Origin of the sequence: Streptomyces sp. 6N223 (genome assembly GCF_052246635.1) — a bacterium.
In the GTDB taxonomy this organism is placed as follows: domain Bacteria; phylum Actinomycetota; class Actinomycetes; order Streptomycetales; family Streptomycetaceae; genus Streptomyces.
The window spans coordinates 1-56,095 of the sequence record NZ_JBQQCA010000016.1 but is presented as its reverse complement, the minus strand read 5'-3'; the positions used below and the strand labels follow the sequence as shown (position 1 = coordinate 56,095).

53 protein-coding genes, 3 tRNA genes and 2 pseudogenes (1 of these 58 cut by a window edge) are annotated in these 56,095 nt (G+C 73.3%); 9 read left to right on the top strand and 49 right to left on the bottom strand.

The annotated features are described in order from the left end of the window. The 4 genes from ftsY to ACTWQH_RS12870 form a co-directional block, all read right to left on the bottom strand. A protein-coding gene (gene ftsY / locus ACTWQH_RS12885) for a signal recognition particle-docking protein FtsY (RefSeq protein WP_443286604.1) crosses the window boundary here: on the bottom strand, positions 1-569 show its 5' end (the start). The gene continues 646 nt to the left of window position 1, outside the view; only the first 569 of its 1,215 coding nucleotides appear in the window; its start codon is at positions 567-569; its stop codon lies off the left edge, out of view. 109 nt (positions 570-678) lie between these two features. Then, positions 679-4,251: a chromosome segregation protein SMC gene (gene smc / locus ACTWQH_RS12880; protein ID WP_443286603.1), complete on the bottom strand. Its 3,573-nt coding sequence runs from the start codon at positions 4,249-4,251 to the stop codon at positions 679-681. Positions 4,252-4,491: 240 nt separating this feature from the next. Next, the gene (locus ACTWQH_RS12875) at positions 4,492-4,698 is read right to left on the bottom strand and encodes a hypothetical protein (protein ID WP_443286602.1); all 207 of its coding nucleotides are present in this window, start codon (positions 4,696-4,698) and stop codon (positions 4,492-4,494) included. Between the two features lie 335 nt (positions 4,699-5,033). Next, positions 5,034-5,363, bottom strand: a complete 330-nt coding sequence (locus ACTWQH_RS12870) for an acylphosphatase (protein WP_443286601.1) — start codon at positions 5,361-5,363, stop codon at positions 5,034-5,036. Positions 5,364-5,659: 296 nt separating this feature from the next. Between ACTWQH_RS12870 and ACTWQH_RS12865 the strand changes: the two genes are divergently transcribed. Beyond that, positions 5,660-6,445: a CAP domain-containing protein gene (locus ACTWQH_RS12865; protein WP_443286600.1), complete on the top strand. Its 786-nt coding sequence runs from the start codon at positions 5,660-5,662 to the stop codon at positions 6,443-6,445. A 33-nt stretch (positions 6,446-6,478) separates the two neighbouring features. Here the strand turns inward: ACTWQH_RS12865 and mutM are convergent, their stop codons facing one another. The 10 genes from mutM to ACTWQH_RS12815 all read right to left on the bottom strand — a co-directional run bounded on the left by mutM (position 6,479) and on the right by ACTWQH_RS12815 (position 16,299). Beyond that, positions 6,479-7,372 carry a bifunctional DNA-formamidopyrimidine glycosylase/DNA-(apurinic or apyrimidinic site) lyase gene (gene mutM / locus ACTWQH_RS12860; RefSeq protein ID WP_443286599.1) on the bottom strand — a complete coding sequence of 298 codons (894 nt, stop codon included), beginning with the start codon at positions 7,370-7,372 and terminating at the stop codon, positions 6,479-6,481. Further along, on the bottom strand, positions 7,365-8,138 hold the full coding sequence (rnc, locus tag ACTWQH_RS12855) for a ribonuclease III (RefSeq protein ID WP_443286598.1): 774 nt from the start codon (positions 8,136-8,138) through the stop codon (positions 7,365-7,367). Before rnc ends, mutM begins: the two co-directional genes overlap by 8 nt. Positions 8,139-8,157: 19 nt before the next feature. After that, complete coding sequence (rpmF, locus tag ACTWQH_RS12850) at positions 8,158-8,331, bottom strand: 50S ribosomal protein L32 (RefSeq protein ID WP_443286597.1); 174 nt, start codon at positions 8,329-8,331, stop codon at positions 8,158-8,160. 2 nt (positions 8,332-8,333) lie between these two features. Next, positions 8,334-8,960, bottom strand: a complete 627-nt coding sequence (locus ACTWQH_RS12845) for a YceD family protein (protein WP_443286596.1) — start codon at positions 8,958-8,960, stop codon at positions 8,334-8,336. A gap of 225 nt (positions 8,961-9,185) precedes the next feature. Continuing rightward, positions 9,186-10,232 (bottom strand): cell division initiation protein, encoded by a 1,047-nt coding sequence (locus ACTWQH_RS12840; protein ID WP_443286660.1) that lies wholly within the window; start codon positions 10,230-10,232, stop codon positions 9,186-9,188. 75 nt (positions 10,233-10,307) lie between these two features. Further along, positions 10,308-10,811, bottom strand: coding sequence for a pantetheine-phosphate adenylyltransferase (gene coaD, locus ACTWQH_RS12835; protein ID WP_443286595.1), 504 nt, complete (start codon positions 10,809-10,811; stop codon positions 10,308-10,310). An 86-nt stretch (positions 10,812-10,897) separates the two neighbouring features. Then, complete coding sequence (gene rsmD / locus ACTWQH_RS12830; protein WP_443286594.1) at positions 10,898-11,461, bottom strand: 16S rRNA (guanine(966)-N(2))-methyltransferase RsmD; 564 nt, start codon at positions 11,459-11,461, stop codon at positions 10,898-10,900. 157 nt (positions 11,462-11,618) lie between these two features. Then, positions 11,619-12,113 (bottom strand): DUF6227 family protein, encoded by a 495-nt coding sequence (locus ACTWQH_RS12825; RefSeq protein WP_443286593.1) that lies wholly within the window; start codon positions 12,111-12,113, stop codon positions 11,619-11,621. Positions 12,114-12,298: 185 nt separating this feature from the next. Continuing rightward, positions 12,299-14,512, bottom strand: coding sequence for an ATP-dependent DNA helicase RecG (gene recG, locus ACTWQH_RS12820; protein WP_443286659.1), 2,214 nt, complete (start codon positions 14,510-14,512; stop codon positions 12,299-12,301). 140 nt (positions 14,513-14,652) lie between these two features. After that, positions 14,653-16,299: a DAK2 domain-containing protein gene (locus ACTWQH_RS12815; RefSeq protein ID WP_443286592.1), complete on the bottom strand. Its 1,647-nt coding sequence runs from the start codon at positions 16,297-16,299 to the stop codon at positions 14,653-14,655. 125 nt (positions 16,300-16,424) lie between these two features. Between ACTWQH_RS12815 and rpmB the strand changes: the two genes are divergently transcribed. Continuing rightward, positions 16,425-16,610, top strand: a complete 186-nt coding sequence (gene rpmB / locus ACTWQH_RS12810) for a 50S ribosomal protein L28 (RefSeq protein ID WP_443221600.1) — start codon at positions 16,425-16,427, stop codon at positions 16,608-16,610. Positions 16,611-16,673: 63 nt separating this feature from the next. Here the strand turns inward: rpmB and thiD are convergent, their stop codons facing one another. Together thiD and ACTWQH_RS12800 are read right to left on the bottom strand one after the other, a co-directional pair. After that, positions 16,674-17,501 (bottom strand): bifunctional hydroxymethylpyrimidine kinase/phosphomethylpyrimidine kinase, encoded by an 828-nt coding sequence (gene thiD, locus ACTWQH_RS12805; RefSeq protein ID WP_443286591.1) that lies wholly within the window; start codon positions 17,499-17,501, stop codon positions 16,674-16,676. Between the two features lie 114 nt (positions 17,502-17,615). Beyond that, a complete protein-coding gene (locus ACTWQH_RS12800; protein ID WP_443286590.1) occupies positions 17,616-18,629 on the bottom strand; it encodes a thiamine-phosphate kinase in 1,014 nt (337 codons plus the stop codon). Between the two features lie 135 nt (positions 18,630-18,764). On the opposite strand from ACTWQH_RS12800, the gene ACTWQH_RS12795 reads away from it, so the two are divergent. Further along, a complete protein-coding gene (locus ACTWQH_RS12795) occupies positions 18,765-18,998 on the top strand; it encodes an Lrp/AsnC family transcriptional regulator (protein ID WP_443286589.1) in 234 nt (77 codons plus the stop codon). A 19-nt stretch (positions 18,999-19,017) separates the two neighbouring features. After that, positions 19,018-19,533 (top strand): DUF3515 domain-containing protein, encoded by a 516-nt coding sequence (locus ACTWQH_RS12790; RefSeq protein ID WP_443286588.1) that lies wholly within the window; start codon positions 19,018-19,020, stop codon positions 19,531-19,533. 31 nt (positions 19,534-19,564) lie between these two features. Here ACTWQH_RS12790 and ACTWQH_RS12785 read toward each other — a convergent pair whose 3' ends face one another. The 3 genes from ACTWQH_RS12785 to ACTWQH_RS12775 all read right to left on the bottom strand — a co-directional run bounded on the left by ACTWQH_RS12785 (position 19,565) and on the right by ACTWQH_RS12775 (position 22,729). Next, positions 19,565-20,719, bottom strand: coding sequence for a D-alanine--D-alanine ligase family protein (locus ACTWQH_RS12785; protein WP_443286587.1), 1,155 nt, complete (start codon positions 20,717-20,719; stop codon positions 19,565-19,567). Between the two features lie 217 nt (positions 20,720-20,936). Next, positions 20,937-21,947: an NAD(P)H-dependent glycerol-3-phosphate dehydrogenase gene (locus tag ACTWQH_RS12780; protein WP_443286586.1), complete on the bottom strand. Its 1,011-nt coding sequence runs from the start codon at positions 21,945-21,947 to the stop codon at positions 20,937-20,939. Beyond that, a complete protein-coding gene (locus tag ACTWQH_RS12775) occupies positions 21,944-22,729 on the bottom strand; it encodes a lysophospholipid acyltransferase family protein (protein ID WP_443286585.1) in 786 nt (261 codons plus the stop codon). The genes ACTWQH_RS12780 and ACTWQH_RS12775 overlap by 4 nt, the downstream gene beginning before the upstream one ends. Positions 22,730-22,902: 173 nt before the next feature. On the opposite strand from ACTWQH_RS12775, the gene cofC reads away from it, so the two are divergent. After that, positions 22,903-23,571, top strand: a complete 669-nt coding sequence (gene cofC, locus ACTWQH_RS12770) for a 2-phospho-L-lactate guanylyltransferase (protein WP_443286584.1) — start codon at positions 22,903-22,905, stop codon at positions 23,569-23,571. Here the strand turns inward: cofC and ACTWQH_RS12765 are convergent. From ACTWQH_RS12765 to leuC, 5 genes are all read right to left on the bottom strand, one after another. Further along, complete coding sequence (locus ACTWQH_RS12765) at positions 23,543-23,746, bottom strand: hypothetical protein (RefSeq protein WP_443286583.1); 204 nt, start codon at positions 23,744-23,746, stop codon at positions 23,543-23,545. The two genes, cofC and ACTWQH_RS12765, sit on opposite strands and share 29 nt — an antisense overlap. Positions 23,747-23,859: 113 nt before the next feature. Further along, positions 23,860-24,426, bottom strand: coding sequence for an HU family DNA-binding protein (locus ACTWQH_RS12760; RefSeq protein WP_443286582.1), 567 nt, complete (start codon positions 24,424-24,426; stop codon positions 23,860-23,862). A 129-nt stretch (positions 24,427-24,555) separates the two neighbouring features. Next, positions 24,556-24,825 carry a hypothetical protein gene (locus tag ACTWQH_RS12755; protein ID WP_443286581.1) on the bottom strand — a complete coding sequence of 90 codons (270 nt, stop codon included), beginning with the start codon at positions 24,823-24,825 and terminating at the stop codon, positions 24,556-24,558. A 129-nt stretch (positions 24,826-24,954) separates the two neighbouring features. Continuing rightward, complete coding sequence (gene leuD / locus ACTWQH_RS12750; protein WP_443286580.1) at positions 24,955-25,548, bottom strand: 3-isopropylmalate dehydratase small subunit; 594 nt, start codon at positions 25,546-25,548, stop codon at positions 24,955-24,957. Positions 25,549-25,551: 3 nt separating this feature from the next. Continuing rightward, a complete protein-coding gene (leuC, locus tag ACTWQH_RS12745; protein ID WP_443286579.1) occupies positions 25,552-26,976 on the bottom strand; it encodes a 3-isopropylmalate dehydratase large subunit in 1,425 nt (474 codons plus the stop codon). Positions 26,977-27,138: 162 nt separating this feature from the next. Between leuC and ACTWQH_RS12740 the strand changes: the two genes are divergently transcribed. After that, positions 27,139-27,867: an IclR family transcriptional regulator gene (locus ACTWQH_RS12740; protein ID WP_443286578.1), complete on the top strand. Its 729-nt coding sequence runs from the start codon at positions 27,139-27,141 to the stop codon at positions 27,865-27,867. A 2-nt stretch (positions 27,868-27,869) separates the two neighbouring features. On the opposite strand, the pseudogene ACTWQH_RS12735 reads toward ACTWQH_RS12740, so the two are convergent. Next, positions 27,870-28,049 (bottom strand): annotated as a pseudogene (locus ACTWQH_RS12735) (monooxygenase family protein); the annotation flags it as partial. A 65-nt stretch (positions 28,050-28,114) separates the two neighbouring features. Between ACTWQH_RS12735 and ACTWQH_RS12730 the strand changes: the two are divergent. Then, a complete protein-coding gene (locus tag ACTWQH_RS12730; protein WP_443286658.1) occupies positions 28,115-28,708 on the top strand; it encodes a MerR family transcriptional regulator in 594 nt (197 codons plus the stop codon). 59 nt (positions 28,709-28,767) lie between these two features. Here ACTWQH_RS12730 and ACTWQH_RS12725 read toward each other — a convergent pair. From ACTWQH_RS12725 to ACTWQH_RS12665, 13 genes are all read right to left on the bottom strand, one after another. Beyond that, positions 28,768-28,840, bottom strand: a tRNA-Glu gene (locus ACTWQH_RS12725). Position 28,841: 1 nt separating this feature from the next. Beyond that, positions 28,842-28,914, bottom strand: a tRNA-Glu gene (locus tag ACTWQH_RS12720). Between the two features lie 38 nt (positions 28,915-28,952). Continuing rightward, positions 28,953-29,024, bottom strand: a tRNA-Gln gene (locus ACTWQH_RS12715). Between the two features lie 111 nt (positions 29,025-29,135). Next, positions 29,136-30,632 (bottom strand): glutamate--tRNA ligase, encoded by a 1,497-nt coding sequence (gltX, locus tag ACTWQH_RS12710; protein WP_443286577.1) that lies wholly within the window; start codon positions 30,630-30,632, stop codon positions 29,136-29,138. Further along, the gene (locus ACTWQH_RS12705; RefSeq protein WP_443286576.1) at positions 30,629-31,387 is read right to left on the bottom strand and encodes a fumarylacetoacetate hydrolase family protein; all 759 of its coding nucleotides are present in this window, start codon (positions 31,385-31,387) and stop codon (positions 30,629-30,631) included. The genes gltX and ACTWQH_RS12705 overlap by 4 nt, the downstream gene beginning before the upstream one ends. A 16-nt stretch (positions 31,388-31,403) precedes the next feature. After that, positions 31,404-31,997 carry a GTP-binding protein gene (locus ACTWQH_RS12700; protein WP_443286575.1) on the bottom strand — a complete coding sequence of 198 codons (594 nt, stop codon included), beginning with the start codon at positions 31,995-31,997 and terminating at the stop codon, positions 31,404-31,406. Beyond that, positions 31,978-32,616: a DUF742 domain-containing protein gene (locus tag ACTWQH_RS12695; RefSeq protein ID WP_443286574.1), complete on the bottom strand. Its 639-nt coding sequence runs from the start codon at positions 32,614-32,616 to the stop codon at positions 31,978-31,980. Before ACTWQH_RS12695 ends, ACTWQH_RS12700 begins: the two co-directional genes overlap by 20 nt. 114 nt (positions 32,617-32,730) lie before the next feature. After that, positions 32,731-33,144, bottom strand: coding sequence for a roadblock/LC7 domain-containing protein (locus tag ACTWQH_RS12690; RefSeq protein ID WP_443221333.1), 414 nt, complete (start codon positions 33,142-33,144; stop codon positions 32,731-32,733). A gap of 25 nt (positions 33,145-33,169) precedes the next feature. Next, positions 33,170-36,148 carry a nitrate- and nitrite sensing domain-containing protein gene (locus ACTWQH_RS12685; protein ID WP_443286573.1) on the bottom strand — a complete coding sequence of 993 codons (2,979 nt, stop codon included), beginning with the start codon at positions 36,146-36,148 and terminating at the stop codon, positions 33,170-33,172. Between the two features lie 170 nt (positions 36,149-36,318). Then, the gene (locus ACTWQH_RS12680) at positions 36,319-36,918 is read right to left on the bottom strand and encodes a GTP-binding protein (RefSeq protein WP_443286572.1); all 600 of its coding nucleotides are present in this window, start codon (positions 36,916-36,918) and stop codon (positions 36,319-36,321) included. Further along, positions 36,899-37,309, bottom strand: a complete 411-nt coding sequence (locus ACTWQH_RS12675) for a DUF742 domain-containing protein (protein WP_443286571.1) — start codon at positions 37,307-37,309, stop codon at positions 36,899-36,901. Before ACTWQH_RS12675 ends, ACTWQH_RS12680 begins: the two co-directional genes overlap by 20 nt. Before the next feature lie 68 nt (positions 37,310-37,377). After that, positions 37,378-37,791: a roadblock/LC7 domain-containing protein gene (locus ACTWQH_RS12670; protein WP_443221333.1), complete on the bottom strand. Its 414-nt coding sequence runs from the start codon at positions 37,789-37,791 to the stop codon at positions 37,378-37,380. 18 nt (positions 37,792-37,809) lie between these two features. After that, the gene (locus tag ACTWQH_RS12665) at positions 37,810-41,355 is read right to left on the bottom strand and encodes a nitrate- and nitrite sensing domain-containing protein (RefSeq protein ID WP_443286570.1); all 3,546 of its coding nucleotides are present in this window, start codon (positions 41,353-41,355) and stop codon (positions 37,810-37,812) included. Positions 41,356-41,906: 551 nt separating this feature from the next. Between ACTWQH_RS12665 and ACTWQH_RS12660 the strand changes: the two genes are divergently transcribed. Then, entirely contained in the window at positions 41,907-42,137 is a 231-nt protein-coding gene (locus ACTWQH_RS12660) for a hypothetical protein (protein WP_443286569.1), read from the top strand. 40 nt (positions 42,138-42,177) lie between these two features. On the opposite strand, the gene ACTWQH_RS12655 is transcribed toward ACTWQH_RS12660, so the two are convergent. The 9 genes from ACTWQH_RS12655 to ACTWQH_RS12615 form a co-directional block, all read right to left on the bottom strand. Beyond that, positions 42,178-42,390: an acyl-CoA carboxylase subunit epsilon gene (locus ACTWQH_RS12655; protein ID WP_443286568.1), complete on the bottom strand. Its 213-nt coding sequence runs from the start codon at positions 42,388-42,390 to the stop codon at positions 42,178-42,180. A 29-nt stretch (positions 42,391-42,419) separates the two neighbouring features. After that, positions 42,420-44,000: an acyl-CoA carboxylase subunit beta gene (locus ACTWQH_RS12650; protein ID WP_443286567.1), complete on the bottom strand. Its 1,581-nt coding sequence runs from the start codon at positions 43,998-44,000 to the stop codon at positions 42,420-42,422. Positions 44,001-44,189: 189 nt separating this feature from the next. Then, on the bottom strand, positions 44,190-45,794 hold the full coding sequence (gene cimA, locus ACTWQH_RS12645; RefSeq protein WP_443286566.1) for a citramalate synthase: 1,605 nt from the start codon (positions 45,792-45,794) through the stop codon (positions 44,190-44,192). 628 nt (positions 45,795-46,422) lie between these two features. Then, entirely contained in the window at positions 46,423-47,538 is a 1,116-nt protein-coding gene (locus ACTWQH_RS12640; RefSeq protein WP_443286565.1) for a branched-chain amino acid aminotransferase, read from the bottom strand. Positions 47,539-47,768: 230 nt separating this feature from the next. Beyond that, positions 47,769-48,812, bottom strand: coding sequence for a 3-isopropylmalate dehydrogenase (locus ACTWQH_RS12635; protein ID WP_443286564.1), 1,044 nt, complete (start codon positions 48,810-48,812; stop codon positions 47,769-47,771). Positions 48,813-48,895: 83 nt separating this feature from the next. Beyond that, entirely contained in the window at positions 48,896-49,072 is a 177-nt protein-coding gene (locus ACTWQH_RS12630) for a hypothetical protein (RefSeq protein WP_443286563.1), read from the bottom strand. Positions 49,073-49,211: 139 nt separating this feature from the next. After that, positions 49,212-50,852, bottom strand: a complete 1,641-nt coding sequence (gene pruA / locus ACTWQH_RS12625; RefSeq protein WP_443286562.1) for an L-glutamate gamma-semialdehyde dehydrogenase — start codon at positions 50,850-50,852, stop codon at positions 49,212-49,214. Between the two features lie 39 nt (positions 50,853-50,891). After that, positions 50,892-51,824 carry a proline dehydrogenase family protein gene (locus tag ACTWQH_RS12620; protein WP_443286657.1) on the bottom strand — a complete coding sequence of 311 codons (933 nt, stop codon included), beginning with the start codon at positions 51,822-51,824 and terminating at the stop codon, positions 50,892-50,894. Between the two features lie 96 nt (positions 51,825-51,920). Then, positions 51,921-52,697 carry a hypothetical protein gene (locus tag ACTWQH_RS12615; protein WP_443286561.1) on the bottom strand — a complete coding sequence of 259 codons (777 nt, stop codon included), beginning with the start codon at positions 52,695-52,697 and terminating at the stop codon, positions 51,921-51,923. 276 nt (positions 52,698-52,973) lie between these two features. On the opposite strand from ACTWQH_RS12615, the gene ACTWQH_RS12610 reads away from it, so the two are divergent. Then, positions 52,974-54,014, top strand: a complete 1,041-nt coding sequence (locus ACTWQH_RS12610) for a glycoside hydrolase family 6 protein (protein WP_443286560.1) — start codon at positions 52,974-52,976, stop codon at positions 54,012-54,014. A gap of 93 nt (positions 54,015-54,107) precedes the next feature. Here the strand turns inward: ACTWQH_RS12610 and serA are convergent, their stop codons facing one another. Both serA and ACTWQH_RS12600 read right to left on the bottom strand, forming a co-directional pair. Next, the gene (gene serA, locus ACTWQH_RS12605) at positions 54,108-55,706 is read right to left on the bottom strand and encodes a phosphoglycerate dehydrogenase (protein WP_443286559.1); all 1,599 of its coding nucleotides are present in this window, start codon (positions 55,704-55,706) and stop codon (positions 54,108-54,110) included. A gap of 244 nt (positions 55,707-55,950) precedes the next feature. Beyond that, positions 55,951-56,095: pseudogene (locus ACTWQH_RS12600) on the bottom strand (ketol-acid reductoisomerase); the annotation flags it as partial.

Below are 56,095 nucleotides of genomic sequence, written 5' to 3'. Positions count from 1 at the left end.
GTGCGGTCCAGGTCGGTGCCCACCTGCCGCAGCAGCTCCTCGCGCAGCAGGGCCTTGAGCTCCTCGGGGCTGCGGGTGCCCAGCACCCGCACGCGCTCGCGCAGCCGCCCGACCAGCTCCTGGGTGGGGGCGACGCCCACGTCGGCGGTGAGCAGGGTGTCCTCGATCTCCTCCCACGTCTCGTCGTCCAGCCGCTCCCGGGAGAGCAGCGTCAGCAGGCCCTTGCCGAGGGTGTTCTGCGAGCGGGCGAGACGGGCGCGCAGCCGGACCAGCCGGCCCGCGGTGGGCTCGGGGACCTCGATCGGCGGCGCCTCGGGCGGGGCGGCGGCCGGGGCCTCCGGCCCGGCGGGCGGCCCCACGTCCTCGACGGTGCGCCGCGCCTCCTCGGTGGCGGCCTCGGCTCCCTCCTCTCCGACGCGCGCCTCGGCGGGCGCGGTGGCGCGGGTGGCGTCGGCGGGCGCGCGGCGTTCCGCGGAAGGGGCCCGGCGGCCGCGGCGGCCGACCAGCAGCCCGCCGGCCGCGGCGACGGCCACCACGACGATGACGGCGGCGATGATGAGGATGTCCATCGGTGTCCTAGCTGTGCCTGGCGCACGGAGGAGGGGCAACGGGTCCTAAGGTAGCGCCGACGCGCACGGCGGCGCGTGGCGGGCGTTGCCCGGCCGGTCCCGGTGCCGCTCAGCCGAGCCGCTGGCTGATGACCTTCGAGACGCCGTCACCCTGCATGGAGACGCCGTAGAGCGTGTCCGCCACCTCCATGGTGCGCTTCTGGTGGGTGATCACGATCAGCTGGGAGCTGTCCTTGAGCTCCTCCATGATCCGGATCAGCCGCTGGAGGTTGGTGTCGTCGAGTGCGGCCTCGACCTCGTCCATCACGTAGAACGGGCTCGGCCGGGCCTTGAAGATGGACACCAGCAGCGCGACCGCGGTCAGGGAGCGCTCGCCGCCGGAGAGCAGTGACAGGCGCTTGACCTTCTTGCCCGGCGGCCGGGCCTCCACCTCGACGCCGGTGGTGAGCATGTTCGCCGGGTCGGTGAGCACCAGCCGCCCCTCGCCGCCGGGGAAGAGGCGGGAGAAGACGCCCTCGAACTCGCGGGCTGTGTCCTCGTACGCCGCGCTGAAGACCTGCTCGACCCGCTCGTCCACCTCCTTGACGACCTGGAGGAGGTCGGCGCGGGTCTTCTTCAGGTCGTCCAGCTGCTCGCTGAGGAACTGGTGACGCTCCTCCAGGGCGGCGAACTCCTCCAGGGCGAGGGGGTTGACCTTGCCGAGCTGCTTGTAGGCACGCTCGGCGGACTTCAGGCGCTTCTCCTGCTCGGCGCGGTCGAAGGGCCTGGGCCGGTTCCGCGGGTGGTCGGGGTCCTCGGGGAGCTGTTCGCCCTCGGCGGGCGGGGAGGGCGGCACCGGCTGGTCGGGGCCGTACTCGCGGGCCAGCACGTCGGACTCGACGCCGAGCTCGGTCAGGGCGCGCTCCTGGAGCTGCTCGATGCGCAGACGCTTCTCCGCGCCCAGCACCTCGCCGCGGTGCACGGAGTCGGTGAGCTTGTCGAGTTCGGCCTTGAGGTCGCGGCCCTGGTTGCGCTCGGCGGTCAGGAGGCGTTCGCGTTCGGCCTTGGCCCGCTCCGCCTCGGCGCGCTCCGCCTCGGCGCGCGCCAGGGACGCCTCGACGTGGGCCAGGAGCTGGCGGGCGCCGGAGGCGACGGCGGTGGCGACGGCGGCCTCGTGGCGGCGGCGGGCGCGGCGCTGGGCGGCGCGGGCGCGGGCCTCGCGCTCGGCGGCGGCGGCGCGGTCGAGGCCGTCGGCGCGGCCGGCCAGGCCCTTGAGGCGTTCCTCAAGGGTGCGGACCTGGAGGCGGGCCTCCATCTCGGTCTGCCGGGCGTTGGCGCCGTCGGCGGCGAGCCGGTCGCGCAGTGAGGTGTCCGGCTCCTCCTCGACCTCGGCGGCCTCCTCGGCGACGGCGAGGCGTTCGGCGAGCTCCTCGGCCCGCCCGAGGGTGCGGGCCAGCTCCTCCTCGGCGCGGGTCACGGCGGCCGCGGCGCGCTCGGCCTCGCCCGCGGCGGCGCGGGCCTGGCCCGCCAGGCGCCCGAGGTCCTGCGCGACCGTGGACCGGGCGCGCTCGGCGCGGGCCTGCCGCTGGGCGAGTTCCTCGGCGCGGGCCGCGCAGGCGCGGCGGCGTTCGCGGGCACGCTCCTGGGCCTCGGCCAGTTCCACGCAGCGGGCGGCCAGCTCGCGCAGCCCGGCGGCGGCCTCGGAGACCTGCGCCTGGACCTCCAGCTGGCTGGGGGCGCCGGCCGAGCCGCCGTGGACGAGGTGGCGGGAGAGCACGTCGCCCTCGGCGGTGACCACCGTCAGCGCGGGGTGGGCGGCGAGAAGCTCCTCGGCGTCCTCCAGGGAGCCCGTCACCACGACGCCGCGCAGCAGCCGGCGTACGGCGGGCATCAGCTCCGCCGGGCCGCGCACCAGGTCGGCGGCGCGGGGCACGCCGGGGGGCGTCCCGGGGCCGTCGGGCTCGGGCTCCGGCGGGGCGCCGCCGGGCAGCAGGGCGGCGCGGCCCGCGTCGTGCTTGCGCAGCAGCCGCAGCGCCTCGGCGGCGGTGGCCGGGCCGTCCACGGCGACGGCGTCGGCGGCCGAGCCGAGGGCGGCGGCGAGCGGCACCTCGAACCCGGGGGTGACGGAGAGCAGTTCGGCGGCCGGGCCGAGCAGCCCGGCCAGCCGGTCGCCCGCGCCGAGCAGGGCGCCGGTGCCGTCCTTGCGGCGGAGCTGGAGGGCGAGGGCGTCGTGGCGGGCGGCGATGGCGGCACGCTCCCGCTCGGCCGCCGTGACGGCCTCGCGGGCGGCGCGGGCGGCGGTCTCGGCCTCGGCGAGTTCCTCCCTGGCGGCGCTGAGCTCCTCGGCGAGCGCGGTGTCGTCCGCCTCCAGGCCGTCGACCTCGGCGCGGCGTTCGTCGTGCTCGCGCTGGGCGGCGGCGGCGCGCTCGCGGGCCTGGTCGCGGGCGTCGGCCAGACGGCCGATCTCCTCCTGGGCGGAGGCCGCGCGGCTGCGGGCGGCGCCGGCCTGGCCCTGGAGGCGGGCCAGTCCCTCGCGGCGGTCGGCGATGGCGCGGGTGGCGTCCCGCAGGCCCCGCTCCTCCTCGGCGAGCCGGCGTTCGAGTTCGGCCCGGTGGTCGACGGTGTCGTCCAGCGCGCGGGTCGCGGCCTCGTGAGCGGCCGTCAGCTCGGCCTCCTGCTCGCGGACGCGGGCGGCCTCGCGGGCCAGGTCGTCGGGGTCCCGGCCGCGCCGCTCCTCGGGCTCCTCGGCGGCGGCGCTGGTGGCCCTGGCCTCGGCGAGGCTGACCGTGCCCCGGACCCGCTCGGCGAGCTGGGAGAGCTGGTACCAGGTCTGCTGGGCGTCCCGCACCCGGGGGGTGAGGGCGCTCACCTGCTCCTCCAGCTCGGCCTCGCGGGCCAGCGCCTCGGCGAGCTGCGCCTCGGCGGCCTGCTTGCGTTCGCGGAGGGCGGTCTCGTCGGCGAGTTCGGCGGCGAGCGCCTCGCGCTGGGCGACGAGGTCGTCGGCGAGGAGGCGGAGGCGGGCGTCGCGGAGGTCGGCCTGGATGACGGCGGCGCGGCGGGCGACGGCGGCCTGGCGGCCCAGCGGCTTGAGCTGGCGGCGCAGCTCGTCGGTGAGGTCCTGGACCCGGGCGAGGTTGGCCTGCATGGCGTCGAGCTTGCGCAGCGCCTTCTCCTTGCGCTTGCGGTGCTTGAGAACGCCGGCGGCCTCCTCGATGAACGCGCGGCGGCCGGTGGGGTCGGCGTGGAGGACCGAGTCGAGCTGGCCCTGGCCGACGATGACGTGCATCTCGCGGCCGATGCCGGAGTCGGAGAGCAACTCCTGGATGTCGAGCAGGCGGCAGGTGTCGCCGTTGATCTGGTACTCGCTGCCGCCGTTGCGGAACATCGTCCGCGTGATGGTGACCTCGGTGTAGTCGATGGGCAGGGCGCGGTCGGAGTTGTCGATGGTGAGGGAGACCTCGGCGCGGCCGAGCGGCTGCCGGCCGGCGGGACCGGCGGTGCCGGCGAAGATGACGTCCTCCATCTTGCCGCCGCGCAGCGACTTGGCGCCCTGCTCGCCCATGACCCAGGAGAGGGCGTCGACGACGTTGGACTTGCCCGACCCGTTCGGGCCCACCACGCAGGTGATGCCGGGCTCGAAGCGCAGCGTCGTGGCAGACGCGAAGGACTTGAAGCCGCGCAGGGTCAGGGTCTTGAGGTGCACGCCGTGCGACTTTACCCGGCGTTGTTCACGGGTTAGTCGTTTCGACGCGGAGGATGAAGGGCACATCAGTCAGTAAGCCAGACCAGAAGCCGAGCAAAGCCGAGCGGAAACAGCCGATCAGCATCACTGGTGCGGTCGGGGTGCCTGACCTGCGGGGGCCGAACATGATGAAGGGACGCCGAAGCGTCCCTTGCAGTTGCTCCGCTGAAGCGTGAGCCCTTGTCTGCCTCTCCGTTGAGGTCAGGTGAGCGCGGGCTCAGCCTTGGGCACGTCGATGCCGTTGAGCACCGGGTCCCTGTGCCGAGCGGCGGCGGCCAGCGCGTCGTTCTCCGCCTGGACACGGAGAAGCTGGGTCTCCAGGTCCTGGACGCGCTGCTGAAGCCGTCGCATCTCGGCGAGGACTCGGGGGTCGGAGCCGCCGACGTGACCGAGAAGCGCCTTTGCCATGATGGATGGTCCTCCACACTGAGTGACCGACCGAAGCCGTTGGTGGGTCGTGAGGGATAACGCCCGCGACGGGTGCTCGGCGTGGTGATTTGGGGGCCACACAGCCGAGATGCGCGGGACTTTCAGCGTCTCACCAAAAAGTGGGACGGTCAACACGATCACACCGCGTATCGCCGGGGCCGACGCCGCCCGGGTGATCCGCGCAGGCGGCTTCGGCGTGTTCCCTCTGGGCCCGGTGGCGGTGCCGCTCGGGTGATCGTGGCGGCAGCCTTGCACGTCGGAGCGGGGTTGGCAAGCAGTTTCCGGCACTTTCCGGTGCCGGGGCGGGGGTTCGCTCAGCGGATGTCGAAGTCGGCGTAGCCGCCCCGGGGTGTGTCCCATATCTCGGTCACGCCCTCGACCCTTCCGGGCGTGTCGCCCGTCCGCAGCCAGTCAAGGAGCCGCGCACAGCGGTCTCGTGGGCCCTCGGCGACGACCTCGACCCGGCCGTCGCGGTGGTTGCGGGCGAAGCCGCGCAGCCCGCCGATGGCGAGCGCCTGGGCGCGGGTGTACCAGCGGAAGCCGACGCCCTGGACCTGGCCGCGGACCCAGGCGGTCAGGCGCGCGGCGTCCTGGCCGGGGCCATCTGCGGGGCCGTCGGCGGCGGGTGGTGTGGGTCGCTGCATGTGACGCACGCTATCCCGCCATTTCCGTTTCGAGGACTCCCCCACGCCTCCCCATGCCGTACAGTCACGCGGCAGAACATCACCCATTCGGGTGAGTTTTGGGTTGGTTTATTGACGAGCGAACGAGGACGGTGCCGCCGATGGGACGCCATCGCCGTTCCGGCCCCCACGCGGCGCCGGTCACCACGAACAGTCAAGTCCGAGGCGGAGGACGCCGGCACCGGGGCGCGCACCGGCGGTCCGCGCACAGGCGTACCGGCCTGCTCGGCGCCTCGGCCGCGCTGACGGTCGGCGCCGTGGCGGTGGGCACCGGGCTGCTGCCGAGCGTCGCCGAACGCCTGGTGCAGGACGACTCCACCGACGTGCGCTCGCAGAACCAGCGCCCCAGCACCTGGCCGTTCGACGGCGCCTCGCCCTCGCCGGCGCTGGAGACCGACGGGACGGCGGCCGAGGAGCTCGCCGACGGCGGCGGGGAGGAAGATCGGGAGACGGCGGCCGAGAGGAGCGAGCCCGCCGCTGAGACCTCGGCTGGAGGGCCAGCCGAGGAGGACCGGGAGACCTCGACGCCGTCGCGCGAGCCCAGTTCCTCGCCCGCCACCACCGCGCCCCCGCCCGAGCCGGCCAGCGAGTCGCCGGAGCCCGAACCCGAGCCGGAGCCGACCAGCCCGCCGGCCGGGGAGGACCCCACGCCGACCGCCGACCCGGAGACGGTCGCGGCCGACGAGGTGCTGGTCCTCGTCAACGAGGAGCGCGCCCAGGCGGGTTGCCAGCCGCTGGTGCGCGACGCCGCGCTGGCGCGGCTGGCCGCCGACCACAGCCGGGACATGGCCGAGCGCGGCTACTTCGACCACACCGACCCGGACGGGCGCGACCCCTGGGACCGGGCGGCCGCCGCCGGCATAGACAACCTGGGCGGCGAGAACATCGCCTGGGGCCAGCCCGACGCGCGGGCGGTGATGGACGCCTGGATGAACAGCGAGGGGCACCGGGCCAACATCCTCAACTGCGACTTCCGCACGATAGGCATCGGCGTGCACATAGCGGACGGCGGCCCCTGGTGGACCCAGGACTTCGGGTACTGAGACCGGCTGCTCCCAGGCGCGGCTGAGCGTCCGTCACACGGCGCGCGGCGGGCGCTGGCAGCGGGGACAGAAGTAGCTGGAGCGGTTGGTCCAGGCGCGGCGCCGGACGGGCGTGCCGCAGCGGCGGCAGGGCCTGCCCTCGCGGCCGTAGACGTTGAGGGAGCGGTCGAAGTATCCCGATTCGCCGTTGACGTTCACATACAGGCTGTCGAAGCTTGTGCCGCCCTGCGACAGCGCGGCGGCTAGCACCTCGCGCACGTGGGTGAGCAGCTCGTCGGTCCTGGCCCGGCTCAGGGTCGCGGTGGGCCGCTCGTAGTGCAGGCGCGCGCGCCACAGCGCCTCGTCGGCGTAGATGTTCCCGATGCCGCTGATGAGCGACTGGTCCAGCAGCGCCCGCTTGAGGGTGGTGGCGCGCCGGCGCAGCGCGGCGTGGAAGGCGCCGGGGTCGAACGCCGGGTCCAGTGGGTCGGGCGCGATGTGCGCGATGACCTCGGGCAGCCCCTCGGCCGTGACCGGGTGGACCGAGAGCCCGCCGAAGGTGCGCTGGTCGACGAAGCGCAGCTCGCCCCGGGCGGCGTCGGCGAAGCCGATGCGGACCCGCAGGTGCTTCTCGTCGGGCCGCTGCCCCGGCTGGACGAGGAGCTGGCCGCTCATGCCGAGGTGCGCGAGCAGGGCATACTCCGCGGGACCAGCCGGGCCCTCGCCGTCGCCGTCGCCCGGGTCGCCGAGCGGGAGCCACAGGTACTTGCCGCGGCGGCGCGCCACGGCGACGCGCCGGCCCGACAGCCGGGCGGCGAAGTCCTCCGCTCCGGCCAGGTGACGGCGCACGGCACGCGGGTGCAGCACCTGGGCGGCGGCGATCGTACGCCCGCTGATCCAGCGTTCCAGGCCGCGGCGGACGACCTCCACCTCCGGCAGCTCAGGCAACGCCCGCCCCGCCGTCGTGCTGACCGTCCCGCTCGCCGTCGAGGCTGGCGCGGATCGCGCGCCAGGCGGTCTCGGCGGCCTGCTGCTCCGCCTCCTTCTTGCTGCGGCCTGTGCCGGTGCCGTAGGTCTCGCCACTGACACGGGCGGCAGCAGTGAAGGTCTTCTCGTGGTCGGGTCCGGTCTCGGTGATCATGTACTCGGGCACGCCGAGGCCCTCGGCGGCGGTCAGCTCCTGGAGGCTGGTCTTCCAGTCCAGGCCCGCGCCGAGGTTCGAGGAGCGCTCGATGACCGGATCGAAGAGCCGGTGCACCATCTCGTCCGCGGCGGCCAGTCCCCGGTCCAGATAGACCGCGCCGATCACCGCCTCCAGGGTGTCGGCGAGGATCGACGCCTTGTCCCGGCCCCCGGTGCCCTCCTCGCCCCGGCCCAGCCGGACGAACGAGCCGAGCCCGAGGCCCCGGGCCACCTCGGCCAGCGCGCGGGCGTTGACCACGGCGGCACGCAGCTTGGCGAGCTGACCCTCGGCGAGGTCGGGGTGTTTGCGATAGAGCGTGTCGGTGACGACCAGGCCGAGGACGGAGTCGCCGAGGAACTCCAGCCGCTCGTTGGTGGGCAGACCGCCGTTCTCGTAGGCGTAGCTGCGGTGCGTCAGCGCACGCACCAGAAGGGCGGTCTCGAGCTCGTAGCCGAGCCGCCCTTCCAGAACCGCAAGGGACGAGGCTGTGTCCGCCGACGCCTGGGGCTGCGACCTCCTGGCGTGTGACATGGAGCCTGTCACCCGCCGATCAGACCTCGAGGACCTGGCGACGCCTGTACGTGCCGCAGTTGGCGCAGGCGGTGTGCTGCAGCCTGGGCTCCTGGCAGCGCTCGCAGCGCACGAGGTGCGGGACAGCGGCCTTCCACTGCGACCTGCGGTGGCGGGTGTTGCTGCGCGACATCTTCCGCTTCGGGACAGCCACGGCTACCTCTCCTGTGAATCGTCCCCGCTGGCGCGGGGGGGCCTGTTGTGCTCGTCGTGCTCGTCGTGCTGGTCTCGGGGCTCGCGCTCGCGCATGTCCGAAGCCAGCTCTCGCAGCGCCGCCCAGCGGACGTCGACCGCGTCGTCGTGGTGATGGCCGGGGTCGCCGGCCAGCGGGGTCCCGCAGTCGGGGCACAGGCCCGGACAGTCCTCGCGGCAGACCGGACGCATCGGCAGCGACAGGACGATCGCGTCCCGCAGCAGGGGCTCCAGGTCGAACAGGTCGCCCTGCAGGAGGAACTCCTCCTCCTCGGCCTCGGCCTCCCCGGCGGTGTCCTGGGTGCCGCCGTAGGCGTCCGCGTCAGGGTAGGCGAACATCTCCTGGAACTCCGCCTCGGCCTCGTCGGCCAGCGGCTCCAGGCAGCGGACGCACTCCCCCGCCAGCGGGGCCCGGGCGGTGCCGGTGACCAGCACTCCCTCGATCACCGACTCCATGCGCAGCTCCACCTCCAGCTTGGCGCCGGAGGGCACCCCGATAACCTCGTTGCCGAGGCCGGAGGGGGCCAGCACGGTGCGTGACGCCCGCTTGAGCGCACCCGGCCGCCGCCCCAGCTCGCGCGTGTCGAACACGAGCGGGGCTCGGTGGTCAAGGGGGGCGTTCAGGGCTTTCCGCTTTCTCGACGATGGCCTTCGGTGGCCTGCGTGGGACCAGGACCCGCGCAGGACGGCCCCTCGGAGAGGGGCCGGGCGGGCAGCCGCGACCCATCACCGTGCCGCGACCGAAGTGTCAGCATACTTCACGGGCCGCTGGCGGCCCAATCGTGCCGGTGGTCGCTCGGTGGTGCTCGGTGGTGCTCAGCTGTGGCCCTGCTCGTAGCGGCGCAGCTGCTCGGCGTCGAGCATCCCGGTGTCGAACAGGCTCGTCTCGTCCAGCGTGCCGGCGGCCTGGTACCCGGCCTGCGGCTGCTGGTCGTAGCCGTACGCCGCCGGGTCGGGCTGGGCGGGCTGCTGGCCGTAGGGGTCCTGCTGCTGGGCGGCCTGGGCCTGCTGGGCGGCGTACGGGTCCTGGGCGTAGCCGCCCGGGTCGTAGGCGTACCCCTGCTGCTGGTACTCCTCCTGGCCGTAGCCGCCGTCGACGGCCTGCGGGGCGGCGGCCGCGTAGGCATCCTGCTGCGGGTACGCCGTCGCCGCCGCCGCGGCCGCCGCGGCGGGCTGCGGCACGCCGAGGTACTCGTAGGTGTCCTGCTCGGCGCCGGACTCGTAGTACGCCCCGGAGCCGCCGCGCTCCTCCTGGCCGGGGAACTGCTCGCCCAGCTCGTCGGCGGGGCGGTGGCCGGTGAGCTTCTGCCGCCCGCGTCCGACGGCCTCCAGGGTCTTGCGCAGCACCGCCTCGATGGCGGCGAACTGGGCCTCCACGTAGGCGTCGGCGCGCTCCAGCAGCTCCTGCGGGTCGCCCCGGCCGGGGCCGAGGAGCTTCTCCCGGCCGCGGTCGACCGAGCCGATCGTCTTGCCGAGGACGACCTCGAAGTTCGCCAGCTTGCTGTCGACGTAGTCGTCGGCCTCCGCCTTGACCTCGGCGGCCTCGCGGCGGGCCTCGGCCAGGATGCGGGACGCCTCGGCCTGCGCCTGCTGGGCGACGGCGGTGTTCTCGACGAGGGTGCCGCGCTCGGCGTGGGCGGCCTCGACGATGCGCCGGGCCTCGGCCTGGGCCTCGGCGACGACCTGCTCGCGGTCGCCGAGCACCACCTGGGCCTGGGCGAGGGAGCCCGGCAGCGCCTGGCGGACCTCTTCGAGGCGAGTGAGCAGGTCGGTGCGGTTGATCACGCAGGATGCCGACATGGGCATGCCCTTGGCGCCCTGGACCGCGGCCACGATCTCGTCGAGCTTCTGCTGTACGTCCACGGAATGTGCTTCCACGAGAAGCGACTGTACGGCCATCCGCGCCCGGGCGGGTCCCCGGCGCGGGGCGCGTTCCGGTCAGTTCCCGGAGTCCCCAGGCCCCTCCTGCGGCCGCAGCTTGCCGGCGAGGGCGCGCAGCACGGGCTCGGGGACGAGGTGGGAGATGTCCCCTCCCCAGGCGGCGACCTCCCTGACCAGGCTGGACGACAGGAAGCTGTAGACGGGGTTGGTGGGGATGAAGAGCGTCTCGACGCCGCTGAGGCCGTTGTTCATCTGGGCCATCTGCAGCTCGTAGTCGAAGTCGCTGACGGCGCGCAGGCCCTTGACGATGGCCGGGATGTCGCGCTGCTTGCAGTAGTCGACCAGCAGGCCGTGGAAGGACTCGACCGTGACGTTGCCGTACTCGCTGGTGCACTCCTCGATGAGCGCGATGCGCTCCTCGATGGTGAACAGGCCCTGCTTGGACGTGTTGACCATCACGGCGACGTGGACCGCGTCGTAGAGCTTCGAGGCGCGGGCCACGATGTCGAGGTGGCCATTGGTGATGGGATCGAACGATCCCGGGCAGACTGCGCGGCGCAACGGTTTCTCCTCGGTCTTCCGGTCAGTCGTCCGGTCGGTCTTCGGGTCTGTCGTGTGGTCTGTGTGCGCGGTCCGGCCGGTCGCCATCAGGCCGCCCGGCCGTGCCAGAGCGTTCCCTCGCCGTAACGGCGCTCCCGCAGCGCCGCGAAGCCGTCCGGCCAGCGGAACGCGCCGCCCCGGGTGCTCCGCTCCACGGTCACCAGCGCCTCGGCCGCCAGCCAGCCCCCGGCGCGGAGCGTGAGCAGCAGCGTGCCGAGGGCCTCGTCGCCCACCTCGTAGGGCGGGTCGAGGAAGACCAGGTCGTAGGGCTCCAGCGGCGGCGGGGTGGCGGCGAGCTGCTCGGCGCGCGCGGTGCGCAGCTCGGCCCCCGGCAGGCCGAGGGCTCGGATGTTCTCCCGGATGGTGCGGGCGGCCCGGGCGTTGGACTCGGCGAGCAGGGCGTGCGCGGCTCCCCGGGAGAGCGCCTCGAGGCCGACGGCGCCCGAGCCGCTGTACAGGTCGAGGACCCTGGCACCGGCCAGGGGCCCGCGCAGCGCCGCCCAGGTGGAGAAGAGCCCCTCCCGCGCCCGGTCGGATGTCGGGCGGGTGCCGCTGCCGGGCGGCACGGCCAGCCGCCGCCCGCCGGCCGTGCCGGCGATCACGCGCGTCATGAGGGTCCTCGCAGCGCCTTCGGGTCAGCCGTCGGTAACCACGCTATACGGTTCGAAGGCGGCGCGGCCGGGTGGGGCCCCAGGTTGTCGGGACACGGTCATACGCCGGGTCCGACGCCCCGATCACGCGCCCGGAACGCGCCGCTTCCAGGCGCCGTCAGGCGCCGAGGGCGCGGGCGTGGCGGCGCGCGGCGCTGGCGGCGGACTCCTCGTCGGCGTAGACCTCGCAGACGAGCCGGCTGTCGGGCGTGAGGTCGTGCTCCAGCTCGTACAGGCACAGCTCGCGGTCGTCCTCCAGGAGGAAGGCGTGCTCGTAGATCGCGCACCAGCCACCGCTGCCGAGCGGCCCGGCCGGCTCCGGCAGGCGCTCGATGTCGTACGCCCGCGCGCGGGACAGCCGCCGCAGCACCTCCCGGCCCGGCCGGTCGGCGTTGACCGCCCGGCGCAGCAGGCGCCGCGCGTGCTCCCAGGCGTCAAGACCGGGATACTCCGGCCTGCCCGGCCACCGGCCGCCGCCCGCGGCGCACCACTCCGCCGCCGCGCGCGCCACCGGCCTGCCGCCGCGCGGCGCGGACTCCAGCGCGAACAGCGCCTCCAGCTCCTCCACCGAGGGATCGTGCCCCTCGGGCCACGAGCCCGGCTGATCACTCATCGCGGCATCCTCCCGGTGCGAGGCCCCTCGGCCTCTCCCCCTGCCATCGAGGGCCGGCAGACTCCCCCGGCCCCGCGCCATACCGTAGCCCTGCCAAGGGAGTTAGGGGAGCCGCGCGACACCCGTTAAGAGCTTGAAGGCACGTGCACGGGCACCTGCACGTGCGCGGGCCGCGGCCCGGGGGCTCAGCCCTTGTCGAGGAACTCCTCGCGCTCGGCGTCGAGCAGGGCGTCGAGCGCGGTGCGCAGCCCCGGGTTCGCGGTCAGCTCCGGATCGCGGGCGACCAGCGCCGCGGCCTCCGCGCGGGCCGCCTCGATGATCTCCTCGTCGGCGATGACGGCCAGCATCCGCAGGCTGCTGCGCCCGCCCGACTGCGCCTGGCCCAGCACGTCGCCCTCGCGGCGCTGCTCCAGGTCGATGCGGGAGAGCGCGAAGCCGTCCAGCGTCTCCGCGACCGCCGCCAGCCGGGCGCGCGCCGCGCTGGCCTCGGGCGCCTCGGTGACGAGCAGGCACAGCCCGGGCGCCGAGCCCCGCCCGACCCGGCCGCGCAGCTGGTGGAGCTGGGAGACGCCGAACCGGTCGGCGTCCATGATCACCATCACGGTGGCGTTCGGCACGTTGACCCCCACCTCGATGACGGTGGTGGCGACGAGCACGTCCAGCTCCCCGACGGCGAAGGCGCGCATCTCCTCGTCCTTGGCCTCGGGCGCCATCCGGCCGTGCAGCACGCCGACCCGCAGCCCGTCGAGCGGCCCCTCGGCCAGCTCGGCGGCGACGTCCGTGACCGCCAGCGGCGGCCGCTCGGCGCCCTCCGTGCCGCCGCTCTCCTTCGCGTTGTCGCCCTCGTCGCCGATGCGCGGGCAGACCACGTACGCCTGGTGTCCGGCCTCGACCTCCTCGCGGACCCGCTGCCAGGCCCGCGTCAGGTAGTGCGGCTTGTCGGCGGCGGGCACCAGGTGGCTGGCGATCGGCGAGCGCCCGGCGGGCAGCTCGTCCAGCACGGAGGTCTCCAGGTCGCCGAAGACGGTCATGGCGACCGTGCGCGGGATCGGGGTCGCCGTCATCACCAGCAGGTGCGGCGGGCGCTCGCCCTTGGCGCGCAGGGCGTCCCGCTGCTCGACGCCGAAGCGGTGCTGCTCGTCGACGACGACGAGCCCCAGGTCGTGGAAGCGGACGGTCTCCTCGATGAGCGCGTGCGTGCCGACGACGATCCCGGCCTCGCCCGTGGCCGCCTCCAGCAGCGCGCGGCGGCGGGCCTGGGCGCCCATCGAGCCGGTCAGCAGCACCACCCTGGTGCCGCGCTCGGAGCCGCCGAGCAGGCCGCCCTCGGCGAGGTCGCCCATCATCTCGGTGATGGAGCGGTGGTGCTGCTGGGCGAGCACCTCGGTGGGCGCCAGCAGGGCCGACTGGCCGCCGGAGTCGGCGACGGCCAGCATCGCGCGCAGCGCCACCAGCGTCTTGCCGCTGCCGACCTCGCCCTGCAGCAGCCGGTGCATGGGGTGCTCGGCGGCCAGGTCGCCGAGGATCTCGTGGCTGACGCGGCGCTGGCCCTCGGTGAGCTCGAAGGGCAGCCGGGCGTCGAAGGCGTGGAGCAGGCCGTCGGGGGCGGGGAGACGGGGGGCGGCGGGCAGCTGCGCGGCGGCGCGGCGCCGCCTCGCCAGGGCGACCTGGAGGACGAACGCCTCGTCCCACTTCAGCCGGGCCCGGGCGGCGGCGATGTCGCCCTTCGCGCGCGGCCGGTGGATCTTGTGGAACGCCTCGGGCAGCGGGATCAGCCCGCGCTCGGCGCGCAGCCGCCCGGGCAGCGGGTCGGTCAGGCCCTCCCACTCGGCGGCCTCCATCGAGGCCAGCACCACGTCGACGGCCTTGGCGATGCGCCAGGACTCCAGCTGCCGGCAGGCCGGGTACAGCGGCAGCGGGCGTCCGGCGAACTCCTCGACCGCCTCCGCGTCGGCGGCGCCACCGTCACCGCCGTCACGGCCGTCGGCGCTGCCGCCGCCGAGGAGCTGGTACGCCGGGTGGGCGAGCTGGAGCTGGCGGCGGAAGACGGAGACCTTGCCCGCGAACATGCCGCGCCGGCCGGGCACCAGCTCCCTCTTGTGGTGGTGGGCGGGGCGGCCGAAGAAGACCAGCCGCAGCCTGCCGCTGCCGTCGGTGAGGGTGACCTCCAGGCGCTGGCCCCGGCCCCGGTTGAAGCTGATCAGGCGGGCGTCGGCGACCTCGGCGACGACGGTGACGTGCTCGTCGAGCGGCAGGTCGGCCAGCCGGGTCAGCTCGCCCCGCTCGGCGTACCGCCGCGGGTAGTGGTGCAGCAGGTCGCCGACGGTGCGCAGGCCGAGGTGCTCGCCCATGACCCTCGCGGTGGTGCCGCCGACGACCTTGCCGAGCGGGGTGTCCATCAGCTGGGTCCGGGTGGGCCGGGGTGCGGGCTGGTGCGGGGCGGTCACGCTGTCTATTGCACACCACGGGTCCGACAGCCGGCCGCAGCCGGGCCGCAGGCACACGGCACGCGGCCCGCACGCCCGTACCGCCCGCGGTGCTACTCGACGCCGATGAGCAGCGGCGTGCCCTGCCGCCCCTCGCAGACCACGATGTCCACGCCCAGGTGGCCCCGGCGCACGCGGTCCAGCAGCCCGTCGGCGAGCCCGGCCGGGGCGTCCGCGCCGAGCACGAGGGTGACGAGCTCGCCGCCGGCCGACAGCATCCGCTCCAGCACCTCGCCCGCGACCCGCGCCAGGTCGTCGCCGATGACGGCCACATCGCCCTCGACCAGCCCCAGCACGTCCCCGGCCTGGCAGATGCCCGCCATCGTCCACGACTCCCGGTCGGCGACGGCGACCTCGCCGAAGCGGGTGGTCCCGGCGGCCGAGGTCATGGCGACGACGTCCTCGTCGAAGCGGCGTTCCGGCACGTGCACGGCGAGGGCGGCGATGCCCTGCACCGGGGAGCGGGTGGGGATGACCGCGACCCGCGCGCCCTCGGCGCGGGCCTGCTCGGCGGCGGCGCCGGCCGCGTGCCACAGCGCCTCGTCGTTGGGCAGCACGATGACCTCGCGGGCGTGGGCGCTCTGGATCGCCGCGGTCAGCTCGCCGCTGCCCGGCGGCTCCCCGGGGCGCGTGATCAGCACGTGGGCGCCCGCCTCCTCGCACAGGCCCGCCAGGCCGTCGCCCGGCACGACCGCGACGACGGCGCGGGCGGCGGGCTCGGGGCGCCGCTCGGGGTGGGGGGCGGTGGCGGCGAGCCAGGTGATGCGGATGCGGTGCGGCCGTCCGGCCTCCACGCCCGCCTCGACGGCCGCGCCGGGCTCGGCGGTGTGCACGTGGACGTGCCACAGGCCGTCGCCGCCGACGACCACGAGGGAGTCGCCGAGCGCGTCGAGGCGGCGGCGCAGCGCGGGCACGGCGTCGTCGGGCGCGTCGAGCAGGTAGATGACCTCGTATCCGGCGTGACCGTCGGCGGTGTGCTCCGCCGCGGCCGGGGCCTGGGCCTGGGCCTGGGGGCGGACGGCTGGGGCGGGGCGTACCGCCGGCTGGCCCAGGCCGTGGTGGGGGGCGGCCTGCGGGGAACGCCCGGAGAGCGCGGCGTCCAGGGCCTCCAGCACCGTGAGGAGCCCGCTGCCGCCGGCGTCGACCACCCCCGCCTCGGCGAGCACCGCGAGCTGGTCCGGGGTCGCCGCCAGCGCCTTCCGCGCCCCGGCGCAGGCCGCCGCCGCCACCTCGGCGGTGCCCGCCCGCGCCGCCACGGCGCCGGCCTCGTCGGCCGCCGCCCGCGCCACGGTCAGCATGGTGCCCTCGACCGGGTGCGCCACCGCCGCGTACGCCGCGCCCGCCGCCCGTCGCAGCGCGGCGCGCAGCGCCTCCGCCGGGGCGGGCTCCGGGTGGGCGGCGAGTTCCTCGGCCATGGCGCGCAGCAGCTGGGCGAGGATCGTGCCGGAGTTGCCGCGGGCGCCGATCAGCGCGCCGTGGGCCATGGCGCGGACCGCGTCGGCCAGTGTGGGGGCCGCGGCCTCGGCCGCCGCGACGGCCTGGTCGGCCGACTCCACGGTCAGGTAGAGGTTGGTGCCGGTGTCGCCGTCCGGGACGGGGTAGACGTTGATGGCGTCGATGTCCTCGCGGGCGCGGCCCAGCGCGTCCAGCGCGATCCGGCACCAACGCCGTACCGCCACGGCGTCGAGCGGCTGCGGCACGTGAAAGACCTCCTCGGCGTCGGGCGGCGGGCCCCGGTGCACCCTAGGCGATTTCACCAGCCCGGAAGGCCCGCGGTATGCTGCCCCGGTTGCTTGGTTCTTTTTCTGTCTTTGGAGTTAATCCCGTGGCTGCCAACTGCGATCTCTGCGGCAAGGGGCCGGGCTTCGGCAACCGTATCTCGCACTCCCACCGCCGCACCCCACGCCGTTGGAACCCCAACATCCAGCGGGTGCGGGCCGTGGTCAACGGGACGCCGAAGCGCCTCTACGTGTGCACCTCGTGCATCAAGGCGGACAAGGTCCCGCGCTGACCGAACCCGCCTCGCGCGCGCCGCGCGAACACGCCTGAACGCACCGGCCGGTCCATCGTCTCGTCACGACGGTGGGCCGGCTTCGTGTGTGTGGTGGCCGTGCGTGCGGTGCCCGTGGTGCACCGGGCCGATGCCGCCGCCCAGCGGGAACCCGGCCGCGATGGCCCCCGTCACGTACCCCTTCGCCGCCGCGACCGCCTCCGGCACCGCCTCGCCCTTCGCCAGCTCGCAGGCGATGGCGGAGGCCAGCGTGCAGCCCGTGCCGTGGGTGTGGCGGTTGGGGTGGCGCGGGGCTCGAAGCCAGTGCTCCTCCGCGCCGTCGGTGAGCAGGTCGGTGGCGGACTCGCCCGGCAGGTGCCCGCCCTTGATCAACGCCCAGCGCGGGCCGTGGGACAGGATCGCGGCGGCGGCGCGGCGCATGTCGTCCTCGCTCGCCACCCGCACGCCGGTGAGCTGCGCGGCCTCCGGCAGGTTGGGCGTCGCCACGGTCGCCGCCGGCAGCAGCTTGGTGCGGACGGCGTCGAGGGCGTCGGCGGCCAGCAGCGGGTCGCCGTGCTTGGAGACGCCGACCGGATCGACGACGACGGGTGCGGCCGTGCCGCCGAGCAGTCCGGCGACGGTCTCGACCAGCTCGGCCGTGGCCAGCATCCCGGTCTTGACCGCCTGCACCCCGATGTCGTCGACGACGCTGCGGAACTGCGCGGCGACCGCCTCGGCCGGGAGCTCCCAGGCGCCCTGCACGCCTCGCGAGTTCTGCGCGGTGACGGCGGTGATGACGCTCATGCCGTGGGTGCCGAGGGCCAGCATGGTCTTCAGGTCGGCCTGGATGCCGGCCCCGCCGCCGGAGTCGGAGCCGGCGACGGTGAGAACGCGGGGCGGTGCGTGTCGCATGCCTTCAGACGGTACTCCGGCCGCACGGCGGGCAAGACGGCGCTCCCGCCGCCCGGTTGGCCCTCGCCGCCGGGCTCGGGCCGCGCGAGGCCGGGCCGGGGCCGCTCAGGCCGCTCAGGGCCGCTCGGGCGTGCCGAAGTGGTCCCAGCCGCCCGCCTTGTCCCAGGGCGCGCCGTCCACCGTCACCCGCGGCAGCGCGGCCTGGCCCGCCGCGCCCGGGCCGGCGGGGCCCGCGCCGCGCAGCCGGGCGGGGAGGACCTCGCCGATGGTGCGCCAGCGGGCGGGGAGTTTGGTCTCGGGCGGGAAGGTGGCGACGAGCGCGTGGTCCTCACCGCCGGTGAGGACCCAGTGCAGCGGGTCGACGCCCACGGCCTGCCCGATGTCGGCCATCTGCGCGGGCACGTCCAGCGAGGCGGTGCGGATGTCGATGCGCACCTTGCTCGCCTGCGCGATGTGCCCGAGGTCGGCCATCAGCCCGTCGCTGACGTCGGTCATGGCGGTGGCGCCGAGCGCGGCGCCGGCCGGGCCCGCGGCGTAGGGCGGCTCGGGGCGGCGGTGGGCCTCGACGAAGGCGCGCGGCGAGCGGAAGCCGCGGGAGAGCACGGCGTATCCGGCGGCGGACCAGCCCAGCCAGCCGGTGACGGCGACGATGTCGCCCGTCCTGGCGCCCGACCGGGTCACCGGCTCGCGGCCGCGCAGGTCGCCGAGGGCGGTGATGGAGACGGTGATGGTCGCGCCGCGCACCACGTCCCCGCCGGCCACGCCGGCCCCGGCCGCCTGGGACTCGTCGCGGATGCCGTCCATCAGCTCGAGCGGCCAGGTGGCGGGGAGTTCGGCGGGCACCACCAGGCCCAGCAGCACGGCGGTCGGCACGGCGCCCATCGCCGCGATGTCGGCGAGGTTCTGGGCGGCCGCCTTGCGGCCGACGTCGTAGGCGGTGGACCAGTCCCGGCGGAAGTGCCGCCCCTCCAGCAGGATGTCGGTGCTGGCGACGACCCGCCGGTCCGGGGCGGCCACCACGGCCGCGTCGTCGCCGGGGCCGAGCCGCACCGCGGGAGCGCCGCTGATCCGGGAGGTCAGCTCCCGGATCAGCCCGAACTCCCCGAGCTCCCCCACACTGCCCTTCACTCAGCTCTCCTCTTGTCTCCTCGTGCCGCGGACCGGAGTCAACCCGGCGCGATCCGCGGCGGCCGACGTCTCCCCGCGCAGGTCATGACGCGCTACGGTAGCGCCCCCGCTCCTCGTAGCCGCTGTGGAGGACCCGTGGTACAGGCGTACATCCTGATCCAGACCGAGGTGGGCAAGGCGTCGGCGGTGGCCGATGTGATCTCCAAGATTCCCGGGGTGATCCAGGCCGAGGATGTCACGGGGCCCTACGACGTGATCGTGCGGGCGGAGGCCGGCACCGTCGACGATCTCGGCCGTCTCGTCGTCGCCGAAGTGCAGCGCGTGCCCGGTATCACACGTACCCTGACGTGCCCGGTCGTCCATCTGTAGCACCCCGTATGCTCGCCGGGTGATCTCCACCGTACGCCGCGCCCTGCCGGTCCCGGTCGTGACCCTGGCCCTGACCCTGGCGCTCGTCTCCTGCACCTCCGGCGGCGATTCCCCCGACGTGGACGTGCCCGCCCCGGAGGGCGAGGCGGCGCGGGCGTGCCGGGAGCTGGCGCGGGATCTGCCGGACCGGGTGGCCGGGCAGGAGCGCGGCACGCTGGATCAGGACACACCCTACGCCGCGGCGTGGGGCGATCCGGCCATCGTGCTGCGCTGCGGGGTACCGCGTCCGGAGGTCATCACCCCGGGCAGCGAGACCTACGATCCCTACGGGACCGACTCGTTCGAGATGGACGGGGTGTCCTGGCTGCTGGAGGAGGAGCCGGACGGGGTGCGCGCCACCACCACCGGGCGCCGGGTCTTCGTCGAGGTGACCATGCCCGACGACTACGAGACGGTGGGCAACCCGCTGGTCGACCTCGTGAACGCCGTCGACGAGCACATACCGCTCGACCCGCTGTACGAGGAGCCGGAGTAGCGGCCCGGCCGCCCGGACGGGGCCCAGCGCACTAGCGCAGCCCGGTGGAGCGGCGCAGCGCGGCCTGGATGAGCAGGTCCACCAGCTCGGGGTAGCTCACGCCGCTGGCCTGCCACATCCGGGGGAACATCGAGATCGGCGTGAAGCCCGGCATGGTGTTGATCTCGTTGATGACGAATTCGCCGTCCTCGCGCAGGAAGAAGTCGGCCCGCGCCAGGCCCTCGCAGGAGGCGGCCTCGAAGGCGGCCAGCGCCAGCTCGCGCACCCGCGCGGTCTGCTCCTCGCTCAGCGGTGCCGGTACGACGCCCTCGGCGGAGTCGATGTACTTCGCCTCGAAGTCGTAGAAGTCGTGGGCGGAGCCGGGGAGGATCTCGGCGGGCACGCTGGCGCGCGGTCCGCCGGGGAACTCCAGCACGCCGCACTCGATCTCGCGGCCGGCCACCGCCGCCTCGACGATGATCTTCGGGTCGTGGTGGCGGGCCTGCGCCAGGGCCTCCTCCAGGCCGGACGGCCCGGTGACGCGGGAGATGCCGATGGAGGAGCCGGCGCGGGCGGGCTTGACGAACAGGGGCCAGCCGTGGTCGCCGGCGAACTCGGCGATCGTTTTGCGGACGGCGTCCGGGTCCCGCTCCCAGGCGCGCGGGCGGATCACGGTGTACGGGCCGACCGGCAGGCCGAAGGAGGCGAAGACGCGCTTCATGTACTCCTTGTCCATGCCGATCGCCGAGGCGAGCACGCCCGCGCCCACGTACGGCACGCCCGACAGCTCCAGCAGACCCTGGAGCGTGCCGTCCTCGCCGTAGGGGCCGTGCAGCAGCGGAAAGACGACGTCGACGTCGCCGAGCTCCTTGGGCACCTCACCTGCCTCGGCGTAGACGACCTCGCGGCGGGCCGGTTCCACGGGGAGCAGTACGCCGCCCCCGCCGGGCTCGGCGACCTGCTCGACGCTGGGGAGGCTGCGTTCGGCGATCGCCATGCGGTCGGGATCGTCGGCGGTCAGCGCCCAGTGGCCGTCGGCGGTGATGCCAATGGGCAGCACGTCGTAGCGGGTGCGGTCGATGGCGCGCAGCACGGCGCCCGCGGTGACGACCGAGACGCCGTGTTCGGAGCTGCGGCCGCCGAAGACGACGGCGACGCGCGGCTTGGCGCCGCGCCTGGGGCGCTGGGGGGTGGGCTCACTACTCATATTCCCCTGAGGCTACCGAATGGGGCAGCGCCCGGCCGCGTCACGCCCGCGGGGGCGCGGCCGTGTCGGCGGTGGCGGGGGTGGCGGGGGTGGCCAAGCGGGTACGGGGTCCGCTGCGGTCGGCAGCGGACCCCAAAGGGGCGCGGGGAACTGCGCGACCAGCCACGACGAGCCCGCAGGCAGCCGACGGCACCATGCGGCACATCCCGCGGAGCGTTCAGCGGTGTTCGGGCTTGGCGGTGCGGGACATCAGCTCCTTGAGCGCGACCTTCGGCGGCTTGCCGTGGTGCACGATGCCCACGACGGTCTCGGTGAGCGGCATGTCCACGCCCTGACGGCGGGCCAGTTCGAGCACGGACTCGCAGGACTTGACGCCCTCCGCGGTCTGGCGGGTGACGGCGATGGCCTCCCGAAGCGTCATGCCGCGGCCGAGGTTGGTGCCGAAGGTGTGGTTGCGCGAGAGCGGCGAGGAGCAGGTGGCGACGAGGTCGCCCATGCCCGCCAGGCCCGCGAAGGTCTGGGCGTCGGCGCCCATGGCGAGCCCGAGCCGGGTGGTCTCGGCCAGGCCGCGCGTGATCAGCGAGCCCTTGGCGTTGTCGCCCAGGCCCATGCCCTCGGCGATGCCGACGGCGAGCGCGATCACGTTCTTCACCGCGCCGCCGAGTTCGCAGCCGACCACGTCGGTGTTGGTGTAGGGCCGGAAGTACGGGGTGTGGCAGGCGGCCTGGAGGCGCCGGGCCACGGTCTCGTCGCGGCAGGCGACGACCGAGGCGGCGGGCTGGCGTTCGGCGATCTCGCGGGCGAGGTTGGGGCCGGAGAGCACGGCGATCCGCTCCGGGCCCGCGCCCGTGACGTCCTCGATGACCTCGCTCATCCGCTTCGCGGTGCCGAGCTCGATGCCCTTCATCAGCGAGACGAGGACGGCGTCGGGCGGCAGCAGCCCGGCCCAGCGGGTGAGGTTGTCGCGCAGCGTCTGGGAGGGCACGGCGAAGACGGCGAACTCCGCGCCGCCGGCGGCCTTGGCGGCCTCGGCCGGGTCGGCGGTGGCGCGGATCGCCGCGGGGAGCTGGACGCCGGGGAGGTACTCCGGGTTGACGCGGGTGGTGTTGATGGCCTCGGCGAGCTCAGGGCGGCGGCCCCAGAGGGTCACCGTGCAGCCCGCGTCGGCCAGGACCATGGCGAAGGCGGTTCCCCAGGAGCCGTTGCCGTAGACGGCGACGTGTGTCACTCAGTTCTCTCCTCCTCGGGCGCCCGAGGGGGCGCTTGCGGTACGTGTGGTGCCTCCGCGGCGGGCACGGACGGCGTTCTGCGGTGAACGTACCGCTTGGCCGGGGGTGTCTCGCCGCGGATCTCGGCGAGCAGCGCCGTGATGGCGTCCATGATCGCGTCCGTGACCTCGCGCAGCACCTCCGCGGTGGGCTCGACGCCCTCGTACGCGCTGAGGTCGACCGGCTCCCCGGCCACCACGACCAGGGTCTTGCGGGGGAAGGGACGGAATCGCTTCTTCCTGGCGTAGGGCGGCATCGCCTCGTGGGCGCCCCACTGGGCGACCGGGATCACCGGGGCGCCGGTGAGCAACGCCACGCGCGCGGCGCCCGTCTTGCCCTCCATCGGCCACAGGCCGGGGTCGCGGGTGAGGGTGGCCTCGGGGTAGAAGACGACGCACTCGCCCCGGTGGACGGCGTCGACCGCGGCCCGGAAGGCGCCGGCGGCGTCGGTGGACTCCCGGAACACCGGGATCTGGCCGGTGCCGCGCATGAAGCGGCCGACGACCTTGCCCCTGAACAGGGACTCCTTGGCGAGGAATCTGGCCACGCGCCCGGTGTTGTACTGGAAGTGGGCGTAGGAGAGGGGGTCGAGGTAGGAGTTGTGATTCACCGCCGTGATGAATCCCCTCTCGGCCGGAATGTGGTCCATTCCGCGCCAGTCCCGCTTGAAGAGGACCAGCATCGGCGGTTTTACCAGAATTGCGGCCAATCGGTACCAGAAGCCGATTTTGCGGCGAGACACTCGGTCACCATCTCCTCTTCCACTCCTCCGGACCGCTTCCGACTCGGTCGTTGCGGACGGCCGGACAAGTGTCACCCCGGGTCGTTGGGCTGTCCAGCGCATCGCCGTACGGCCGCAACGGACCCTTTGCACCCTAATGCGTCGCGTACGGGAAGAAGAGGGAGAATGGCCCGGTGCCCGAGACAGCCTCTGAGACGGAGTGGGCGCTGATCATCCCGCTCAAGCCGCTTCATCTGGCCAAGAGCAGGCTGGCCGCCGAGGCCGGGGAGGTCTTGCGCCCCTCGCTGGCGCTGGCCTTCGCCGAGGACACGGTGGCCGCGGCCCTGGCCTGCCCGCTGGTCGGCGCGGTGTCGGTGGTGACCGACGACCCGCTGGCGGCGCGGCGGCTGGCGCCACTGGGGGCGCGTGTGCTGCCGGACGCACCGGGGCGTGGTCTGAACGCCGCGCTGGCGTACGGGGCCGCGACCATCCGGCACGAGGCCCCGGGCGCGTGGGTGGCCGCGCTCAACGCCGACCTGCCGGCGCTGCGCCCGGAGGAGCTGGGGCGGGTGCTGGCGGCGGCGGGCGGGCACCCGCGCAGCTTCCTGGCCGACGCGGCCGGGGTGGGCACGACGCTGCTGGCGGCGTCGCCCCGCGCGGAGCTGGCCCCGGCGTTCGGCGGCGCCTCGCGGGCGCGCCACCTCGGGACGGGCGCGGTGGAGCTGGCGGTCGCGGGAGTGGACAGCGTGCGGCGGGACGTGGACACCGGGGAGGATCTGCGCGGCGCGCTCGCGCTCGGCGTCGGGCCGCGAACGGCGGCGAGCGCGCGGGCGTTCACAGGGTCTGCAGCGTCACGAGGGTGATGCCGCGCTCCTCGCCCTCGCCCGTCACCTCGATCCGCACCCGCTGGCCCGGACGCAGCAGCCGCAGGCCGCCGGCGTCGAAGGCCTGGGCCCCGAAGTCCATCGGGGTGCCGTCGTCGAGCAGCACGCTCCCGGAGCGCGTCGCGGGGTCGAAGGTGTACGCCGTCGCCTGCATGGGGCCGAGCTTCTCACGCCCGGCCGCGCGGCGGATGCCGGGGGCGGAAACGGCCGTGGGCCGGACTCCTTGAGCGGAGTCCGGCCCACGCGGCGACCGGTGCGGGATGGCCGTCACCTGCGGCGACTGGTGGCCCTCTTGGCGGTGCTCTTGCGCGCCGCCGTCCGCTTGGCCGGCGCCTTCTTGGCAGTGGCCTTCTTCGCGGGCGCCTTCTTGGCGGCGGCCTTCTTGGCCGGGGCCTTGCGGGCCGTGGTCTTCTTGGCCGCCGCCTTCTTCGCGGTGGCCTTCTTGGCCGCGGCCTTCTTCGCGGGCGCCTTCTTGGCGGCGGCCTTCTTCGCGGCGACGCCGCCGGTCAGGCTGCCCTTGGGGGCCTTCTTCACGGCGACATCGTGCTTGGGGAGCTTCTTGGTCCCGGCCACCAGATCCTTGAAGCCCTGCCCGGCGCGGAAGCGGGGCACGGAGGTCTTCTTGACCCGGACCCGCTCCCCGGTCTGCGGGTTGCGTGCGTACCTGGCCGGCCGTTCGACTTTCTCGAACGAGCCGAAGCCGGTCACCGAGACCCGCTCGCCGGCGACCACCGCACGGATGATGGCATCGAGGACGATATCGACCGCGTCGGCGGCCTGCTGGCGTCCGCCGAGCTTGTCGGCGATCGCTTCTACGAGTTGTGCCTTGTTCACGTCTTCCCCTTCGGTGGCGTGGGTGCTGGAACAATTTGTGTTCGCGCGTTTTCGCACGGTAGGCAGATATATTCCGCAAATCAAACGCGAAACGGGCTAATCACCCTTGTGTCGCAACGAACTCGACCATCACGGACTTCCATCGCGACCGTCGCCGGGACGATCCGGCGGCGGCTCCCGCGGTGGCAGCCGCCCCGTCTCAACGTCCTCCATCAGCCGCTCCAGACGGCGGGCGGCGCCGGGGAGGTCCTGCTTGGCGGCCGCCGTGATGGCCAGCAGCCGCCGGGACAGGGCCCGCCGTACGTCATCCGGCACTTGCAGGTCCCGCACCGCGCGATGCGCGTCCTTCAGCCTGGCGGCGACGCGGTCGTAGAGTTCGAGTTGACCGTCGCGTTCCATGCGGCCGATTGTGCCACCTTGGACCTGTTATCGCCCCCTAAGCCCAGCAACGCCCGTGTCGCGTGGGCGACACGGGCGTTGGGGACGCGTCGGGGACCCGCCGGGGCGAGCGGGGAGACTGACTTCGCGTCAGGCTGCCTGGGTACGCGGCTTGTACGCCGGGCGCCGCGCCTCGAACTCGGTGATCGCGGCCTCGTTCCGCAGGGTGATCGAAATGTCATCGAGCCCTTCGAGAAGCCGCCAGCGGGCGTTCTCGTCAAGGTCGAAACCGGCCTCGATGCCCCGCGCGCGGACGGCGCGCCCGACGAGGTCGACGGTGATCTCGGCGGCCGGGTCGGCCTCCGTCAGCTCCCAGAGCGCGTCGACGATCGTCTGCGGCAGCACCACCGTCAGCAGGCCGTTCTTCAGGGAGTTGCCCCGGAAGATGTCGGCGAAGCGGGAGGAGATGACCGTCTTGAAGCCGTAGTTCTGCAGGGCCCAGACGGCGTGCTCGCGCGAGGAGCCGGTGCCGAAGTCCGGGCCCGCGACGAGCACCGTGGCCCCCTCGCGCTCGGGCCGGTTGAGCACGAACTCCGGATCCCTGCGCCACGCCTCGAAGAGCCCGTCCTCGAAGCCGTCCCGGGTGACCTTCTTGAGCCAGTGCGCGGGGATGATCTGGTCGGTGTCGACGTTGCCGCGGCGCAGCGGCACGGCGCGGCCGGTGTGCGTGGTGAAAGCTTCCATGGCTCAGACCTCCACGAGGGCGGGTGCCTCGGCCAGGTCGGCCGGGGACGCGAGGTGACCGAGGACGGCGGTGGCGGCGGCGACCTGGGGCGAGACGAGGTGGGTGCGGCCCCCCTTGCCCTGCCGGCCCTCGAAGTTGCGGTTGGAGGTGGAGGCGCAGCGCTCCCCCGGCGAGAGCTGGTCGGGGTTCATGCCCAGGCACATCGAACAGCCCGCGTGCCGCCACTCGGCGCCGGCGGCGGTGAAGACCTTGTCGAGCCCCTCCTCGACGGCCTGCAGCGCGACCCTGACCGAGCCCGGCACCACCAGCATCCGCACCCCGTCGGCGATCCGGCGGCCGCCCAGCACGGCGGCGGCGGAGCGCAGGTCCTCGATGCGGCCATTGGTGCACGAGCCCACGAAGACGGTGTCGATGGCGATGTCGCGCAGCCGCTGGCCCGCGCTGAGACCCATGTACTCCAGCGCCTTCTCGGCGGCCAGCCGCTCGCTGGCGTCGCCGAACGCGGCCGGGTCGGGCACCGACTCCGACAGCGGCGCGCCCTGCCCGGGGTTGGTCCCCCAGGTGACGAACGGGGCGAGCGAACGGCCGTCGATCACCACCTCGCGGTCGAAGACCGCGTCCGGGTCGGTGCGCAGCGTCTTCCAGTACGCCACGGCCGCCTCCCACTCCTCGCCGGCGGGCGCGTGGTCGCGGCCCCTGAGGTAGGCGAAGGTGGTCTCGTCCGGAGCGATCATCCCGGCCCGGGCCCCGGCCTCGATCGACATGTTGCAGATGGTCATCCGGGCCTCCATCGAGAGCTTCTCGATGGCCTCGCCCCGGTACTCGATGACGTACCCCTGGCCGCCGCCGGTGCCGATCCGGGCGATGATCGCCAGGATCAGATCCTTGGCGGTGACGCCCTCGGGCAGCTCGCCCTCGACGGTGACCGCCATGGTCCGGAAGGGCGCCATGGGCAGCGTCTGGGTCGCCAGCACGTGCTCGACCTGGCTGGTGCCGATGCCGAACGCCAGCGCGCCGAAGGCGCCGTGCGTGGAGGTGTGGCTGTCGCCGCAGACCACCGTCATGCCGGGCTGGGTCAGCCCCAACTGGGGGCCGACCACGTGCACCACGCCCTGCTCGGCGTCGCCCAGCGGGTGCAGGCGCACGCCGAACTCCGCGCAGTTGCGCCGCAGGGTCTCCAACTGGGTGCGCGAGACCGGGTCGGCGATCGGCTTGTCGATGTCGAGGGTCGGTGTGTTGTGATCCTCGGTGGCGATGGTGAGATCGGTGCGCCGCACCCGGCGCCCGCTCTTGCGCAGCCCGTCGAACGCCTGCGGGCTGGTCACCTCGTGCAGCAGATGGAGATCGATGTAGAGGAGATCGGGCTCGCCGTCCGCGCGCCGGACGACATGGTCGTCCCATACCTTCTCCGCCAGTGTCCGTCCCATCGCATTCCCTCCGGCCGTGCTGGTGTGCCGTGCCTGTTTGAGTGGTCTGACGTGGCCGCCATCCGATCCCCGCGCGCCGGATGGTGACCGGGGAACCAAGCGTGGCGCGTTCCACCGAGAATTGAACTTGCGTTTCACACTGTGAGACGCGAGTATCGTTTCATGGACAACTCTAGCGGCGACTCCAGCGGCGTGGGCGTACTCGACAAAGCTGCCCTGGTCCTGGGAGCCCTGGAGTCCGGGCCAGCCACCCTGGCAGGGCTGGTCGGGGCGACCGGGCTGGCCAGGCCGACCGCGCACCGGATGGCGGTGGCCCTTGAGTATCACCGCCTGCTGGCCAGGGACATGCAGGGCCGGTTCGTCCTCGGGCCCCGGCTGGCCGAGCTCGCCGCCGCGGCGGGCGAGGACCGGCTGCTGGCCGCGGCCGGGCCCGTGCTCACCCAGCTCCGCGACGTGACCGGCGAGAGCGCCCAGCTCTACCGGCGCCAGGGCGACATGCGGATCTGCGTGGCCGCGGCCGAGCGCATCTCGGGCCTGCGGGACACCGTACCGGTGGGCTCCACGCTGCCGATGAAGGCCGGGTCCGCCGCCCAGATCCTGCTGGCCTGGGAGGAGCCCGAGCGGCTGCACCACGGCCTCCAGGGCGCCCGCTTCACGGCGACCGCGCTCTCGGGCGTACGCCGCCGCGGCTGGGCCCAGTCCGTGGGCGAGCGCGAGCCCGGCGTGGCCTCCGTCTCCGCCCCCGTGCGCGGGCCCTCCAACCGCGTCGTGGCCGCGGTCTCCGTCTCCGGCCCGATCGAGCGGCTCACCCGCCACCCCGGCCGGATGCACGCCCAGGCGCTGCTGGACGCCGCGGCCAGGCTCACCGAGGCCCTCAAGCGCGGCGGCTGAGCTCAGCCCCTGCCCAGGCCGAGCCGCTCCGCGGCCCCCTCCCCGCGCCGGGCCACGGGTATCACGCCCGTGGCCTCGCCGAGGCCGAAGGCCGGCATGTTCACATAGACCGCCTCGTGGGCACCCGCGGGCACCACGAGGGTCTCGTGCCAGAAGCCGACCCTGCCCCCGCCCTCGCGCAGCCATCCTTGATTAGATAGTGCTACTCTCCAATCGGAGGCGCAAGCGGATCCAGGAGGCAATGGCGATGCGGCTGGCGGAGCTGAGCAGGCGCAGCGGGATCTCCACCGCCACGATCAAGTACTACCTGCGGGAAGGGCTGCTGCCGCCGGGCCGCCGGGTGACCGCGACCCAGGCCGAGTACGACGAGGAGCACCTGCGCAGACTGCGGCTGGTGCGCGCCCTGGTGCAGGTCGGCCGGGTCCCGGTGGCCACCGCCCGTGAGGTGATGGCCGCCGTGGACGACGAGTCGGCCGACCAGCTGTCGCGCATGGGCACCGCCGTGGCCGCGCTCCCCCACGGCGCGCCCCCCGAGGAGCTCCAACGCCGCCTCGGATGGCGCGTCGTGCGGGACAACCCCGCGCACCAGACGCTGGTCTCCGCCCTGACCGCCCTCTTCCGGCTCGGCTTCCCCTGCGACGTGGAGCGCCTGCTGCCCTACGGCCGGGTGGCCGCGCAGCTCGCCGGCCACGAACTGGCGCTGATCGAGCGGTTCGAGGCGCCGACGACGCAGCTTGAGGCGGCCGTGGCGCTCACCGTGCTGTACGAGCCGGTGCTGCTCGGCCTGCGCCGCCTGGCCCAGGCCGAGGAGGCGAACCGCCGCTTCGGCCGCGGGGCCTGAACGGCGCCGCGCGCGACACGAAAACGGCGCCTCCGCGGTTCGCGGAGGCGCCGTGCACGTAGCCCCGACCGGATTCGAACCGGCGCTACTGCCTTGAGAGGGCAGCGTGCTAGGCCGCTACACAACGGGGCCGTACCCCCGACCGGATTCGAACCGGCGCTACTGCCTTGAGAGGGCAGCGTGCTAGGCCGCTACACAACGGGGGCTTGGTCGCTCGATCGCGCTCGGCGATCAGGCGGATCCGCTGGGGTACCAGGACTCGAACCTAGACTAACTGAACCAGAATCAGTCGTGCTGCCAATTACACCATACCCCACCAAAACGCAACCCCCTCGCGGGGGTTTTGCTTAGTGGTCGCGTTCCGGCGACAGACAGAACACTACACCGAGGGGCTTCCGCTGACCAAAATGATTGCCCGCCGACCCCGCTACCCGGCGCTGTCCAGCCGCTCCAGGGCCGCGTCGACGCGGGCGAGGGTGCGGGGGCGGCCGAGGATCTCCAGGGACTCGAAGAGCGGGAGCCCGACCGTGCGGCCCGTGACGGCGACGCGGAGCGGGGCCTGGGCCTTGCCCAGCTTCAGGGCGTGGGACTCCCCCGCGGCCTGGACGGCGGCCTTCAGCGCCTCGGCGGTCCAGTCGGCCAGGCCCGCCAGGGCCTCCCGGATGGTGCGCAGCACATCGGCCGCGCCCGGCTTCATCGCCTTGGCCCAGGACCTCTCGTCGAAGACCGGCTCCTCGAGGAAGAGGAAGTCGACGTTGTCGGTGATGTCGGAGAGCACGGCCACCCGCGTCTGGGCCAGCGGGGCGAGCGCGGCGAAGGCGGCCGGGTCGTACGCCTCGGGCTTCCAGGGGGCGTGCGGGGCCGTGAGCCACGGCGTGCAGGCCCTGACGAAGTCCTCCGTCGGGAGGTGCTCGCGGATGTGGACGGCGTTGATCGCCTCGCACTTCTTCAGGTCGAAGCGGGCCGGGTTGGCGTTGACCGCGCCGATGTCGAAGGCGTCGACCATCTCCTGGAGGGTGAAGATGTCGCGGTCCTCGGCGATCGACCAGCCCAGCAGCGCGAGGTAGTTGAGGAGGCCGGAGGGGAGGAAGCCGCGTTCGCGGTAGAGGTTGAGGGAGGACTCGGGGTCGCGCTTGGAGAGCTTCTTGGTGCCCTCGCCCAGGACATAGGGGAGATGGGCGAAGCGGGGGACGCGGTCGGGGATGACGCCGACGGCGGTCAGGGCGCGGTAGAGGGCGATCTGGCGGGGAGTGGAGGAGAGCAGGTCCTCGCCGCGCAGCACGTGGGTGATCTCCATCATCGCGTCGTCCACGGGGTTGACGAGCGTGTACAGCGGGTCGCCGTTGGCCCGGACCAGCCCGTAGTCCGGGACGTTCTCCGGGCTGAAGGTGAGCTCGCCGCGGACGAGGTCGGTGAAGGTGATGGGCGCGTCCGGCATCCGGAAGCGGACAATGGGGGCGCGGTCCTCGGCCCGGTACGCCGCGACCTCGGCGTCGGTCAGCGTGCGGCACGTGCCGTCGTACCCGGAGGGGCGGCCGGCCTCGCGGGCGGCCTCGCGGCGGGCGGCGAGCTCCTCGGGGGTGCAGTAGCAGTGGTACGCGTGCCCCGCCTCCAGCAGCTTGTCTGCGACCTCGCGGTAGATGTCCATGCGCTCGGACTGCCGGTACGGGCCGTGCGGGCCGCCGATCTCGGGGCCCTCGTCCCAGTCCAGGCCGAGCCAGCGCATCACGTCCAGCAGCGCCTCGTAGGACTCCTCGGTGTTCCGCGCCACGTCGGTGTCCTCGATGCGGAAGACGTACGTGCCGCCGTGGTGGCGGGCGAAGGCCCAGTTGAACAGGGCGGTGCGGACCAGGCCCACGTGGGGGTTGCCGGTCGGTGAGGGGCAGAAGCGCACGCGGACGGGCGCCTGGACGGGGGTGCTCAACTCTTTACGACCTTGTTGGTGAGGGTGCCGATGCCTTCGATGGTGACCGAGACCTCGTCGCCGGCGTGGAGCGGCCCGACGCCGGCCGGGGTGCCGGTGAGGATCACGTCCTGCGGCAGCAGCGTCATGGCCTCGGTGATGTGGACGATCAGGTCCGCGACGGAGCGGACCATCTCGCTGGTGCGGCCGAGCTGCCGCTGCTCGCCGTTGACCGTGCACTGGATGGCGAGGTCGGACGGGTCGAGGTCGGTCTCGATCCACGGGCCGAGCGGGCAGGAGCCGTCGAAGCCCTTGGCGCGCGCCCACTGCGCCTCCCGCTGCTGGACGTCGCGGGCGGTGAGGTCGTTGGCACAGGTGTAGCCGAGGACGACCTCGTGGGCGCGCTCCCTGGGCACCTCGCGGCACAGGCGGCCGATGACGACGGCGAGCTCGGCCTCGTAGTGGAGATCCGCCGTGAAGCCGGGGTACGGGACCGGCGCGTCCGGGCCGAGGACGGCCGTGGAGGGCTTGAGGAAGGTGATGGGCGCCTCGGGGACGACGTTGCCGAGCTCGCGGGCGTGCTCGGCGTAGTTGCGGCCCACGGCGACGACCTTGCTGGGCAGGACGGGCGGCAGCAGGCGCACCTTGTCGACCGGGACGCGACGCCCCGAGCGCTCGATGCCCCCGAAGGGATGGCCCTTGATGATGTCGAGCTCGTCACCCTCGAGTACGCCGAAGCCGACGGTGCCGTCGATGGAGAATCTGGCGATGCGCACGTGACCAGCCTAGTGGTCAGCGGAGGCGGGCCATCAGCGCATGCTCGACGAGGGTGATCAGGGTCGACTTCGCCTCGGCACGCACCCGCGCGTCGGTGGTGATGATCGGGGCGTCGGGGCCGATCTGGAGCGCCTCGCGGACCTCCTCGGGGGAGTACGGCTGGTGGCCGTCGAAGCCGTTGAGCGCGATCACGAACGGCAGCCCGGAGTTCTCGAAGTAGTCCACCGCCGGGAAACAGTCCGCCAGACGCCGGGTGTCCACCAGGACGACAGCCCCGATGGCGCCGCGGACGAGGTCGTCCCACATGAACCAGAACCGGTCCTGCCCGGGCGTGCCGAACAGGTACAGGATCAGGTCCTGGTCGAGGGTGATCCGGCCGAAGTCCATCGCCACCGTCGTGGTCGTCTTCCCCGACGTGTGCGTCAGATCGTCGATCCCCGCCGAGGCCGACGTCATCACCGCTTCGGTGCGCAGCGGGTTGATCTCCGAGACCGACCCCACGAACGTGGTCTTCCCCACGCCGAACCCGCCCGCGATCACGATCTTCGCGGAGGTCGTGGAACGAGCCGGCGCGGAGAGCGTCGCGTCGTTAGAGCTTGCGAAGTCCACTGAGCACCCTTTCGAGCAGTGTCACGTCTGGCTGACCGCCGGGCTCCCCGTCGTGACCCGGCTGGTGGATGGCGACGAGCCCGGCCTCGGCCAGATCCGCCACCAGGATCCGGGCGACACCGAGGGGAATGGTGAGGAGGGCGGAGACCTCGGCGACGGACTTGACCTCGTAGCACAGCTGGCAGATCCGCTGGTGCTCCGGGAGCTGGCCCGTCAGGCGCGAGGGGTCGGCCGTCGTGCTCACCAGCGCCTCGATGGCGAGCTGGTACCGCGGCCGGGTCCGGCCGCCCGTCATCGCGTAGGGACGCACCAGGGGCTGCGGCGGTTCGCTGTCGGGAATGCGACGGCGTGGCTGGGACGGTGGCTCGGCGGGCGCGGGCGGGCGGGGCCGCTGCGGGTGGCGCGGCGGGCGCGCCTGGCTCGGCGGCGTCCACTCCTGGCCCGAAGGCCTGCCCTGCGCGGGCGGGGGCGTCGGCGGGCCCTCGTGGGCCGGGCGCGGGCGGGAGCCGCTGGGGGCGGAAGGGAAGTTGAAGCGACCCTGCCGCCCGCTGCCGGGTGGCTGCGCCTGGTACTCGTTGCCGTACTCATCGCCGTACGGTCCGCCTGGGGGCGTTGCCACTTCGTCCTCCTCCGACTGCCGTGTCACGTCGTCCGCAGGTGCCGGTCAGCACCCTATGGTGCGCGGCTGACATCCGCACAACCCAACCGGAAGCCAATCCGCACAAGGTGTCCCTTAGTTGAGCAGACTTCCTTGGAGTTCCGCTCGCAGATCGGGAGTCAGCACCGCACCCGCCCGATCCACCAGCAATGCCATCTCATACCCCACCAGACCGATATCCGCCTCCGGATGCGCCAGCACCGCCAACGACGACCCATCCGAAATCGACATAATGAACAAAAAACCCCGCTCCATCTCCACCACCGTCTGATTCACCGCACCCCCCTCAAAGATCCGCGACGCACCCGCCGTCAACGACGTCAACCCCGACGCCACCGCAGCCAACTGATCCGCACGATCCCGCGGAAACCCCTCCGACAACGCCAGCAACAAACCATCAGCCGACACCACCACCGTGTGCGACACCCCCGGCGTACTCTCCACGAAATTGGTGATCAACCAGTTCAGGTTCCGCGCCGCCTGACTCATCGGGCTCACACTAACGCTCCTGCTCCTAGGTGTGTCCGGGGCCGCTGCCCGGCTCGTCGTTCTGCGTGCCACGGTGCCCGCCGGCGCCGCGCCCCTGCTGTACTCCACGGTGCAGGCTGCTCAGCCTGCCGCGGACGTCCGCCGGATCACGGGAGATCTGGGCGCCGCCCTGGGCGGGCTCCGGGGAGGGGTGCTCTGTGAGGTTGGCCCGTGGCACCCGCCTGGGAAGTCCGGAGGCCGTCGTGCCGCCGACGCGCTCCTCGCGCCGCGGCCCGCGGTCCCACCGCACCTCCCCCGGCGGCCGTTCCTCCGCCACGGGCTCCTCCCGCAGTCGCTGTGCCGGGTCCTCCTCGGGCTGCCACTGTCCATCGCGGCGCGGGAGTCCCGCACTGGTTGTGGAGCGGTACTCCGCCGCGACTGGGTCTGGTCCAGTGAAGCCTACGCGCTGCGCGCCGTCAGTGGGACCGGCTTGAAAAGATTCTGTGTGCGGCACGTCGTTGAGCGGGACGGACGGCGGGAAGGTGCCGAAATCCGGCCGCCGGGGCGGGGGTTGGTCGTACGGCTGGTCGTGGACGGGCGGCTCCGGCGCGGGGACGGGAGATGACGTGGCCGCGGAGGGCGGGCTATGGCGTTCGTCGCGTCGCGGCGGGCGGCCCAGGGAGTCGAGTTCGACGGTGTCGCCGAACCCCGGCGCGGGGGCCACGGCCGGGCCGGGGGCCGGCGGGGTCCGCGGCGTGGCGCCGGGCGAGCCATTGGGCGCGGGGCTGGCGTACCGCGAGTCGTCGAAGCCGAGTTCGGCCGCGGTGCGGGGCCGGCGCAGCCGCTGCGACTCGGTGTCCGGGATGTCGGAGGTGTACGGCCCCTCGGGAACGATCCGGGAGACCGTGAACTCCTCCTCCGGCGGCTGCTTCTGACCGCCTCCGCCGTGGGTGATGGGCTCCGGCAGCATCACGAGCGCGGTGGTGCCGGTCTGCTCGCCCGACGGCCGCAGCTGGACGCGGATGCCGTGCCGCTCCGCGAGGCGGCCGACCACGTACAGGCCCATGCGCCGCGAGATGTCGGCGTCCACGGCGGGCGGGCTGGCGAGCCGGCCGTTGATCTCGGCGAAGTCGTCCTGGGTGAGACCGATTCCCTTGTCGTGGATCTCGATCATCACCCTGCCGTCGGGCAGCCGGGTGGCCGTGACACGGACCCGGGTGTGCGGGGAGGAGAAGACGGTGGCGTTCTCCAGCAACTCGGCCAGCAGGTGCACCAGGTCGTTGACGACCGCTCCGTGGATCTCGCACTCGGGAACGCCGGACAGCTCGATCCGCTCGTACGCCTCCACCTCGGAGCCGGCGGCGCGCATCACGTCCACCAGCGGCACCGGCTGGTTCCAGCGGTGGCCGGGCTCCTCGCCCGCGAGGACCAGCAGGTTCTCGCCGTTGCGCCGCATGCGGGTCGCGAGGTGGTCGAGCTTGAAGAGGTTCTCCAGTTGCTCGGGGTCGGCCTCGTTGGTCTCCAGAGCCCCGATCAGGGCGAGCTGACGCTCGATCAGGCCCTGGTTGCGGCCGGAGAGGTTGGCGAAGATGGCGTTGACGTTGCCGCGCAGCAGCGCCTGCTCGGCGGCGAGGCGCACGGCCTCGCGGTGGACCTGCTCGAAGGCGCGTGCCACCTCGCCGATCTCGTCGCGGCTGTTGATGGGGATGGACGCCACCCGGGTGTCGACCTCGCCGGGGTTGGTGCGCGAGAGCTGGTCGACCACGGCGGGCAGCCGCTGCCCGGCCACCTCGAACGCCGCGCCGCGCAGCCGGCGCATGTTCCGGCTCATCGAGCGGGCCATGAGCCCGGCGAGGACGAACGCCAGGAGCAGGCTGGCGACGACGATGGCGGAGTTGACGATCACGTCGCGGCGGGCGGTGGCGGCGATGTCCCGGGCCTCGGCCACGGCGTGGTCGACGAGCGCCTGCTCGACGTCGCGGTAGGCGGTGAACTCGGCGGTGGCGGCGGCGAACCAGCTGTCGGGGGTGATGCGCTCACCGGCCAGGTCGCCCGGGGCGGCGCCGCTGCTGATGCGCTCGACCATGCGCGCGAGGACGGGCGCGTCGGACTCGGCGGCCATCCGGGCCTCGGCCTCGTCCATGGCCTCCTGCAGCCCGGTCCGGTCCTCGGGCGTGCCGGCGGTGTAGAACTCGGCGAGCGCGACGTTCTCCAGGTAGGCGTAGGAGCCGAAGGCGGTGAGCTGGGCCCTGGCCTCGTCCTCGCCGGGGCCGGGGGCTATCAGCAGGTGGGTGCCGATCGCGCGCTGGAGGGAGCTGGCGGACTTCGACAGCGAGACGGCGTAGACCGTGCGGCCGTAGGAGGTGACGTTTCCGCTGCCCAGCCGCAGCTCGTTGGCGAAGGTCATCAGCGGGTGCTGGAGTACGACGTACCCCTCCTCGGTCTGCGCCTCGCCCAGCGCGTCGGTGTACGCGGCCGCGCGCAGCGGCTCCAGCTCCGGCTCCGCCTGGCGCACGTCGTCGATGCGGCGCCTGATGCCGTCGGTGCGCGGCGCCCGCTCGACCGCGGCCCAGAACTCGTCGGCGGCGGCGTCGGTGGCGCCGCGGGCCTCGGCGATGACGGGGTCCTCGCGGTCGCCCTCCAGCAGCGGGCGGGCGGTGACGTCGCGCTCGTCGATCAGCGCGTGGGCGTACGCCGTGGAGGCGCGCACCAGCTCGGCTATCCGCTCGGCGTCGTCGGCCTCCTGCGAGGTCCGGTAGGCGTCGGCGACCCGCAGGCCGCCGAAGGCCAGGGCGAGGAGGACCGGGATGAGGAGGATGGCGTAGAGCTTGGTCGCCACGCGCCAGTTGCGCGGGGCCAGCCTGCCGCCGCTGGGCCCGGGGTCGGCGGCCGGCCGGGGCGCGACGGGATCCTCCGTGCGGGCGGCGCCGGACACGGCGGTCGCTGGGGTGAAGTTGCCTCGGGTGGCCGTTCGGGTGTCTCCCGGCCCCCCGGGCGTCGAGGGCGTCGCCTTGCTGCGCCTCACGGGCCACTCACCTCTCGGCTTCGGCTCGCCGTTTCTGGTCGGCCGTCCTTACTGCGGGGTTGTGGGGATTCCAGCACGTCAGGTCCGGGTTTTCCAATCCCCCAAACCGCTCGCTTTCCGGCCGTGGGAAAGAACACACGAGCGAAGACGTCCGAATTCCGCCCCGTCGCTCAGTGCAGCCGGGCGAGGAGGGCGTGTTCGACGAGGGTGATAAGGGTGGACTTGGCCTCGGTCCGCATGCGGGCGTCGGTGGTGATGATGGGCACGCCGGGGCCGATCTGGAGCGCCTCGCGGACCTCCTCGGGGGCGTACGGCTGGTGGCCGTCGAAGCCGTTGAGCGCGATCACGAACGGCAGCCCGGAGTTCTCGAAGTAGTCCACCGCCGGGAAACAGTCCGCCAGACGGCGCGTGTCCACCAGCACCACCGCGCCAATGGCGCCGCGCACCAGGTCGTCCCACATGAACCAGAACCGGTCCTGCCCGGGCGTGCCGAACAGGTACAGGATCAGATCCTGGTCCAGCGTGATCCGGCCAAAGTCCATCGCCACCGTCGTGGTCGTCTTCCCCGACGTGTGCGTCAGATCGTCGATCCCCGCCGAGGCCGACGTCATCACCGCTTCGGTGCGCAGCGGGTTGATCTCCGACACCGACCCCACGAACGTGGTCTTCCCCACGCCGAACCCGCCCGCGATCACGATCTTCGCGGAGGTCGTCGAACGCGCCGGGACCGGGGGGCCCTGGCTGACGCCGTTAGAGCTTGCGAAGTCCACTGAGCACCCTTTCGAGCAGTGTCACGTCTGGCTGACCGCCGGGCTCCCCGTCGTGACCCGGCTGGTGGATGGCGACGAGCCCCGCCTCGGCCAGATCGGCCACCAGGATCCGGGCGACGCCCAGCGGAATGCCCACCAGGGCGGAGACCTCGGCGACGGACTTCACCTCAAGGCAGAGCTGGCAGATCCGCTGGTGCTCCGGCAGCAGACCCTGCAGCTGCATCGGCTCCGCGGTAGTGCTCACCAGCGCCTCGATCGCCAGCTGGTACCGCGGCCGGGTCCGGCCACCCGTCATCGCGTACGGGCGCACCAGGGGCTGGTCGCCCTCGTCGTAGGCGCCATAGTGCTGCGGAACACCGTACGAGCCCTGCGGGGGTGGCGGGGTGGTCATGGCTCCTCCGAGCGGGACATGAGGTGGTCTGGTGGTAAGTGAGGTGCTCATGTGGGGGGAGCGTAGGGTCAGTTAAGCAGACTTCCTTGGAGTTCCGCTCGCAGATCGGGAGTCAGCACCGCACCCGCCCGATCCACCAGCAATGCCATCTCATACCCCACCAGACCGATATCCGCCTCCGGATGCGCCAGCACCGCCAACGACGACCCATCCGAAATCGACATAATGAACAAAAAACCCCGCTCCATCTCCACCACCGTCTGATTCACCGCACCCCCCTCAAAGATCCGCGACGCACCCGCCGTCAACGACGTCAACCCCGACGCCACCGCAGCCAACTGATCCGCACGATCCCGCGGAAACCCCTCCGACAACGCCAGCAACAAACCATCAGCCGACACCACCACCGTGTGCGACACCCCCGGCGTACTCTCCACGAAATTGGTGATCAACCAGTTCAGGTTCCGCGCCGCCTGACTCATCGGGCTCACACTAAGCTCCTACTGGTACCTGGGACCGAGGTCCCGATCCGTCTGCCCGGCCGAGGAACCGGCCTGGCGACCCTGCTGAATCCCACGGCGGAGGTTGGTCAGCCGCCCCCGGACCGCGTCCGGGGCGCGCGAGACCACCGGTCCCGCCGGAGCCTCCGGCTGCTCCGACTGGGCCGCGCCCGGCACGAGATTGGCCCGGGGAACGCGCCGTGGCAGGCCGGAGGTGGTGACGCCGCCCGCCGAGGGCTCGCGCAGCTGCTCGGCCTGCCGCCAGCGCTCGTCGTTGGGCGACGGGCGCCACGGGGCGCCGACGCCCGTGCCCGCGCTGGTGCTGCCGGACGCCTCCGCGCTCTCCGTCGCCGCCGCCTGCCGCGAGGCGGCCGGAGGCACGGCGGAGGCCGGCTGGTCGGGGCGGGGCGGGGGCACGGGGGCCGGGGCGGGCGCCGCGGCGGGCTCGGGGGGTTGGGTGTCGGTCTGGGTGGTACTGGTCTGGGTGGTGCCGGTCTGCGTGCCGGCCTGCGTGCCGGTCGAATCCGGGGGCGAGGCGGCGGGCGGCACGACGGCGCGCCGCGTGCCGAACCAGGTGGACTCCCTCTCCTCGAAGATGGGCGTGCGCTCCGGGGCGCGCTCGGGGGCCGACGCCGGCAGCGGGTCGGTGAGCTCGTCGGGGCGCCGGGCCGGGCCCGGCCGCGCGGCCGGCGGCTGAGCGAGGGGCGTCTCCCCGGTCTCCTGGGGATCGCGGGTTTCCCGCGGCCCGCCGGGCTCCTGGTCCTGCGGCACGCGCGGCACGGGACCGGTCGCGTCGGCCGCGCCGTTCATGGTGAATTCGGCCGTGTCCTCGGGCCTGGCGTCGGGTCCCTGCGCGAGCCCGGCCGGTGCGCCCATGGCCGTCTCGTCGCGCTCGTCGTGCTCGTCGTGCTCGCGCGGCCGGTCGGTGGCCGGGAAGGGGACGGCTCGGCCGCTCCCGGTGTCCTCGCTGCTCGCCCAGCTCGGCCGCGGCCCGGCGGGGGCGACGGCCGGGTTCTCGCCCGTCTCCTGCCGGTCCGCGCGGCCGGGCAGTTCGCCCGAGGACGCCCCCGCGGGAACGCCGGCACCGCCGGCTCCAGGACGCGACGGCAGCGCGGGACGTTCGGCGCCGCCGGGCACCGAACCCCTGGGCGGCATCGGCTTGTTGAGGCTGCCCAGGCTGCCGCGGCCCCCACGGCCGCGGCCCGGCAGCCGCACGGTGCCCTCGCTGCTGATGTCGGAGGCCGGGGTCCCGGCCGGCGGGCGCCGCATCGTCGGGTTGTCGCGCAGCAGCGTGGCCGAGGGCTGGCCGGACCCGGTGGTCGCCCCGGTCGGCCTGCCGCCGCGCCCGGCGCCCTGCGCCACGTCGGCGGGGAGCATGACCAGGGCGGTGGTGCCGCCGGAGTCGGAGGGCCGCAGCTGGATGCGGATGCCGTGCCGCAGCGAGAGGCGGCCGACCACGAACAGGCCCATGCGGCGGGAGACGGAGACGTCCACGGTCGGCGGGTTGGCCAGCCGGTCGTTGATCTCCGCCAGGTCCTCGGGCGACAGGCCGATGCCGGTGTCGTGGATCTCCACCAGGATCCGCCCGTCCGGCAGGGAGTGGCCGGTGACCTTCACCTTGGTCTGCGGCGAGGAGAAGGAGGTGGCGTTCTCCAGCAGCTCCGCCAGCAGGTGCACCAGGTCGTTGACGACGCGCCCGGCGACGTCCGTCTTGGGGACGGCGGACAGCTCGATGCGTTCGTACTGCTCCACCTCGGAGGCGGCGGCGCGCAGCACGTCCACCAGCGGCACGGGGCGGGTCCACCGGCGGCCCGGCTCCTCGCCCGCGAGGACCAGCAGGTTCTCGCCGTTGCGCCGCATGCGGGTCGCGAGGTGGTCGAGCTTGAAGAGCGAGGAGAGCTGGTCGGGGTCGGCCTCTCGGGACTCCAGTTCGGATATGAGGGACAGCTGCCGCTGGATGAGGCCCTGGCTGCGGCGCGAGAGGTTGGTGAACATCGCGTTGACGTTGCCGCGCAGCAGCGCCTGCTCGCCCGCGAGCCTGACCGCCTCCCGGTGCACGTCGTCGAACGCCTGGGCCACCCTGCCGATCTCGTCGCGGGTGTAGACGCCGACCGGCTCGACGGAGGTGTCCACGTCCTGCGGGTCGGCCTCGGACATCTGCTTGACGACCTCGGGCAGCCGCTTGCGCGCGACCTCCTGCGCGGTGTCCTGCAGGCGGCGCAGCGAGCGGACCATGGAGCGGGCGACGACGAAGGCGCCGATGAGGGTGAAGCCCAGGACGAGGAGGGTGATCGCGCCGTTGATCAGCGCGTCGCGCTCGGCCTGGTCCCGCAGCTCCTTCGACTGGGCCCTCAGATCCGACAGCAGGCCCTGCTCGATGACGTCCATCCGCTCGATCTCGGCGCTGGACTCGTCGTACCACTCCATGTAGGAGGGCTGCTCGAAGTTGCGGATGCCGTCCGGCGCGGCGAAGACGTGGGCGGCGAACTGGTTGGCCCGTGTGATGTTGGGGACGCTGCCGTTCTCGATCGGAGCCAGCAGCTCCTGTGCCTCCTCCGGCACCGGGTGGACCTGGGCGAAGCCCCCGAGCGCGGAGTCCTCCCGCCGGTAGAAGGTGCGGCCGTAACGCCAGTCCCTCTCGGAGAGCCCGACCTCCTCGCCCAGCTCCGCTCGGGCCAGGCCCGCCGTGATGATGGCGCGCTGGATCGAGGCGGCCTCCTTGGCCTCGGAGAACGTCGACAGGGCGCGCGTGTACTGGATCATCTCGCTGTTGCTGGTGGCCTGGGCCATGTCCAGGGAGAGGGACAGCAGCGCGTCGATGAGCTGGTTGTAGCGGGAGACGGTGTCCGAGACGCTGTCGGGGTCGACGTACGCGTCGTCCCGGAGTTCGCTGATCTCGCCCAGGCGCCGCTGGATGTCGAGGACCGTGGCGTGAACGCCGCGCATCTGCTTGTCCTCGACGGAGATGTCCGCGCTGGCTCGCTGGAACGACGCCAGCGCGGCGTCGGTCCGGTCGCGGGGCGCGGCGACCTCCTCGTCCTTCTCGCCCTCCCCGCTGACCAGCGGGCCCGCGGAGCGGTCGCGCTCGGCCTGGAGAGCCAGGGAGAGGGCGGTCGCCTTGTCGGTCATCTCGGTGAGGATGTCCATGTTTTCCAGCTGCTCGATGTCCTCCATCGAGTTCTGGATGCGCAGCGCCCCGAAGAAGGTCGCGGCGACGACGGGGAGCACGATCAGCGAGATCAGGCGGGTGCTGATGCTCCAGTTGCGCAGGCGCAGCCGGGAGCCCGATCGGGTGTTCCGGGGCGCCGGCGTCTCGTCGAGGTCGTCGTCCGGGTCGCCCGGGGGCGAGTGCGACGCGGCGAAGCTGTCGGCGTTCGCGGTGCTCCCGCCGCTCGCGGCGCCCGCGGCGTTCTCCGCGTGCTCGCGCCCGGATTCCCACGCCCGGCCGCCAGCCAGGGCAGGCCCGGCGGAGGAGCCGCGGTCCTCGGTGCCGCTCAGCTCCGCATCCTCCGCAGCGCTGCCTTCCCTCTTGAAACGTCCCTGCACTAGCGTCGCAACCTTATGGACCAGGCGCCGCGCCGCGGATGCGGCGGGGCGATGTCTGCGGGGGGCCTGCATGCCCCATCACGGTCGGTGGGCAACCGACGCGGTCCTGACGGGCCAGCCGGTGCGTGACGCCTGGTGTGGGCCCCGCACTGAGCTGCTGTTCCGCGACGGTCCGTGGAATTCCAGCACAGTGGCCGAACTCCAACAAGGGCCCGGAATAGTCCCGTGACCTGTATGACGCTGCGGATCCTCGGCATCACTGCGGGTTGACCATCATGCACGGACATTTCGGACGATCCCCGCGGGGCATTCGTCGGAACGCTCTCATCCGGCGCGCCCGGGACGAGGTGAAGAGTGATGGATCATTCGTGAATGCACCCCTTTGACGCACCGCTCGAACGCGGCGGGATGCCCCTTTTGTCGGAGTCCTCGTGAGAAAGCTCACACGACACCCCTGGCTGACTGCGCGCGCGGCCCGGGTACGGGATGTCTAGGCTCGGCTTTACAAAGAGCCGTGACATGACAACCGAACGACCAGAGGCAGACCACCTGTGAAGAGCACGATGACCATGCGCGCCATCGCCAATCCGCAGCGCACCACTCTCGCACACCTGCGGGACACCGCGGGACTCGCCCCCGGCGTAACGCCGTTGGCCCGCGCGGACGAGCTCCCCGACAGGACGGCCAACCCCCGGCGCACCGTCGTCACCGAGCAGCACGAGAGCGCCCAGGGCGACGCGGCGGCCGCGCCCCGGGAGTTGGAGGCGGCCCTGCGCGCCTAGGCGCTCTCGGGCACGTTCGTCGTTCGCCTGACCCGCGCCGCTAGCCCTGCCAGCTGTTGGGGGCGCGGTAGGCGCGGAGGCGTTCCAGGCGGCGCCAGGCGGCCGGGCTGCGGTCCCTCACCGCAACCCTGCCGTCTGACGCGTCCGCGGGGTGTGCGGCGGCACGGGCCATCAGCAGGGCGGTGATCGCGGCCAGCTCCTCGTCGCTGGCCTGTCCCTTCTCGACGCGGACGAGGCGGGGCTCGGTGCTCATCGGGCTCTCCTGGGGGAGGTCGGCGGCGGTCATTGGGGCGGGTTGCCGTGCTTGCGGGCGGGCAGATCGGCGTGCTTGGTGCGCAGCATCGCCAGGGAGCGGATGAGGACCTCGCGGGTCTCGGCCGGCTCGATCACGTCCTCCACCAGGCCGCGCTCGGCGGCGTAGTAGGGGTGCATCAGCTCGGCCTTGTACTCCTTGACCATGCGCGAGCGCATCGCCTCGGGGTCCTCGGCGGAGGCGATCTGGCGGCGGAAGACGACGTTGGCCGCGCCCTCCGCGCCCATCACCGCGATCTCGTTGGTGGGCCAGGCGAAGGTCAGGTCGGCGCCGACGGACTGCGAGTCCATCACGATGTACGCGCCGCCGTACGCCTTGCGCAGCACGACCGAGATGCGCGGCACGGTGGCGTTGCAGTAGGCGTACAGCAGCTTCGCGCCGTGCCGGATGATGCCGCCGTGCTCCTGGTCGACGCCGGGGAGGAAGCCGGGCACGTCCAGCAGCGTGACGAGCGGGATGTTGAAGGCGTCGCACATCTGGACGAAGCGGGCGGCCTTCTCGGAGGCGGCGATGTCGAGCACGCCGGCCATCGACTGCGGCTGGTTGGCGATGACGCCCACCACCTGGCCGTCGAGGCGGGCCAGGGCGCAGATGATGTTGACCGCCCAGCGCTCGTGGACCTCCAGGAGCTCCCCGTCGTCCACCAGCTCCTCGATCACCGACCGCATGTCGTAGGGGCGGTTGCCGTCCGCCGGGACCAGGTCGAGCAGGGACTCGCAGCGCCGGTCGGCGGGGTCCTCCGTCGCCACGGCGGGCGGGTTCTCGCGGTTGTTGGCGGGCAGCAGCGACAGCAGGTACCGCACCTCCTCCAGGCACGACTCCTCGTCGTCGTAGGCGAAGTGCGCCACGCCCGAGGTCTCGGCGTGGACATCGGCGCCGCCCAGCCCGTTGTGGGTCACCTGCGCGCCGGTCACCGCCTGCACCACGTCGGGTCCGGTGATGAACATCTGCGCCGTCTCCCGCACCATGAAGACGAAGTCCGTCAGCGCCGGGGAGTACGCCGCGCCGCCGGCGCAGGGGCCGAGCATGACGGAGATCTGCGGGATGACGCCCGAGGCCTTGGTGTTGCGCTGGAAGATGCCGCCGTATCCGGCGAGCGCGGCGACGCCCTCCTGGATGCGGGCGCCGGCGCCGTCGTTGAGCGAGACCAGCGGCGCGCCGGCCGTGATGGCCATGTCCATGATCTTGTGGATCTTCGCGGCGTGTGCCTCGCCGAGGGCACCGCCGAAGACGCGGAAGTCGTGGGCGTAGACGAACACCTGGCGCCCGTGGACCGTGCCCCATCCCGTGATGACGCCGTCGGTGTAGGGCCGCTTCTCCTCAAGGCCGAAGCCGGTGGCACGGTGGCGCCGCAGCGCTCCTATCTCCCGGAAGGAACCCTCGTCCAGCAGCAGCGCGATGCGCTCGCGCGCGGTGAGCTTGCCCTTGGCTCGCTGTGCCTGCGTCGCCTTCTCGCTGGGTCCGCGCAGCACCTCCTCGCGGATCGCGCGCAGCTCCAGCACCCGCCCCCGTGCGTCGGCGGCCTGCTCCGTAACGGCCTGTTCGGTCATGTACAGACCCTATGAAAAACGGCGCCACTTCGCCCTCGTCAGTTCCGTACAGTCTCCGCAGCGATTTCATGGCCGCGCTGGACATAACCGAGGCGTGTGGCGTGGGCCGTGCAGGGAAACCACTGGACGGGCCGCCGGGGCGTTGGAGGTATTCCACAACGCCCCGGCCGCCTGGCGGAAACCCGCGGTTCACTCGGTGGGGGTGAGCCCCGCCCGCAGCAGGCCGTAGGTGTAGGCGTCGTCCAGCGCCTGCCAGGAGGCGGCGATGACGTTCTCGGCCACGCCGACCGTGGACCACTCGGTGGTGCCGTCGCTGGTGGTGATCAGCACGCGGGTCGTGGACTGGGTGCCGTGCGTGCCCTCCAGGATCCGGACACGGTAGTCCACGAGCGTCAGCCGGGCCAACTCGGGGAAGATCCGCTCCAGGCCGCCGCGCAGCGCGCGGTCGAGGGCGTTGACCGGGCCGTTGCCCTCGCCGCTGGCGAGGATGCGCTCGCCCTTGGCCCACAGCTTGACGGTGGCCTCGTTCTCGACCGCGCCGCCGTCGGCGCGCCGGTCGGTGATCGTGCGCCAGGACTCCAGGCGGAAGAAGCGGCCGGCGCCGGGCGTGAGCTCCTCGCGCATCAGCAGCTCGAACGAGGCGTCGGCCGCCTCGTAGCTGAAGCCCTTGAGCTCCTGCTGCTTGACGCGCTCCACGATCCGGCCGACGAGGTCGCGGTCGCCGGCCAGGTCGTACCCCAGCTCCTTGCCCTTCAGCTCGACGGAGGCCCGGCCGGCCATGTCGGAGACGAGCATCCGCATGGAGTTGCCGACGCGCTCGGGGTCGATGTGCTGGTAGAGGTCGGGGTCGACCTTGATGGCGGAGGCGTGGAGCCCGGCCTTGTGGGCGAAGGCGGAGACGCCGACGTAGGGCTGGTGGGTGGCCGGGGTGATGTTGACGACCTCGGCGATGGCGTGGGAGATGCGGGTCATCTCGGCCAGGGCGCCGGGCGGCAGCACCCTGCGGTCGTACTTCAGCTCCAGGGCGGCGACGACGGGGAAGAGGTTGGCGTTGCCGACGCGCTCGCCGTAGCCGTTGGCGGTGCACTGCACGTGGGTGGCGCCGGCGTCGACGGCGGCGAGGGTGTTGGCGACGGCGCAGCCGCTGTCGTCCTGGGCGTGGATCCCGATGCGGGCGCCGGTGTCGGCGACCACGGTGCGCACCACGGCCTGCACCTGGGAGGGCAGCATGCCGCCGTTGGTGTCGCAGAGCACCACGACGTCGGCGCCGGCGCGGTGGGCGGCGAGCACCACGCGCAGGGCGTAGCCGGGGTTGGCGGCGTAGCCGTCGAAGAAGTGCTCGCAGTCGACGAAGACACGGCGGCCCTGGGCGCGCAGGTAGGCCACGGTGTCGTGCACCATGGCGAGGTTCTCCTCCAGGGTGGTGCGCAGCGCCAGCTCCACGTGGCGGTCGTGGGACTTGGCCACGAGGGTCACGACGGGGGCCCCGGAGTCCAGCAGCGCGCCCACCTGCGGATCGCTCTCGGCGGTGGTGCCGGCCTTGCGGGTGGCGCCGAAGGCCACGAGCTGGGCGTTGCGGAAGGTGATCTCCTCGCGGGCGCGGCGGAAGAACTCGGTGTCGCGGGGGTTGGCTCCGGGCCAGCCGCCCTCGACGAAGCCCACGCCGAACTCGTCCAGGTGGCGCGCGATGGTGAGCTTGTCCGCGACGGTGAAGTTGATGCCCTCACGCTGGGCGCCGTCGCGCAGTGTGGTGTCGAAGACGTGGAAGGCGTCGCTGGGGGCGGGCTCTGTCATGGGGGTGGCTCCTGTCGGGGACTGGCGTCGGGGGCTGGCACAGAAAACGAAAAGACCCCTCGCGGGTGCGAGAGGTCTGCGCGCGGGTCTGGGACGCGGATTACCGCGGACCGGCGCGCTGGTCGCCAATAATCATGACGGGCGGCAGCACGGGAGCAGTGTGGCACACTTCCGCTCCCGTGCCGTGGGCCGTCTCACGATGCGGGACGCCTGCGGCGGGCCTGGCCACCCGTCCGCCACCGCCGACGCCGACGACGCGGACTTCGCCGCCCGGCGGGCTGGAGACGCGCCGCGGGGTGGCGGGTGTCGGGTGGCGGGTGGCGGGTGGCGGGTGGCGGGTGGCGGGTGAGGATGCGACACGCCTGTGGCGGGGTCGCCGCCCAGCCGCGCCCGCCGCACCGCGACGGCCCGGGGCGTTGCCGCGCGGCGCGAAGCATTCGCCGCCCCAGCGGGCGTGTCCGCCTTCGGCGGGAAGCATTCGCCACCGGCCGGGCGCGTTCGTCCCGCCCGGCGGGCGTGTGACACCACCGGCGGGGCGCGTTCGCCACCGGCGGGAAGCGTTGGCCGCCCTGCGGGCGGGGACGCGCCGCCGGGTGGCGGGGCTGGGGACGGGCGGCTCGTGCCGGCGTCAGCCGGCGCGGTGCATCCAGCCGTGGCTGTCCTCGTGGCGCCCGGTCTGGATGCCGAGGAGGATCTCGCGCAGCCGCATGGTGATGTCGCCGGGCTCGCCGTCGCCGACGGTCCAGGACGCGTCGGAGGACCTGACCGTGCCGACCGGCGTGATGACGGCGGCGGTGCCGCAGGCGAAGACCTCGCTGATGCTGCCGTCGGCGTTGCCCCGCTGCCACTCCTCGACGGAGATGCGGGTCTCCTCGGTGGCGTATCCGAGGTCGGCGGCGATGGTCAGCAGCGAGTCGCGGGTGATGCCGGGCAGCAGCGCGCCGGTCAGCTCGGGGGTGACGATGCGGGCCGTCTCGCCGGTGCCGCGCACGAAGTAGAGGTTCATGCCGCCCATCTCCTCGACCCAGCGGCGTTCGGCGGCGTCGAGCCAGACCACCTGGTCGCAGCCGTGCTGGTTGGCCTCGGCCTGGGCGGCGAAGGCCGCGGCGTAGTTGCCGGCGCACTTGGCCTCGCCGGTGCCGCCGGGGGCGGCGCGGACGTACTCCTTGGACAGCCAGACGGAGACCGGCTTGATGCCGCGGGAGAAGTACGCCCCGGCCGGGGAGGCGATGAGCATGAAGAGGTACTCGCTGGCGGGGCGGTTGATGCCGAGCCCGACCTCGGTGGCGAACATGAAGGGGCGCAGGTAGAGCGACTCCTCGCCCGGGCTGGGGACCCACGCCTGGTCCTGGGCGAGGAGGACGTCGATGGCCTCGACGAAGGTCTCCACCGGCAGCTCCGGCATGGCCAGGCGGCGGGCGGAGCGCTGGAAGCGGCGGGCGTTGGCGTCGGGCCGGAAGACGGCGACGGAGCCGTCGGGCTGGCGGTACGCCTTGAGCCCCTCGAAGATCTCCTGTCCGTAGTGGAGGGCCATGGTCGCGGGGTCGAGCTGGAGCGGCGCGTACGGGGTGAGCTGGGCGTCGTGCCAGCCGCGGCCCTCGGTGTAGCGGATGGTGACCATGTGGTCGGTGAAGTACCGGCCGAAGCCGGGGTCGGCGAGGGCGGCCTCGCGTTCCGCGACGGAGGACAGCTGGCCGGAGGGCTTCAGCTCGAAGGCGATGCGGGGCGTCGTCGGCGTGGTCATGTGAGCGCGTCCTTCACTGAGTGTCACTGAGTGTCGTGGCGGACCCGCGTGCCCGCCCCGTTGCGGTACTAGGACGTCCGAGCATCGGGGGATGCCGGGCCGCGCGTCGATTATCGCGCGGGTCCGTGGGACGTGGGTCCTCGTTGTGGTGCTGCGAGTGGCACCCAGCTTCGGGCGGTTCGCGCCGCCGGGCGCCTGGTGCCCGGCGGCGGAGTCGCGTCCGCGGCGGGCTAGCCGGCTACTCGGGCCGCCAGCGCGTCGCCGACGGCGTCGGTGGAACGCGGGCTGCCGGCGTCGCGCCCGGCCAGGTCGGCGGTGACGGCGTCCTCGATGCGGACGGCCTCCGCCTCGTGGCCGAGGTGGCGCAGCAGCAGGGCGGCCGACAGCACGGTGGCGGTCGGGTCGGCCTTGCCGGTGCCGGCGATGTCCGGCGCGGAGCCGTGGACCGGCTCGAACATCGAGGGGAAGGTGCGGGCCGGGTTGATGTTCCCGGAGGCCGCGAGGCCGATGCCGCCGGTGACGGCCGCGGCCAGGTCGGTGAGGATGTCGCCGAACAGGTTGTCGGTGACGATGACGTCGAACCGCTCGGGCTGGGTGACGAGGAAGATCGTCGCGGCGTCGACGTGCAGGTAGTCGGTGGTGACCTGCGGGTACTCCTGGCCGACGCGTGTGACGGTGTTCTGCCACAGGTGGCCGGCGTGGACCAGGACGTTGTTCTTGTGGACCAGGGTCAGCTTCCTGCGGGGCCGGGCGGCGGCCCGCTCGAAGGCGTCGCGCACGACGCGCTCCACGCCGTAGGCGGTGTTGATGCTGACCTCGGTGGCGACCTCGGCGGGCGTGCCGGTGCGCATCGAGCCGCCGTTGCCGACGTACGGGCCCTCGGTGCCCTCGCGGACGACGACGAAGTCGATGTCGGGCCGCCCGGCCAGCGGGGTCGGGGTGTTGGGGAAGAGCCTGCTCGGCCGGAGGTTGACGTAGTGGTCGAAGGCGAAGCGCAGCTTCAGCAGCAGGCCGCGCTCCAGCACGCCGGAGGGCACGGAGGGGTCGCCGACCGCGCCCAGCAGGATGGCGTCGTGGCCTCGCAGGCGCTCCAGCTCGGCGTCGGGGAGGGTCTCCCCCGTCGCATGCCAGCGCCGGGCGCCCAGCTCGTACTCGGTGGTCTCCAGTTTGACGTCGCCGGGGAGGGCGGCGCCGAGGACCTTCAGCCCCTGCGCGACCACCTCAGGGCCGATGCCGTCACCGGGAATCACCGCGAGATCGATAGTCCGAGCCATGGCAGGACCATACGCGCCGTCCCACGCCCCGGGCGCCGCTCGTCCACGATGCGGACGGGCCGGGCGCCCCGGGGCGGCGGCGGTCAGTGGCCGAACGCCCCGCCGTTGTCCCGCCGGTCCAGGGCGCGTTGTACCGCGAGGGCGGCGTGGCGGCGGCTGTCGTCGTCCGTGACCGTGGCGTACGCGGGCGTCCGCCCGGCGGTGGGGCTCGGGGCGTGGGCGGTGTCGGGCGGGGCGGTGTCGTGGGCAACGGGAGACATAAGCAGCTCAGCTCCGGGGGGCGGGTCGATCCGTGCGGCCTCCACAAAGCTAGCGACAGATGATGGTGCTGTCTCCCCAGATACTCGACCGTCCTACTATGTGAGACGGGTGACGTCGCGATCACGCCAGGTGCGGGCATCACCCCATGTGCGGGTAGCGGTAGTCGGTCGGAGGCACCTGGGTCTCCTTGATGGAGCGCGGCGAGACCCAGCGCAGCAGGTTGAACTTCGAGCCCGCCTTGTCGTTGGTGCCGGAGGCGCGGGCGCCGCCGAAGGGCTGCTGGCCGACGACGGAGCCGGTGGGCTTGTCGTTGATGTAGAAGTTGCCCGCCGCGTAGCGCAGCCGCTCGCCGGCCGCCGCGGCCACCGCCCGGTCGCGGGTGAGGACGGCGCCGGTCAGGGCGTAGGGCGCCACGGACTCCATCTGGTCCAGCATCGCCTCGAACGCGCCGTCCGCGCCGTCGTCGTAGACGTGCACGGCGATGATCGGGCCGAAGTACTCGGTGCTGAACACCTCGTTGTCCGGATCCGTGCAGGCGATGACGGTGGGTTGGACGAAGTAGCCGACCGAGTCGTCGTAGCCGCCGCCCGCGACGATCTCGCAGGTGGGGTCGGCCTTGGCGCGGTCGATGGCGGCCTTGCTCTTGGCGAAGGCGCGCTCGTCGATCACGGCGGCCAGGAAGTTGGCGAGGTCGCACGGGTCGCCCATGGGCAGCGCCTCGGCCTCGGCGGCGACCTCCTCGCGCAGGCCGCCCTCCCACAGCGAGCGCGGCAGGTAGGCCCGGGAGGCAGCGGAGCACTTCTGCCCCTGGTACTCGAAGGCGCCGCGGGTGATGGCCGTCTTCACCACGCCCGGGTCGGCGCTGGCGTGGGCGACGATGAAGTCCTTGCCGCCGGTCTCGCCGACGATGCGCGGGTAGTTCCGGTACCGCTCGATGTTGGCGCCGACCTCGCGCCACAGGTACTGGAAGGTCCTGGTCGATCCGGTGAAGTGGATCCCGGCCAGGTCGGGGTGGCGCAGCGCCACCTCGGACAGCTCGCGGCCGTCGCCGGTGACGAGGTTGATGACGCCGGGCGGCAGGCCCGCCTCCTCCAGCAGCCGCATCAGCAGCACGGCGGCGTGGGTCTGGGTGGGCGAGGGCTTCCACACCACCACGTTGCCCATGAGGGCGGGGGCGGTCGGCAGGTTCCCGGCGATCGCCGTGAAGTTGAAGGGGGTGATGGCGTAGACGAAGCCCTCCAGCGGGCGGAAGTCCATGCGGTTCCACACGCCCTTGGGCTGGACCGGCGGCTGCTCGGCCAGGATCTCGCGGGCGAAGTGGACGTTGAAACGCCAGAAGTCGATCAGCTCGCACGGCGCGTCGATCTCGGCCTGCTGGATGGTCTTGGACTGGCCGAGCATGGTGGAGGCGGCGATCGTCTCGCGCCAGGGGCCCGACAGCAGCTCGGCGGCCTTGAGGAAGACGGCGGCGCGGTCGTCGAAGGCGAGGGCGCGCCAGGCGGGGGCGGCGGCGAGCGCGGCGGCGATGGCGTCGTGGGCGTCGTCGCGGGTCGCGTGCGCGCTGGTGCCCAGGCGCGCCTTGTGCTTGTGGGGCTGCACGACGTCGAAGCGCTCGCCGCCCGCCATCCGCCGCACGCCGCCGATGGTCATGGGCAGCTCGACGGGGTTCTCGGCCAGCTCCTTCAGCTTCCGCTCCAGGCGGGCGCGCTCCGGGGTGCCGGGGGCGTAGGTGTGCACCGGCTCGTTGACCGGCGCGGGAACCTGGGTCACAGCGTCCATCGGGGGTCTCCCAATCCGTGCTCGATGCGTGCTCGTGTGTCAGCTCCGGGTGAGGAGCGATCGTGCGAAGAAGGCCAGGTTGGCGGGGCGCTCGGCGAGGCGTCGCATGAAGTAGGCGTACCAGTCCGTGCCGTAGGGGACGTATACCCGCACGCGGTGGCCCTGCTCCGCCAGTCGCCGCTGCTCGGCCTCGCGGACGCCGAAGAGCATCTGGAACTCGTACGCGTCCCGGTCCCGGCCGGAGCGGGCCGCCAGCGCCTGGGCCACGGCCAGCAGGCGCGGGTCGTGGGTGGCGACCATGGCGTAGCCGGGGCCCGCCAGCAGGACCTTCAGGCAGCGGACGTACGCCCGGTCCACCTCGCGGCGGCCGGAGTAGGCGACGGCGGCCGGCTCGCGGTAGGCGCCCTTGACCAGGCGCACCCGGGCGCCGGCAGCGGTCAGCACCTGGCAGTCGGCCTCGGTCCGGTAGAGGTACGACTGCACGACGGCCCCCGTCTGCGGGAAGCGCTCCCGCAGCGCGCCGAGGATCGCGAGCGTCGAGTCGACCGTGGTGTGGTCCTCCATGTCCAGGGTGACCGTCGTGCCCGCCGCCGCGGCGGCCTCCACCACGGGGAGGACATTCCGGTACGCGATGTCGTGGCCGCCGGGGAGCGCCTGCCCGAAGGCGGACAGCTTCACCGACATCTCGGCCCTCACTCCCAGCCTCTCACCGGTCAGGGCCTCGGCGAGCGACAGGTAGGCGTCGCGGCTGCGCATCGCCTGGGCGCGGTCGGTGACGTCCTCGCCGAGGTGGTCGAGGGTGACGTCGAAGCCGCGGGCGGCCAGCGCGCGGGTGGTGGCCAGCGCCTGGCCGAGCCGCTCCCCCGCCACGAAGCGGTCCACCACCTGCCGGGTCACGGGGGCGGCGGAGACGAGGCGCCGGACGCTGTCGCTGCGGGCGGCGGCGAGCAGCACCGGTCCCAGGACGGGCATGGTCACGGGCACCTCCGGTGAGGCGGTCGGTCGCCGGCGCCGGCGAATCCGCCGGCCCATCAAGGATCGCCCGGATCGGCGGCCGGGGACAGCCTCTCAGGGGCGTTCGAGGCGGACCAGTTCGAGGCGTTCGCCGCCGGCGCCGGCCTCCTCCTCGGCGACGAGGCCCACGCCCCTGGCGTAGAACTTGTGCTCCACGACCTTCGGCTCCAGGGGGGTGGTGTCCCGGGTCTTCAGGACGTTCTCGTAGGAGCCCTGGGGGACGTCGGCGGTCGCGACCAGGCTCAGCACCTCGCCCCTGTCCTCGGCCACGCCGGGGGCGTTCTCCTGGCTGTAGGTGTCGCCGGGCTGGGGGTCGCCCGGCATGACGATGCCGGGGCTGGCGCCGTCCCTGCCCGCCTCCCAGGAGCCCTCGCGGCTGACGACCTCGCCGTACCTGATGTCGCGGGAGTCCTCGCCGAAGTACCAGACGTTGCCCTGGCGGTCCTGGGCGAACCAGTCGCGGGTGTCCTCGATCAGCTCGCCCTCGCGGTAGACGCGGTCGCGGACGACGGTCGCGGTGACGCCCAGGATGGTGCGGGTCTGACGGGTGACCTCGACCACGGCCCGCTCCCGGCCGTCGCCGCCGGTTCCCTCGTAGGTGAGGGTGGTGCCCGGTTCGAGCGGCATGTAGAGGTTGGTGATCCGGCGGACGAAGTCGTCGGGGTCCACCTTCTCCGCCGGCGTGGGCGAGGGGACCGCGGCCTCCCGCGCCACCTCGCGGGCGCCGGTGGTGTCCCTGCCGTCCTGTTCCTGGCCGGCGCAGGCCGGGGCGGTCGACGCCGCGAGCAGGGCGAGGGCGGCGAGGGCCCGCCGCCGCGTGGATGGGCTCACTGTTCCTCCGCTGTTGTTCTGGCTCTCCGGATATCGGCGCCTTTGTCGCTGTGCGCTGTGCCCTCATCCTGGGACGGCGGCCGGGTCCGCGGACCGTCGGCGCGGCGTTCCGACGCGCGTCGGCCCGAAGTGCCACACGCATGGCGGCGGGCACCTCGCGACGGCCCCGCGACGGTACAGACGGTTTACTCACCCAGCGCGAACCGCTATGTTCCGAGTGGGAGCGCTCCCAACCCCCACTCGAACGCATCGCCCCACTCGAGAGGAACGATCCCTGTGCGCACCCCAAGAGCCGCGCAATCCCCCACACGTCGCCGGTCGCGGGCGCCCTGGCTGCTCGCCACGGGCGCGGCCCTGGGCGGCATGCTCGCCTGGTCCGCCCTCGCCTCCGCCCAGGGCGCCCCGCTGGAGGAGAGCCGGGGCAGCGCCCCGCGCGACACCGGGACGGCCGAGCTGCCGGACGACACCGTCTTCTACAACCACCCCGGAGCCGTCCACGAATGGGTCGCCGCCAACCCCGACGACCCGCGTACGGCGCTGATTGAGGAGCGGATAGCCAACACGCCCACGGCCACCTGGCTGTCCAACTACGAGCCGGAGACCGTCACGGCTGAGGTCTCCGAGATCACCTCCGCCGCCGAGGCGGCCGGGCAGGTCCCGGTGCTCGTCTCGTACATGATCCCCAACCGCGACTGCGGCGGGGCGTCGGCGGGCGGGGCTCCCGACTTCGCCAGCTACCTGAGCTGGGCCGAGGGCTTCGCCGCCGGGCTGGGCAGCGGCCCGGTCGCGGTGATCCTGGAGCCGGACTCGATCGCGCTCACCACGTGCCTCGACGAGGCGGGCATCGCCGAGCGCTTCGGCGCGCTGGCCCAGGCCGCGGACACCATCCACGCCGCCAACCCCCAGGCGCAGGTCTACTTCGACGCGGGCCACTCCGCCTGGCACGACCCGGCCACGATCGCGGAGCTGCTGCGCCAGGCGGGCGTGCTGGAGAGCGGCAACGGCATCTACTCCAACGCCTCCAACTACAACACCACCGAGAACGAGGTCGCCTTCACCGAGGCCGTACTGGCGGAGCTCGCCGACCCGGAGCTGCGGGCGGTCATCGACACCAGCCGCAACGGCGCCGGGCCCGCGCCCAACGAGGAGTGGTGCGACCCGGCCGACCGGCTGCTCGGCGACAACCCGACCGTGAGCACCGGCAGCGAGCAGGTCGACGCCTTCCTGTGGATCAAGCGGCCGGGCGAGCTGGACGGCTGCGCCGGCGCGGCGGGCTCGTTCTCGCCGGACAAGGCGTACGAGTTGGCAGGCGGCTGACGCGTCCCCCAGCGGGCGACAAGCGTCAGCAGGTCTGCCCCGGTCCGGTGCCGCCCCCGCCTTCCCGGGCGGCACCGGTCCACCGGGCCGCCGTCAGTCCTCCAGGTTGACGGCCCGGGCGGAGGAGGCGCCGATCTCCTGAGCGATCTCGGTGAGGACGGGCACCGGGATGGCATCGTCCACGGTGAGGGCGATCAGCGCCTCCCCGCCCTCCTCGGCGCGGGCCACCTGCATCCCGGCGATGTTGATGCCGGCCTCGCCGAGGATCCGGCCGAGCGTGCCGACCACGCCGGGGCGGTCGGTGTAGCGCAGGAACGCCATGTGCTCGGCGACGGAGAGGTCCACCGTGTGGTCGCCGATGCCGACGAGCTTCTGCAGGTGCTTGGGCCCGGCCAGGGTGCCGGAGGCGGAGACGACCTCGCCGCTGGCGAGCGTGCCGCGCACGGTGATCATGTTCCGGTGGTCGGGCGACTCCGAGCTGGTGGTCAGCCGCACCTCGACGCCGCGCTCCTGCGCGAAGAGCGGGGCGTTGACGTAGGAGACGGTCTCGGCCACGACGTCCTCGAAGACGCCCTTGAGCGCGGAGAGCTCCAGCACCTTCACGTCGTGCTGGGTGATCTCCCCGCGGACCTCGACGTCGAGGCGGGTGGCGACCTCCCCGGCCAGCGCCGTGAAGATCCGGCCCAGCTTCTCGGCCAGCGGCAGGCCGGGCCGCACGTCCTCGGCGATGACGCCGCCCTGCACGTTGACGGCGTCCGGGACGAGTTCGCCGGCGAGGGCGAGGCGCACCGACCTGGCCACGGCCAGGCCCGCCTTCTCCTGGGCCTCGCCGGTGGAGGCGCCCAGGTGCGGGGTGGAGACGACCTGGTCGAACTCGAAGAGCGGGGAGTCGGTGCACGGCTCGCTGGCGTAGACGTCCAGGCCGGCGCCGGCGACGCGGCCCTCCTTGAGCGCGCTGAGCAGCGCCGCCTCGTCGACGATGCCGCCGCGGGCGGCGTTGATGATGCGGACGCCCGGCTTGACCTTGTGCAGCGCCTCGTCGCCGATGAGGCCCAGCGTCTCGGGGGTCCTGGGGAGGTGGACGGTGATGAAGTCGGCCTCGGCCAGCAGCTCGTCCAGCGACAGCAGCCGCACGCCGAGCTGGGCGGCGCGGGCGGGCTGGACGTACGGGTCGTAGGCGATCACCTTCATGCCGAACGCCTGCATGCGCTGGGCGACCAGCAGGCCGATGCGGCCCAGGCCCACCACGCCGAGGGTCTTCTCGGACAGCTCCACGCCGGTGTACTTGCTGCGCTTCCACTCGCCGCGCTTGAGGGCGGCGTTGGCCTGCGGGATGTTGCGCGCGCTGGAGATGATCAGGCCGCAGGCGAGCTCGGCGGCGGTCACGATGTTGGAGGTCGGGGCGTTCACCACCATGACGCCGGCCTTGGTGGCGGCGGCGACGTCCACGTTGTCCAGGCCGACGCCCGCGCGGGCGACGACCTTCAGGCGGCGGGCCGCGGCGATGGCCTGCTCGTTCACCTTGGTGGCGCTGCGGATCAGGATGGCGTCGACGTCGGCGATGGCGCTCAGCAGCTCGTCGCGGTTGGCGCCGTCGCAGTGCCGGATCTCGAAGTCCGGCCCCAGGGCGTCAACGGTGGCTGGAGAGAGCTCCTCGGCGATGAGTACGACAGGCTTGCTCGGCTTGCTCACTTCGGTCTCACTCGTCCTTTGCGAAAGGCCGGTCCCGGCGGCCGACGGCGGTGGAGGAGGGGGCGCTGCCGTGGCGTAACGCCCCCGGGCAGCCGCGTGGAGACGCACGACGCTGTGAGCCTGTGACGCGCTTGTGCGTGCAGTCTAGCGGCGGCGCCGCCGCGTACCAGCCCGGTCGGCCCGGCGGGGGTGCGCCGGCGCCGGCCGGGCCGGGAAACGTGGCTCGGTCCTAGCTCAGCCCTGCTCAGTCCTGCTCGTCGACCCAGCTCATGAGCTTGCGCAGCTCCTTGCCGGTGGTCTCCAGGAGGTGGTCGCCGTCGGCCTTCTTGTACTCGTTGTAGCGGGGCAGGCCGGCGTTGTACTCGGCCATCCAGTTGCGGGCGAAGCTG

Coding starts and splice junctions, on each gene's coding strand:
- ACTWQH_RS12875 (WP_443286602.1), bottom strand. CDS start 4,698: ATGGCAAAGGCGCTTCTCGGTCACGTCGGCGGCTCCGACCCCCGAGTC.
- ACTWQH_RS12870 (WP_443286601.1), bottom strand. CDS start 5,363: ATGCAGCGACCCACACCACCCGCCGCCGACGGCCCCGCAGATGGCCCC.
- rnc (WP_443286598.1), bottom strand. CDS start 8,138: ATGTCACACGCCAGGAGGTCGCAGCCCCAGGCGTCGGCGGACACAGCC.
- rsmD (WP_443286594.1), bottom strand. CDS start 11,461: ATGACGCGCGTGATCGCCGGCACGGCCGGCGGGCGGCGGCTGGCCGTG.
- ACTWQH_RS12825 (WP_443286593.1), bottom strand. CDS start 12,113: ATGAGTGATCAGCCGGGCTCGTGGCCCGAGGGGCACGATCCCTCGGTG.
- recG (WP_443286659.1), bottom strand. CDS start 14,512: ATGGACACCCCGCTCGGCAAGGTCGTCGGCGGCACCACCGCGAGGGTC.
- thiD (WP_443286591.1), bottom strand. CDS start 17,501: ATGCGACACGCACCGCCCCGCGTTCTCACCGTCGCCGGCTCCGACTCC.
- ACTWQH_RS12785 (WP_443286587.1), bottom strand. CDS start 20,719: ATGAGTAGTGAGCCCACCCCCCAGCGCCCCAGGCGCGGCGCCAAGCCG.
- ACTWQH_RS12765 (WP_443286583.1), bottom strand. CDS start 23,746: ATGCAGGCGACGGCGTACACCTTCGACCCCGCGACGCGCTCCGGGAGC.
- ACTWQH_RS12755 (WP_443286581.1), bottom strand. CDS start 24,825: ATGGAACGCGACGGTCAACTCGAACTCTACGACCGCGTCGCCGCCAGG.
- leuD (WP_443286580.1), bottom strand. CDS start 25,548: ATGGAAGCTTTCACCACGCACACCGGCCGCGCCGTGCCGCTGCGCCGC.
- leuC (WP_443286579.1), bottom strand. CDS start 26,976: ATGGGACGGACACTGGCGGAGAAGGTATGGGACGACCATGTCGTCCGG.
- ACTWQH_RS12740 (WP_443286578.1), top strand. CDS start 27,139: ATGGACAACTCTAGCGGCGACTCCAGCGGCGTGGGCGTACTCGACAAA.
- ACTWQH_RS12730 (WP_443286658.1), top strand. CDS start 28,115: ATGCGGCTGGCGGAGCTGAGCAGGCGCAGCGGGATCTCCACCGCCACG.
- ACTWQH_RS12690 (WP_443221333.1), bottom strand. CDS start 33,144: ATGAGTCAGGCGGCGCGGAACCTGAACTGGTTGATCACCAATTTCGTG.
- ACTWQH_RS12675 (WP_443286571.1), bottom strand. CDS start 37,309: ATGACCACCCCGCCACCCCCGCAGGGCTCGTACGGTGTTCCGCAGCAC.
- ACTWQH_RS12670 (WP_443221333.1), bottom strand. CDS start 37,791: ATGAGTCAGGCGGCGCGGAACCTGAACTGGTTGATCACCAATTTCGTG.
- ACTWQH_RS12655 (WP_443286568.1), bottom strand. CDS start 42,390: ATGAGCACCGAGCCCCGCCTCGTCCGCGTCGAGAAGGGACAGGCCAGC.
- ACTWQH_RS12650 (WP_443286567.1), bottom strand. CDS start 44,000: ATGACCGAACAGGCCGTTACGGAGCAGGCCGCCGACGCACGGGGGCGG.
- cimA (WP_443286566.1), bottom strand. CDS start 45,794: ATGACAGAGCCCGCCCCCAGCGACGCCTTCCACGTCTTCGACACCACA.
- ACTWQH_RS12640 (WP_443286565.1), bottom strand. CDS start 47,538: ATGACCACGCCGACGACGCCCCGCATCGCCTTCGAGCTGAAGCCCTCC.
- ACTWQH_RS12635 (WP_443286564.1), bottom strand. CDS start 48,812: ATGGCTCGGACTATCGATCTCGCGGTGATTCCCGGTGACGGCATCGGC.
- ACTWQH_RS12630 (WP_443286563.1), bottom strand. CDS start 49,072: ATGTCTCCCGTTGCCCACGACACCGCCCCGCCCGACACCGCCCACGCC.
- pruA (WP_443286562.1), bottom strand. CDS start 50,852: ATGGACGCTGTGACCCAGGTTCCCGCGCCGGTCAACGAGCCGGTGCAC.
- ACTWQH_RS12620 (WP_443286657.1), bottom strand. CDS start 51,824: ATGCCCGTCCTGGGACCGGTGCTGCTCGCCGCCGCCCGCAGCGACAGC.